At 63.2% G+C, this 57671-nt stretch carries 46 protein-coding genes and 1 pseudogene (2 of these 47 running past the window's edge); 25 read left to right on the forward strand and 22 right to left on the reverse strand.

Annotated features, from left to right (window positions below; translation table 11 throughout):
- Together SFA35_RS08990 and SFA35_RS26680 are read left to right on the forward strand one after the other, a co-directional pair.
- A pseudogene (locus SFA35_RS08990) lies at positions 1-192 on the forward strand (structural protein P5); its annotated part reaches 144 nt to the left of the window's first position; the annotation flags it as partial.
- A gap of 23 nt (positions 193-215) precedes the next feature.
- Positions 216-512: a hypothetical protein gene (locus tag SFA35_RS26680; protein WP_414058533.1), complete on the forward strand. Its 297-nt coding sequence runs from the start codon at positions 216-218 to the stop codon at positions 510-512.
- A 90-nt stretch (positions 513-602) separates the two neighbouring features.
- On the opposite strand, the gene SFA35_RS09000 is transcribed toward SFA35_RS26680, so the two are convergent.
- Positions 603-2798, reverse strand: a complete 2196-nt coding sequence (locus SFA35_RS09000) for a GAF domain-containing protein (RefSeq protein ID WP_320577418.1) — start codon at positions 2796-2798, stop codon at positions 603-605.
- A 290-nt stretch (positions 2799-3088) separates the two neighbouring features.
- On the opposite strand from SFA35_RS09000, the gene tig reads away from it, so the two are divergent.
- The 6 genes from tig to SFA35_RS09030 all read left to right on the forward strand — a co-directional run bounded on the left by tig (position 3089) and on the right by SFA35_RS09030 (position 11648).
- Entirely contained in the window at positions 3089-4399 is a 1311-nt protein-coding gene (gene tig / locus SFA35_RS09005; protein ID WP_320577421.1) for a trigger factor, read from the forward strand.
- Positions 4400-4490: 91 nt separating this feature from the next.
- Positions 4491-5132 carry an ATP-dependent Clp endopeptidase proteolytic subunit ClpP gene (gene clpP, locus SFA35_RS09010; RefSeq protein ID WP_213875879.1) on the forward strand — a complete coding sequence of 214 codons (642 nt, stop codon included), beginning with the start codon at positions 4491-4493 and terminating at the stop codon, positions 5130-5132.
- A 108-nt stretch (positions 5133-5240) separates the two neighbouring features.
- Positions 5241-6524 (forward strand): ATP-dependent Clp protease ATP-binding subunit ClpX, encoded by a 1284-nt coding sequence (gene clpX / locus SFA35_RS09015; RefSeq protein ID WP_213875877.1) that lies wholly within the window; start codon positions 5241-5243, stop codon positions 6522-6524.
- Positions 6525-6722: 198 nt separating this feature from the next.
- Positions 6723-9119 (forward strand): endopeptidase La, encoded by a 2397-nt coding sequence (gene lon, locus SFA35_RS09020; RefSeq protein WP_320577426.1) that lies wholly within the window; start codon positions 6723-6725, stop codon positions 9117-9119.
- Between the two features lie 156 nt (positions 9120-9275).
- Positions 9276-9548, forward strand: coding sequence for an HU family DNA-binding protein (locus tag SFA35_RS09025; RefSeq protein ID WP_320577429.1), 273 nt, complete (start codon positions 9276-9278; stop codon positions 9546-9548).
- Between the two features lie 225 nt (positions 9549-9773).
- Complete coding sequence (locus tag SFA35_RS09030) at positions 9774-11648, forward strand: SurA N-terminal domain-containing protein (RefSeq protein WP_320577430.1); 1875 nt, start codon at positions 9774-9776, stop codon at positions 11646-11648.
- 71 nt (positions 11649-11719) lie between these two features.
- On the opposite strand, the gene SFA35_RS09035 is transcribed toward SFA35_RS09030, so the two are convergent.
- From SFA35_RS09035 to gloB, 6 genes are all read right to left on the reverse strand, one after another.
- Positions 11720-13336, reverse strand: coding sequence for an ABC transporter ATP-binding protein (locus SFA35_RS09035; protein ID WP_320577438.1), 1617 nt, complete (start codon positions 13334-13336; stop codon positions 11720-11722).
- A gap of 1 nt (position 13337) precedes the next feature.
- Entirely contained in the window at positions 13338-14357 is a 1020-nt protein-coding gene (locus tag SFA35_RS09040) for an ABC transporter permease (RefSeq protein WP_320577442.1), read from the reverse strand.
- A 1-nt stretch (position 14358) separates the two neighbouring features.
- Positions 14359-15432, reverse strand: coding sequence for a microcin C ABC transporter permease YejB (locus tag SFA35_RS09045; RefSeq protein ID WP_320577443.1), 1074 nt, complete (start codon positions 15430-15432; stop codon positions 14359-14361).
- A 1-nt stretch (position 15433) separates the two neighbouring features.
- Positions 15434-17293, reverse strand: coding sequence for an extracellular solute-binding protein (locus SFA35_RS09050; protein WP_320577445.1), 1860 nt, complete (start codon positions 17291-17293; stop codon positions 15434-15436).
- Positions 17294-17461: 168 nt separating this feature from the next.
- The gene (locus tag SFA35_RS09055; protein WP_320577446.1) at positions 17462-18916 is read right to left on the reverse strand and encodes a lytic transglycosylase domain-containing protein; all 1455 of its coding nucleotides are present in this window, start codon (positions 18914-18916) and stop codon (positions 17462-17464) included.
- Positions 18917-19015: 99 nt separating this feature from the next.
- Positions 19016-19795: a hydroxyacylglutathione hydrolase gene (gloB, locus tag SFA35_RS09060; RefSeq protein ID WP_320577448.1), complete on the reverse strand. Its 780-nt coding sequence runs from the start codon at positions 19793-19795 to the stop codon at positions 19016-19018.
- Positions 19796-19875: 80 nt separating this feature from the next.
- Here gloB and SFA35_RS09065 point away from each other — a divergent pair, with 80 nt between their 5' ends.
- From SFA35_RS09065 to SFA35_RS09080, 4 genes are read left to right on the forward strand one after another with little or no spacing between them, the layout of a single operon-like run.
- Positions 19876-20631, forward strand: a complete 756-nt coding sequence (locus SFA35_RS09065) for a methyltransferase domain-containing protein (protein ID WP_320577450.1) — start codon at positions 19876-19878, stop codon at positions 20629-20631.
- Between the two features lie 30 nt (positions 20632-20661).
- A complete protein-coding gene (gene rnhA, locus SFA35_RS09070; protein ID WP_320577451.1) occupies positions 20662-21126 on the forward strand; it encodes a ribonuclease HI in 465 nt (154 codons plus the stop codon).
- Positions 21127-21183: 57 nt separating this feature from the next.
- Positions 21184-21927 carry a DNA polymerase III subunit epsilon gene (dnaQ, locus tag SFA35_RS09075; RefSeq protein WP_320577452.1) on the forward strand — a complete coding sequence of 248 codons (744 nt, stop codon included), beginning with the start codon at positions 21184-21186 and terminating at the stop codon, positions 21925-21927.
- Positions 21927-22475: a GNAT family N-acetyltransferase gene (locus SFA35_RS09080; protein ID WP_320578930.1), complete on the forward strand. Its 549-nt coding sequence runs from the start codon at positions 21927-21929 to the stop codon at positions 22473-22475. The genes dnaQ and SFA35_RS09080 overlap by 1 nt, the downstream gene beginning before the upstream one ends.
- A 13-nt stretch (positions 22476-22488) precedes the next feature.
- On the opposite strand, the gene SFA35_RS09085 is transcribed toward SFA35_RS09080, so the two are convergent.
- Positions 22489-23379, reverse strand: a complete 891-nt coding sequence (locus SFA35_RS09085; protein WP_320577454.1) for a LysR family transcriptional regulator — start codon at positions 23377-23379, stop codon at positions 22489-22491.
- Positions 23380-23463: 84 nt separating this feature from the next.
- Positions 23464-23718: a hypothetical protein gene (locus SFA35_RS09090; RefSeq protein WP_320577456.1), complete on the reverse strand. Its 255-nt coding sequence runs from the start codon at positions 23716-23718 to the stop codon at positions 23464-23466.
- Positions 23719-24009: 291 nt separating this feature from the next.
- Between SFA35_RS09090 and SFA35_RS09095 the strand changes: the two genes are divergently transcribed.
- A complete protein-coding gene (locus SFA35_RS09095) occupies positions 24010-24711 on the forward strand; it encodes a YebC/PmpR family DNA-binding transcriptional regulator (protein ID WP_320577458.1) in 702 nt (233 codons plus the stop codon).
- A 75-nt stretch (positions 24712-24786) separates the two neighbouring features.
- Here the strand turns inward: SFA35_RS09095 and SFA35_RS09100 are convergent, their stop codons facing one another.
- On the reverse strand, positions 24787-26079 hold the full coding sequence (locus SFA35_RS09100; protein ID WP_320578932.1) for a leucine-rich repeat-containing protein kinase family protein: 1293 nt from the start codon (positions 26077-26079) through the stop codon (positions 24787-24789).
- Positions 26080-26228: 149 nt separating this feature from the next.
- Here SFA35_RS09100 and SFA35_RS09105 point away from each other — a divergent pair, with 149 nt between their 5' ends.
- A complete protein-coding gene (locus SFA35_RS09105) occupies positions 26229-28103 on the forward strand; it encodes a propionyl-CoA synthetase (protein WP_320577460.1) in 1875 nt (624 codons plus the stop codon).
- A 107-nt stretch (positions 28104-28210) separates the two neighbouring features.
- On the opposite strand, the gene zapE is transcribed toward SFA35_RS09105, so the two are convergent.
- Genes zapE through SFA35_RS09120 form a run of 3 tightly spaced genes read right to left on the reverse strand, consistent with a single transcriptional unit; the run spans position 28211 to position 30602 of the window.
- Positions 28211-29296, reverse strand: a complete 1086-nt coding sequence (zapE, locus tag SFA35_RS09110; RefSeq protein ID WP_320577463.1) for a cell division protein ZapE — start codon at positions 29294-29296, stop codon at positions 28211-28213.
- Between the two features lie 35 nt (positions 29297-29331).
- Positions 29332-30081, reverse strand: coding sequence for an anti-sigma factor (locus SFA35_RS09115; protein WP_320577466.1), 750 nt, complete (start codon positions 30079-30081; stop codon positions 29332-29334).
- Positions 30078-30602: a sigma-70 family RNA polymerase sigma factor gene (locus SFA35_RS09120; protein ID WP_320577468.1), complete on the reverse strand. Its 525-nt coding sequence runs from the start codon at positions 30600-30602 to the stop codon at positions 30078-30080. The genes SFA35_RS09115 and SFA35_RS09120 overlap by 4 nt, the downstream gene beginning before the upstream one ends.
- Before the next feature lie 185 nt (positions 30603-30787).
- On the opposite strand from SFA35_RS09120, the gene SFA35_RS09125 reads away from it, so the two are divergent.
- From SFA35_RS09125 to SFA35_RS09165, 9 genes are all read left to right on the forward strand, one after another.
- Complete coding sequence (locus SFA35_RS09125) at positions 30788-31903, forward strand: catalase family peroxidase (protein ID WP_320577469.1); 1116 nt, start codon at positions 30788-30790, stop codon at positions 31901-31903.
- Positions 31900-32439: a cytochrome b gene (locus SFA35_RS09130; protein ID WP_320577471.1), complete on the forward strand. Its 540-nt coding sequence runs from the start codon at positions 31900-31902 to the stop codon at positions 32437-32439. The genes SFA35_RS09125 and SFA35_RS09130 overlap by 4 nt, the downstream gene beginning before the upstream one ends.
- Positions 32440-32578: 139 nt before the next feature.
- Positions 32579-35773, forward strand: coding sequence for a T6SS effector BTH_I2691 family protein (locus SFA35_RS09135; RefSeq protein WP_320577473.1), 3195 nt, complete (start codon positions 32579-32581; stop codon positions 35771-35773).
- A 252-nt stretch (positions 35774-36025) separates the two neighbouring features.
- On the forward strand, positions 36026-36703 hold the full coding sequence (locus tag SFA35_RS09140; RefSeq protein ID WP_320577475.1) for a DUF6708 domain-containing protein: 678 nt from the start codon (positions 36026-36028) through the stop codon (positions 36701-36703).
- A gap of 200 nt (positions 36704-36903) precedes the next feature.
- Positions 36904-37512, forward strand: a complete 609-nt coding sequence (locus SFA35_RS09145) for a DUF6708 domain-containing protein (protein ID WP_320577478.1) — start codon at positions 36904-36906, stop codon at positions 37510-37512.
- Positions 37513-37954: 442 nt separating this feature from the next.
- Complete coding sequence (locus SFA35_RS09150) at positions 37955-38761, forward strand: DUF6708 domain-containing protein (protein ID WP_320577479.1); 807 nt, start codon at positions 37955-37957, stop codon at positions 38759-38761.
- A gap of 337 nt (positions 38762-39098) precedes the next feature.
- Complete coding sequence (locus SFA35_RS09155) at positions 39099-39800, forward strand: DUF6708 domain-containing protein (protein WP_320577480.1); 702 nt, start codon at positions 39099-39101, stop codon at positions 39798-39800.
- A gap of 185 nt (positions 39801-39985) precedes the next feature.
- Positions 39986-40648 carry a DUF6708 domain-containing protein gene (locus SFA35_RS09160; RefSeq protein WP_320577483.1) on the forward strand — a complete coding sequence of 221 codons (663 nt, stop codon included), beginning with the start codon at positions 39986-39988 and terminating at the stop codon, positions 40646-40648.
- A gap of 389 nt (positions 40649-41037) precedes the next feature.
- Complete coding sequence (locus SFA35_RS09165) at positions 41038-41523, forward strand: DUF6708 domain-containing protein (protein WP_320577485.1); 486 nt, start codon at positions 41038-41040, stop codon at positions 41521-41523.
- A 14-nt stretch (positions 41524-41537) separates the two neighbouring features.
- On the opposite strand, the gene SFA35_RS09170 is transcribed toward SFA35_RS09165, so the two are convergent.
- From SFA35_RS09170 to SFA35_RS09205, 8 genes are all read right to left on the reverse strand, one after another.
- Positions 41538-42689, reverse strand: coding sequence for a M14-type cytosolic carboxypeptidase (locus SFA35_RS09170; protein ID WP_320577487.1), 1152 nt, complete (start codon positions 42687-42689; stop codon positions 41538-41540).
- A 411-nt stretch (positions 42690-43100) separates the two neighbouring features.
- A complete protein-coding gene (locus SFA35_RS09175) occupies positions 43101-43568 on the reverse strand; it encodes an Lrp/AsnC family transcriptional regulator (RefSeq protein ID WP_320577489.1) in 468 nt (155 codons plus the stop codon).
- Between the two features lie 69 nt (positions 43569-43637).
- On the reverse strand, positions 43638-45536 hold the full coding sequence (locus tag SFA35_RS09180) for an acetyl/propionyl/methylcrotonyl-CoA carboxylase subunit alpha (protein ID WP_320577491.1): 1899 nt from the start codon (positions 45534-45536) through the stop codon (positions 43638-43640).
- The gene (locus tag SFA35_RS09185) at positions 45533-46354 is read right to left on the reverse strand and encodes a gamma-carboxygeranoyl-CoA hydratase (RefSeq protein WP_320577493.1); all 822 of its coding nucleotides are present in this window, start codon (positions 46352-46354) and stop codon (positions 45533-45535) included. The genes SFA35_RS09180 and SFA35_RS09185 overlap by 4 nt, the downstream gene beginning before the upstream one ends.
- A 5-nt stretch (positions 46355-46359) precedes the next feature.
- A complete protein-coding gene (locus SFA35_RS09190) occupies positions 46360-47967 on the reverse strand; it encodes a carboxyl transferase domain-containing protein (RefSeq protein ID WP_320577495.1) in 1608 nt (535 codons plus the stop codon).
- Positions 47968-47976: 9 nt separating this feature from the next.
- The gene (locus SFA35_RS09195; RefSeq protein ID WP_320577497.1) at positions 47977-49140 is read right to left on the reverse strand and encodes an isovaleryl-CoA dehydrogenase; all 1164 of its coding nucleotides are present in this window, start codon (positions 49138-49140) and stop codon (positions 47977-47979) included.
- Positions 49141-49800: 660 nt separating this feature from the next.
- Positions 49801-50706 carry a hydroxymethylglutaryl-CoA lyase gene (locus tag SFA35_RS09200; RefSeq protein ID WP_320577500.1) on the reverse strand — a complete coding sequence of 302 codons (906 nt, stop codon included), beginning with the start codon at positions 50704-50706 and terminating at the stop codon, positions 49801-49803.
- Positions 50706-51110, reverse strand: a complete 405-nt coding sequence (locus SFA35_RS09205; protein ID WP_320577502.1) for a MerR family DNA-binding transcriptional regulator — start codon at positions 51108-51110, stop codon at positions 50706-50708. Before SFA35_RS09205 ends, SFA35_RS09200 begins: the two co-directional genes overlap by 1 nt.
- 147 nt (positions 51111-51257) lie before the next feature.
- Here SFA35_RS09205 and SFA35_RS09210 point away from each other — a divergent pair, with 147 nt between their 5' ends.
- Positions 51258-55697: a dermonecrotic toxin domain-containing protein gene (locus tag SFA35_RS09210; RefSeq protein WP_320577504.1), complete on the forward strand. Its 4440-nt coding sequence runs from the start codon at positions 51258-51260 to the stop codon at positions 55695-55697.
- On the opposite strand, the gene SFA35_RS09215 is transcribed toward SFA35_RS09210, so the two are convergent.
- Positions 55694-56632: a LysR family transcriptional regulator gene (locus tag SFA35_RS09215; RefSeq protein WP_320577507.1), complete on the reverse strand. Its 939-nt coding sequence runs from the start codon at positions 56630-56632 to the stop codon at positions 55694-55696. The two genes, SFA35_RS09210 and SFA35_RS09215, sit on opposite strands and share 4 nt — an antisense overlap.
- A 156-nt stretch (positions 56633-56788) precedes the next feature.
- Between SFA35_RS09215 and SFA35_RS09220 the strand changes: the two genes are divergently transcribed.
- Positions 56789-57671, forward strand: partial view of an acyl-CoA dehydrogenase gene (locus SFA35_RS09220; protein ID WP_320577509.1) — the 5' portion only. It continues 326 nt past the right edge of the window; the window shows 883 of its 1209 coding nt (coding positions 1-883); the start codon lies at positions 56789-56791; the stop codon falls past the right edge of the window.

Here is a 57671-nt window from a genome sequence, read left to right on the forward strand (position 1 = left end):
ATCCGCGCACTGGCGAGGCTGCTGCTCAATTACCGCAGCAAACGGGGAATGCCTGGCGTGGGCGCTTCCGGCATCGACACCGTGCGGGAAACCATCAGCCGCTGGGCTCCCGCCGACGAGAACGACACTGAGGCTTACATCAACGCTGTGGCGCCCAGCGTGGGGGTGCTGCCGAATGTCGTAATCGACATCCTGTCACTCGTCAGGATGCGGCTATCTTCCACGTTCAGCGCGCCCGCCAGGCAGCGCTCAGTGTTGCCCGACACCTTATTTGGCGCGAGCACCTTGGGATAGCTCAGAGCAATGCTCACGTATTCGATCTACTTGGTGGGGCAGGGTGGTGTGAACTGGAGTTGCTCGATTCTGTGAAGGGTTTGGTTGAGCTGAGTGATACCGCCGTGCGCAAGCCCCGAGTGCTGCAGATATCTATGCTGATTTCGGCGATCACCCATGAGGCCGGCAAGCTCCAGGCGTTTGCGTGTGCCGTTCTTCGCCGTGAGCGAAGTGGTTGAGTCATGGGGGTTGAGGTGGCCCAAGCTCAAACCGGCTCAACAGCCTCTCCCGCCGAGGCCGCGGGTGCGCCCCCAAAGCTGTAAGGCGGTTTACCCGCCCGAGCTCGGGATAACCAGACTGAAGGTGATCAGCCCGTCTGCCTGCTGCACTTCGATACGGCCCTGATGGGCGGCGGCGATCGCCTGCGAGATGTACAGGCCGATGCCCAGGCTGCCGCGGTTGCGCGGGTTGCTGACGGGCTGGGCCTTGAAGGGCAGGAACAGGTTGGCGACTTGCTCGGGAGCAAGGGGGGCGGTCTGGTTGCTGATTGCCAGGCGGCTGGCCTGCGGCTCGGCGCGCAGCTTCAAGCGTACCGAGGTGCCCGGGGTGCCGTGGTGCAGGGCATTGCCGAGCAGGTTGGTGATGACCTGGGCGTAGCGGTCGGGGTCGATCAGGGCGTTGACCCCTGGCGCGATGTCGGCCTCGATGACCAGGCCGGGGAAGGCCAGGCAGGTCTCGTCGACAATGCTTTGCACCAGGCCTGACAGGTCGCTCTCGATCCGTTGCACGAGGATGCTCAGGCCTGACTGCAGCCGGCTCATCTCCAGCACCTGGCTGATCAGGCGCTCCATGCGCCCGCTGGAGTGGCTGATGCGACGGCGCAGCTCGGTGTCGCGCGTCTCGCTTGAGGACAGCATGGAGGCGGCCATGGAGATCGACTGCAGCGGGTTGCGCAGGTCATGGCCGAGCATGGCGATCAGGCGTTGGCGCATGCCATCGACTTCACCGGCGCGGGTCAGGCTCAGTTCGACCAGCTCGCCGCGCAGTTTCTCGGCGATCGTCAGGTCTGTACGGCCCCAGGCCGGGGAGCGGCCCTTGACCACTTCTTCCCAGGCTTCGAACGAGCCGCGCGGGGTCAGGCGCGGGCCCGACGGGCCTACCTTGAGGATCTTGTCCGGTTTGCCAGCCCAGCGCACATGGCTGATCTCTTCGCGACGGAACCAGAACACCCAACCGCCTTCCTGGCGGTGAAAGCGCACGGCGAGTACGCCGCAGTATTGTGTGTCCGGGCTGCTGGCATCGGTATGTGCCCACTGTTCGGTATGGTAGAGCTCCAGGTCAGGGTCGACCTCCAGGCGCTCCATGATGCTACGGGCGAGGTCGTCGAATTCGCCGTCCAGGCTCTGGATGCGCCCGGCCAGGGCCACTGCCGCGCCGTCGCACGGCAGCAGCGTGGTGATGTTCACGGCGCCTGCGGTCAGCGCTGCCAGCAGGTCTTCGCTGTCGCGGGCGGCGCGGCTGATGCTTTGCTGGGCCAGGCTGGCGTTGTGCAGGGTCAGGGTCGATTGGTTGTGTTCCAGGCGCTCGACCAGTGCGCTGCACAGCTGCGAAATAACCTGAAATGAAATTCTGAGCGGGTGCGCGATGGTCTTCGGTGACATGTGATGGCACGAAAACAGCCCCCACAGCTTGCCCTCGACCACGATGGAAACGCTCATCGAAGCCTTCACGCCCATGTTGGTCAGGTATTCGCAGTGGATGGGCGAGACGCTGCGCAGCACGCTGAAGCTCAGATCGAAGGGCTGCCCGTCCAGCGGGTTGAGCGCCGGCAACAGTCGCGACGCTTCGTAGGAAACGTCGGCGATAAGGCGAGTCGGATTGAGTATATATAGAAGGCGGGCCTGGGCTGGGATATCCGACGCCGGATAGCGCTGGCCCATGTAGGTTTCCAGGTCCGGGCGGCGTGCTTCGGCGATCACCTCGCCGGACAGGTCCGGGCGAAAGCGGTAGGCCATGACACGGTCGTAGCCGGTCAGGTGGCGAATTTCCTCGGTGACTCGCGCCAGCAGGCTATCGATGTCGTGGCGCCGCTGCATCTGGCTGATGATGCGTTGAGCATAGAGCGCCACCTGGCTGAACGAGGCGTTGGAGCTCTGCCGCGGTTCGAACTCAAGATAGAGCAGCGCCTGGTGCCGGTGGGCGACCACGTCGAACAGAGTACCGCCCTTGTGCAGCTGTGCACTGTCGACCCAGGTGCTGTCCGCAGCCAGGCCTTCATTGAGCATGTGCATCACACCGTCGCCGATGTCCTGGGCGCTCAGGCGGCTGCCCGGCTGGGCATCGAAACCCAGGTGTTCAGCGAAATTTGCGCTGCGGGTCAGCACTCGTCCGCTGGGATCCAGAGCCACCAGTGCGCCGTGAGGCTGGATGCCGCCGGGCTGGTGGATCGGCTCGTCTTCGCAATTGGCGAGGGTCACGGTCGGCACGACGAACGCTTCCGGTACTGAATGAGGAGATACTGCCATGACGGTCCTGCAGCTGAATTCGAATACGTGGCGTCAAGGTCTGCGGTTCGGCGCGCAGTGCCCGGGCGGTGATGCAATATACGACGCCTCTCACCATATCAGTGATTGGCGCGCAGGCTCAAAAGTTTATCGATCAAGCGCCGCCCAGAGGGCTGCGCGGAGCCTTTGTTTGCGGCCTTTTTCATGAGGGTTTTCCATAGGGTGACTTCTGGTGTTCGACCCACTAGAATGCTTGCCCTTGATCTGGGGTCGGAAATGGCCGGCTAACGTCTGTGCAACGAGGAAAATCCATGCAAGTTTCTGTTGAAAATACTTCCGCTCTCGAGCGCCGCATGACCATTGGCGTGCCTGCCGAGCGCATTGAGGCCGAAGTCAACAAGCGTCTGCAACAGACCGCCCGTAATGCAAAAATCCCTGGCTTCCGTCCAGGCAAGGTGCCGATGAGCGTCATTCGTCAGCGCTACGAGGCCGATGCACGCCAGGAAGCCCTGGGCAACGTCATCCAGGCTTCCTTCTATGAAGCTGTGGTCGAGCACAAGCTGAACCCGGCTGGCGCTCCTGCCGTCGAGCCGAAAGTGGTCGAAAAGGGCAAGGACCTGGAGTACATCGCGACCTTCGAAGTATTCCCTGAATTCGAAGTGGCCGGTTTCGAGTCCATCGCCGTCGAGCGTCTGAGCGCCGAGGTAGCGGACAGCGACCTGGACAACATGCTCGACATCCTGCGCAAGCAGAACGTGCGTTATGAGTCCGTCGAGCGCGCCGCGCAGAACGAAGACCAGGTCACCATCGACTTCGTCGGCAAGATCGACGGCGAAGCCTTCTCCGGTGGTTCGGCCACCGGCACCCAGCTGGTGCTGGGTTCGAACCGCATGATCCCGGGCTTCGAAGACGGTCTGGTCGGCGCCAAGGCCGGCGAAGAGCGCGTGCTGCAGCTGACTTTCCCGGAAGACTACCAGAACCTCGACCTGGCCAAGAAAGCCGCCGAGTTCACCGTCACCGTGACCGCTGTGGCTGAGCCCAAGCTGCCTGAGCTGAACGAGGCGTTCTTCGCCCAGTTCGGCATCAAGGAAACCGGCCTGGAAGGCTTCCGCACCGAAGTTCGCAAGAACATGGATCGCGAACTGCGCCAGGCGATCAAGACCAAGATCAAGAATCAGGTCATGGACGGTCTGGTTGCCAGCAATCCGGTCGAAGTGCCCAAGGCCCTGATCGACAACGAAGTCGACCGTCTGCGCGAGCAGGCTGTGCAGCAGTTCGGCGGCAACATCAAGCCTGACCAACTGCCGGCCGAGCTGTTCAGCGAGCAGGCCAAGCGTCGCGTGGTACTGGGCCTGATCGTCGCCGAAGTGGTCAAGCAGCACGACCTCAAGCCTGACGAAGCCCGCGTTCGCTCGATGATCCAGGAAATGGCCTCGGCCTACCAGGAGCCTGAGCAGGTCGTCTCGTGGTACTACAAGAACGACCAGCAGCTGAACGAAGTGCGTTCGGTTGTGCTGGAAGAACAAGTTGTGGATACTGTTCTGCAGAAAGCGAGCGTGACCGACAAAGCGGTCTCCTACGAAGAAGCGGTAAAGCCGGCTGAAGCTGCACCAGCCGAGTAATAGCGTTAAGCGTTGGAAAACACCCATAAGCCAGCCTTCGTGCTGGCTTATGTGTATTCAAGAAATGACTATTTGGGAGTGAGTGCAGGACATGTCCGGCAATTCTTATATTCAGCAGAGCTCTGACATCCAGGCCGCAGGCGGCCTGGTCCCGATGGTTATCGAGCAATCGGCTCGTGGCGAACGCGCCTATGACATCTACTCGCGACTGCTCAAGGAACGCGTCATTTTCCTGATCGGCCCCGTGGAAGACTACATGGCCAACCTGATCGCCGCGCAGTTGCTGTTCCTTGAAGCGGAAAATCCGGACAAGGACATCCATCTTTACATCAACTCACCGGGCGGTTCGGTGACCGCAGGGATGTCGATCTACGACACCATGCAGTTCATCAAGCCGGACGTTTCCACCATCTGCATCGGCCAGGCCTGCAGCATGGGCGCCTTCCTGCTTGCAGGTGGTGCCAAGGGCAAGCGTTACTGCCTGCCGAACTCGCGCATGATGATCCACCAGCCCCTGGGCGGTTTCCAGGGTCAGGCTTCGGACATCGAGATTCACGCCAAGGAAATCCTGCTGATTCGTTCGCGCCTGAACGAGCTGCTGGCTCACCATACCGGCCAGGACCTCGAGACCATCGAGCGCGACACCAACCGTGACAACTTCATGAGTGCCGCTCGCGCAGCCGAATACGGCCTCGTCGATTCGGTACTCGACAAGCGGCAAATGCCAGCCTGAACAGGTAGATAAGTCCGGCAACCCGCTTTAATGGTTGCCGGCGGGCTTGAAAAAGCCCGCAATAGCCTTCATCTTGTGTTTCAAGCCTATCGGATTTGGATCGATCGAATGACTGACACCCGCAACGGCGAGGACAACGGCAAACTGCTCTATTGCTCCTTCTGTGGCAAAAGCCAGCATGAAGTACGCAAATTGATTGCCGGCCCCTCGGTCTTTATCTGCGACGAATGCGTCGACCTGTGCAACGACATCATCCGCGAGGAGGTGCAGGAAGCGCAGGCCGAGAGCAGTGCCCATAAATTGCCTTCGCCCAAGGAAATCAGCGGCATCCTCGACCAGTACGTGATTGGTCAGGAGCGGGCGAAGAAGGTGCTCGCCGTAGCGGTCTACAACCACTACAAGCGGCTGAACCAGCGCGACAAGAAAAACGACGACGTGGAGCTCGGCAAGAGCAACATCCTGCTCATCGGGCCTACGGGTTCGGGCAAGACGTTGCTGGCCGAAACCCTCGCGCGTCTGCTCAACGTTCCTTTCACCATCGCCGATGCGACCACGCTCACCGAAGCCGGTTACGTGGGTGAAGACGTCGAGAACATTATTCAAAAACTGTTGCAGAAGTGTGATTACGACGTCGAGAAGGCCCAGATGGGTATTGTCTACATCGACGAAATCGACAAGATTTCCCGCAAGTCGGATAACCCTTCGATCACCCGCGACGTTTCGGGCGAAGGCGTGCAACAGGCCCTTTTGAAGCTCATCGAAGGCACCGTTGCTTCGGTACCGCCGCAGGGTGGCCGCAAGCACCCGCAGCAGGAGTTTCTCCAGGTCGACACGCGCAACATCCTGTTCATCTGCGGTGGGGCATTCTCGGGGCTCGAAAAAGTCATCCAGAATCGTTCGACCCAGGGCGGCATCGGCTTCAACGCCGAAGTGCGCAGCAAGCAGGAAGGCAAGAAGGTGGGCGAATCCCTGCGTGAAGTCGAACCTGACGATCTGGTCAAGTTCGGTCTGATCCCTGAATTCGTCGGCCGTCTGCCGGTGCTGGCGACCCTCGACGAGCTCGATGAAGCTGCGCTGATGCAGATTCTTACCGAGCCGAAGAACGCCTTGACCAAGCAATACGCCAAGCTGTTCGAGATGGAAGGGGTCGACCTCGAGTTCCGCGCCGACGCGCTGAAGTCGGTGGCGCGCCGCGCTCTGGAGCGCAAGACCGGGGCTCGTGGTCTGCGTTCGATTCTTGAAGGCGTACTGCTCGATACCATGTACGAGATCCCGTCGCAGACGGATGTCAGCAAGGTGGTCATTGACGAGAGCGTCATCGAAGGTACGTCCAAGCCGCTGTTGATCTACGAAAACAGCGAGCCGCCTGCCAAGGCGGCTCCGGACGCATAGCAGAAGCCGGCCTTTTCCAGGCGGCTTGTTTCACAAAAGGGGCCTACGGGCCCCTTTTGCGTTTCAACGTGTTACGAGAGAAGGGCAAGCGGCGCATCTTGTTTTTTATCGACTTGTATTTTTCCCGCGATGCCCCCACATTGAATTCAGGTTCACTTTTATCAGTTCACGGCCTTGAGCCGTTGTAGAGGCGAAATCATGAAGACAACCATCGAATTGCCTCTCCTGCCATTGCGTGATGTCGTGGTTTATCCGCACATGGTTATCCCGCTGTTCGTGGGGCGCGAGAAATCGATCGAAGCCCTCGAGGCAGCGATGACCGGCGAAAAGCAGATCCTCCTGCTCGCCCAGAAGAATCCGGCTGACGACGATCCAGGCGAAGATGCCCTGTACCGCGTCGGCACCATTGCCACCGTATTGCAATTGCTCAAGCTGCCCGACGGCACCGTCAAGGTGCTGGTCGAAGGCGAGCAGCGCGGCAGCGTCGAGCGCTTCATCGAAATCGATGGTCACGTACGCGCCGAAGTCCAGCTGATCGACGAAGTCGAGGCCCCGAGCCGCGAGTCCGAAGTGTTCGTGCGCAGCCTGTTGGCCCAGTTCGAGCAGTACGTGCAGCTGGGCAAGAAAGTCCCGGCCGAAGTGCTGTCCTCGCTCAACAGCATCGACGAGCCCGGCCGCCTGGTCGACACCATGGCCGCGCATATGGCCTTGAAGATCGAGCAGAAGCAGGAAATTCTCGAAATCATCGACCTGTCGGCCCGTGTCGAGCACGTGCTGGCGCTGCTGGATGCCGAAATCGACCTGCTGCAGGTCGAGAAGCGCATCCGCGGCCGGGTCAAGAAGCAGATGGAGCGCAGCCAGCGCGAGTACTACCTGAATGAGCAGATGAAGGCCATTCAGAAGGAACTCGGCGACAGCGACGAAGGCCACAACGAAGTCGAGGAGCTGAAAAAGCGCATCGAAGCGGCCGGGCTACCGAAAGACGCGCTGACCAAGGCCACCGCCGAGCTGAACAAGCTCAAGCAGATGTCGCCGATGTCCGCCGAAGCCACGGTGGTGCGGACCTATATCGACTGGTTGGTGCAAGTGCCGTGGAAGGCGCAGAGCAAGGTGCGTCTGGACCTGGCCAAGGCCGAGGAGATCCTCGACGCCGACCATTACGGTCTGGAAGAGGTCAAGGAGCGTATCCTCGAGTACCTCGCCGTGCAGAAGCGGGTGAAGAAGATTCGTGGCCCGGTGCTGTGCCTGGTCGGGCCGCCCGGTGTCGGCAAGACCTCGCTGGCCGAGTCGATCGCCAGCGCGACCAATCGCAAATTCGTGCGCATGGCGCTCGGCGGCGTACGCGACGAGGCCGAGATTCGAGGCCATCGGCGCACCTACATTGGTTCCATGCCCGGCCGCCTGATCCAGAAGATGACCAAAGTCGGCGTGCGCAACCCTCTGTTCCTGCTCGATGAAATCGACAAGATGGGCAGCGACATGCGCGGTGATCCCGCGTCGGCGCTGCTTGAAGTGCTCGACCCCGAGCAGAACCACAATTTCAACGACCACTATCTGGAAGTCGACTACGACCTCTCCGACGTGATGTTCCTCTGCACCTCGAACTCAATGAACATCCCGCCAGCGCTGCTGGACCGGATGGAAGTGATTCGCCTGCCGGGCTACACCGAAGACGAGAAGATCAACATCGCCACCAAGTACCTGACGCCCAAGCAGATCCAGGCCAACGGCCTGAAAAAGGGCGAGCTGGAAGTGGAAGTCGAGGCGATCCGTGACATCATCCGCTACTACACCCGCGAAGCCGGTGTACGCGGCCTCGAGCGGCAGATCGCCAAGGTCTGCCGCAAGGTAGTCAAGGAGCATTCGGCCGCGAAGAAATTCTCGGTCAAGGTCAATTCCGCCTCCCTGGAAGCCCTACTGGGCGTGCGCAAGTTCCGTTATGGCCTCGCCGAGCAGCAGGACCAGATCGGCCAGGTTACCGGCCTGGCCTGGACTCAGGTCGGTGGCGAGCTGCTGACCATCGAGTCGGCGGTGGTGCCGGGCAAGGGTCAGTTGATCAAGACCGGTTCGCTGGGCGACGTCATGGTCGAGTCCATCACGGCGGCACTGACGGTGGTGCGCAGCCGTGCCCGCAGCCTGGGCATCCCTGCGGACTTCCACGAGAAGCGCGATGTGCACATCCACATGCCTGAGGGGGCGACTCCCAAGGACGGCCCTAGCGCGGGCGTGGGCATGTGCACGGCGCTGGTCTCGGCCTTGACCCAGATCCCGGTACGCGCCGACGTGGCCATGACCGGGGAAATCACCCTGCGTGGCCAGGTGCTGGCGATTGGCGGTCTGAAGGAGAAGTTGCTGGCGGCCCACCGCGGTGGCATCAAGACGGTGATCATTCCGGAAGAGAACGTTCGCGACCTGAAGGAAATCCCCGACAACATCAAGGCCGACCTGCAGATCAAACCGGTTAAATGGATTGACGAAGTCCTCCAAATTGCGCTGCAATACGCGCCGGAGCCCTTGCCCGATGTGGCCCCGGAGATCGTGGCCAAGGACGAGAAGCGCGATTCTGATGCCAAAGAAAGAATCAGTACGCATTAATGCGCACGGTGTCGGGGGCTTTCTTGACAGCATTTTCAAGCCCTTGCTATAAAGCGGCACTTTATGTGTCAGCAGCCTCCGACATTTGTTTCAGAATGGCTCGTCACAGCTCAACATACTTAGAAACAACTCAATATAGATAAAGGGGACTTACGAGTGAACAAGTCGGAACTGATCGATGCAATCGCCGCATCTGCTGATATCCCGAAAGCTGTAGCTGGCCGCGCGCTGGACGCAGTGATCGAATCCGTCACTGGCGCTCTGAAAGGTGGTGACTCCGTAGTTCTGGTCGGTTTCGGCACTTTCTCCGTGACCGATCGCCCAGCCCGCGTTGGCCGTAACCCGCAAACCGGCAAGACGCTGGAAATCGCGGCGGCCAAGAAGCCTGGTTTCAAAGCTGGTAAAGCCCTGAAAGAAGCTGTCAACTAAGGCTCATCAGCGCCTTGCCGATCCGGTTCAGGCTCTGTCCAGAACCGGCAGCGCAGCGGTCGTCCGGTCGGTTACACTACCGATTCGTGCCGGGGTCGTGATACCAGGCCCCCAATCCGCTCCGCCAGTTACGAGAAGGCGCATCCCCGGATGCGCCTTTCTTCTATCCGGATTCCACCCACTCTCCGCGGTCGCTCATTCAGTTCGGCCGTCTTCGGGGGACGCATGCTGCAAAACATCAGGGACAATTCACAGGGCTGGATTGCCAAAACCATCATCGGCGTCATTGTGCTCTTGATGGCGCTGACCGGCTTCGACGCGATTTTCCGCGCCACCAGCCACAGCCAGGACGCTGCCAAGGTCAACGGCGACGAGGTTACCCAGACCGAACTCGGCCAGGCCGTGGAAATGCAACGCCGCCAGCTGGCACAGCAGCTGGGCAAGGATTTCGATCCCGCCCTGCTCGACGAGAAAATGCTGCGTGACTCGGCCCTCAAGGGGCTGATCGACCGCAAGCTTTTGCTGCAAGGCGCGCACGACTCCAAGTTCGCCTTCTCGGAAGCCGCCATCGACCAGCTGTTGCTGCAGACGCCTGAATTCCAGGTCGACGGCAAGTTCAACGCCGAGCGCTACGACCAGGTGCTGCGCCAGCTGGGCTACGGCCGCTTGCAGTTCCGCCAGATGATGGCTGACGAGATGTTGATCGGCCAGCTGCGTGCAGGCCTGGCCGCCAGCAGCTTCGTCACCGACGACCAGGTGCTGGCGTTTGCCCGCCTGGAAAAACAGACCCGTGATTTCGCGACGCTGACCTTCAAGGCCGACCCGTCCGCCGTGCAGATTTCGGATGCCGACATCAAGGCCCAGTACGACCAGCACGCCAAGGAGTTCATGAGCCCCGAGCAGGTGGTGCTGGACTACGTCGAGCTGAAGAAGTCATCTTTCTTCGACCAGGTCACGGTCAAGGATGAAGACCTGCAGGCGGCGTACAAGAAAGAAACCGCCAACCTGGTCGAGCAGCGTCGCGCTGCTCACATCCTCATCGAAGTCAACGCCAAGACCACCGACGCTCAGGCCAAGGCCAAGATCGAGGAAGTGCAGGCGCGTCTGGCCAAGGGTGAGGATTTCGCCAAGCTGGCCAAGGAGGTCTCCCAGGACCCAGGCTCCGCCAACAATGGTGGTGACCTCGGCTACGCGGGCCCAGGCGTCTATGACCCGGCGTTCGAGAAGGCCCTGTACTCGCTGAACAAGGATCAGGTCTCTGCGCCGGTGCGCAGCCAGTTCGGCTGGCACCTGATCAAGCTGCTGGGCGTCGAAGCCCCGCAGGCGCCGAGCTTCGCCAGCCTCAAGGAAAAACTGACCCACGACCTCAAGGACCAGCAGGTCGAGCAGCGCTACGTGGAAGCGGCCAAGAAGCTGGAAGACTCCTCCTTCGAGGCGTCGGACCTGGCGCAGCCAGCCCAGGAACTGGGTCTGAAAGTGCAGACTTCCAAGCCGTTCGGCAAGGAAGGCGGCAGCGAAGGCGTCACCGCCAACCGCGCCGTGGTCACCGCGGCGTTCAGTCAAGAAGTGCTGCAGGACGGCGCCAACAGCTCGGCCATCGAGCTGGACCCGGAAACCACCGTGGTGGTGCGGGTCAAGGAGCACCACATGCCTGAGCAGCTGCCGCTTGAAGCCGTGGCCCCGGCGATCCGTGCGCAACTGGCCAAGCAGCATGCCAGCGACGACATGAAGAGCAAGGGCGAGGCGTTGATCGCCGGCTTGCGCGACGGCAAGATCCCATTGGCGACGACCCAGAACGGTCAGGCCTGGAAGACCGTCGAAGCGGTCACTCGCAATCAGGAAGGCATCGATCCGGCCGAGCTGCAGGCGCTGTTCCGCATGGCCAAGCCGCAGGGCAAGGACAAGCCGGTCTACGGCAGCGTGACCTTGCGCGACGGCAGCTTCGTGGTGCTGCGCCTCAATGGCGTCAACGAAGCTGCCGCACCGTCCGACGAGGAGAAAGCCCAGTACCGCCGCTTCCTGTCCTCGCGCGTCGGCCAGCAGGACTTCGCGGCCTACCGCAAGATGCTGGAAGCCAAGGCGAAGATCGAGAAGTATTGATCCCTGCCCTGAAATGAAAAAACCGCCCCAAGGGGCGGTTTTTTTGTGCCCGGGCCAAGCCCGCGCTCCTTTCAGGCCTGCGAGACCTGCTCAGGCACCAGAAACGCTGCCTCGAGCAACTGCCGGGTGTAGGCATGCCGGGGCGCGGCAAAGATCTGTGCGGCATCGCCTTGCTCCACCACCTGGCCATGCTTGATCACCAGCAACTGATGGCTCAGGGCCTTGACCACCGCCAGGTCGTGGCTGATGAACAGGTAGGTCAGGTTGTACTTGCGCTGCAACGAGCGCAGCAGCTCCACCACCTGGCGTTGCACGGTGCGGTCCAGCGCCGAGGTCGGTTCGTCCAGCACGATCAGCGCCGGCTTGAGCACCAGGGCGCGGGCGATGGCGATGCGCTGGCGTTGCCCCCCGGAGAACTCGTGGGGGTAGCGGTGGCGGCTGTCGGGGTCCAGGCCCACCTCCTGCAAAGCGGCGATGATCGCCTGCTCCTGTTCGGCCGGGCTGCCGATGCCATGGATGCGCAAGCCCTCGCCGACGATCTGGCTGACGCTCATGCGCGGGCTGAGGCTGCCGAACGGATCCTGGAAGACCACCTGCATCTGCCGGCGCAGCGGGCGCACCTGTTCTTGCTTGAGGCAGTCCACGGCCTGCCCTTGGAAGCGAATCACGCCCTGGCTGGCGATCAGCCGCAAAATCGCCAGGCCCAGGGTGGACTTGCCCGAGCCGCTCTCGCCGACGATGCCCAGGGTCTGCCCCTGGCGCACGCTGAAGCTGATACCGTCGACCGCCTTGAGGTGATCCACCGGGCGGCGCAACAAGCCTTTCTTGATCGGGAACCAGACCTTCAGGTCCTCGACCTCCAGCATCGGCGCGCCGGCGTCGGTGGCGGCGGGGCGGCCGCTGGGTTCGGCGCCCAGGAGCATCTGCGTGTAGGGATGCTGCGGCGCGTTGAAAAGTGTGCGGCAGTCGGCCTGCTCGACGATCTGCCCGCCCTGCATCACGCACACTCGATGGGCGATGCGCTTGACCAGGTTGAGGTCATGGCTGATCAACAGCAGCGCCATGCCCAGGCGCGCCTGCAGCTCCTTGAGCAGTTCGAGGATCTTCAGCTGCACGGTGACGTCCAGCGCCGTGGTCGGCTCGTCGGCGATCAACAGCTCGGGCTCGTTGGCCAAAGCCATGGCGATCATCACCCGCTGGCGCTGGCCTCCTGAGAGCTCGTGGGGCAGGGCCTTGAGGCGACTGCGCGGGTCAGGTATCCCGACCAACTCAAGCAGCTCCAGGGTCCGTTCGGTGGCCGCCTGGCCGGTCAACCCTTTGTGCAGGGCGAGTATCTCGTTGATCTGCTTGCCGACGTTGTGCAGCGGGTTGAGCGACGTCATCGGCTCCTGGAAGATCATCGCGATGCGATTGCCGCGAATATGCTGCAACTGCCTTTCGCCAAGGCTCAGCAGGTTCTGGCCGTTGTAGCCGATGCTGCCGCTTGGATGGCGTGCCAGCGGGTAGGGCAGCAGGCGCAGGATGGAATGCGCGGTGACCGACTTGCCCGAGCCGCTTTCGCCGACCAGTGCCAGGGTTTCACCGCGGCGGATATCGAAACTGATGCCCTCGACCGCGCGTATGCAGTGCTCGCCGTTGACGAACTCCACGGCCAGGTCGCGGACCTCGATGAGAATGTCCTGGCTCATGTCATTTCCTCGGATCGAAGGCGTCACGGGCGGACTCGCCAATGAACACCAGCAGGCTGAGCATCAGCGCCAGCACGGCGAACGCGCTGATGCCCAGCCAGGGCGCCTGCAGGTTGGATTTGCCCTGGGCCACCAGCTCGCCCAGCGAGGGCGCGCCAGCGGGCAGGCCGAAGCCGAGAAAGTCCAGCGCGGTCAAGGTGCCGATGGCGCCGGTGAGAATGAACGGAAGAAAGGTCATGGTCGAGACCATGGCGTTGGGCAGGATATGCCGGAACATGATGCCGCCATCCTGCATGCCCAAGGCCCGGGCTGCACGCACGTACTCCAGGTTGCGCCCGCGCAGGAACTCGGCGCGCACCACGTCCACCAGGCTCATCCAGGAAAACAGCAGCATGATGCCCAGCAGCCACCAGAAGTTGGGTTGCACGAAGCTGGCCAGGATGATCAGCAGGTAGAGCACCGGCAGCCCCGACCAGATCTCCAGAAAGCGCTGGCCGGCGAGGTCGACCCAGCCGCCATAGAAACCCTGCAGGGCACCGGCGGCCACGCCGATCAGCGAGCTGAGCACGGTCAGGGTCAGGGCAAACAGCACCGAAATGCGAAAGCCGTAGATGACCCGGGCCAGTACGTCGCGGGCCTGGTCGTCGGTGCCCAGCCAGTTGTCCGCCGAGGGGGGCGCAGGGGCGGGCACCTTGAGGTCGTAGTTGATGCTCTGGTAGCTGAACGGAATCGGCGCCCAGAGGATCCAGGCCTGCTTCCTGGCCAGCAGGTCGCGCATGTACGGGCTCTTGTAGTTGGGCTCCAACGGGAACTCGCCGCCGAACGCGGTTTCCGGGTAGCGCTGCAGCGCCGGGAAGAACCACTGGCTGTCGTAATGCACCACCAGCGGCTTGTCGTTGGCGATGAGCTCGGCGCCCAGGCTCAGGCCAAACAGGATCAGGAACAGCCATAGCGACCACCAGCCGCGCTTGTTGGCCTTGAAGCGGGCGTAGCGGCGGCGGTTGAGGGGGGACAGGTTCATCTCAATGCTCCCGGTGGCCGAAGTCGATGCGCGGGTCGACCAGGGTGTAGGTCAAATCGCCGATCAGTTTCACCACCAGCCCCAGCAGGGTGAAGATGAACAGGGTGCCGAACACCACCGGGTAGTCACGGTTGATCGCCGCTTCGAAGCTCATCAGGCCGAGGCCGTCGAGGGAGAAGATCACCTCCACCAGCAACGAGCCGGTAAAGAAAATGCCCATCAGCGCCGAGGGGAAGCCGGCGATCACCAGCAGCATGGCATTGCGAAACACATGCCCGTAGAGCACCTTGCGGTTGCTCAGGCCCTTGGCCTTGGCGGTGATCACGTACTGTTTGCTGATCTCGTCGAGAAAGCTGTTCTTGGTCAGCAGGGTCATGGTGGCGAAGTTGCCGATGACCAGCGCGGTAACGGGCAGGGCGAGGTGCCAGAAGTAGTCGCCGACTTTGCCGGCCAGGCTCATCTGCGCGAAGTTGTCCGAGGTCAGCCCGCGCAGCGGGAACCAGTCAAGGTAGCTGCCGCCGGCAAATACCACGATCAGCAGGATGGCGAACAGGAATGCCGGGATGGCGTAGCCGACGATGATCGCCGAGCTGGTCCAGATGTCGAAGTGGCTGCCGTGCCGGGTGGCCTTGGCGATGCCCAGCGGGATCGACACCAGGTACATGATCAACGTGCTCCACAGGCCCAGGGAGATCGATACCGGCATCTTTTCCTTGATCAGGTCGATGACCTTGGCGTCGCGAAAGAAGCTGTCGCCGAAATCCAGGGTGGCGTAGTTCCTGAGCATGATCCACAGGCGTTCCGGCGCCGACTTGTCGAAGCCGTACAGGTGTTCGATTTCCTTGACCAGCGCTGGGTCCAGGCCCTGCGCGCCGCGGTAGCTGGAGCGCCCGGCGCTGACCTCGGAGCCGCCGCCGGCGATGCGGTTGGTGGCGCCGTCGATGCCTTCGACCTTGGCGATCATCTGCTCCACCGGGCCGCCGGGTGCGGCCTGGATGATCACGAAATTGAGGATGAGGATGCCGAACAGGGTCGGGATGATCAGCAGCAGTCGGCGAACGATGTAGGCCAGCATGTCATTGCGCTCCGCTGTCGGCGGTAGGGGCGGCGGGAATGGCCGTCTTGATCGGCACGGCGGGGGTAGCGTCGGGCTTGATCCACCAGGTGCTGGTGCCGATGTCGTAGGTCGGGGTCACCTTGGGGTGGCCGATATGGTCCCAGAAGGCCACTCGCCAGGTATTGATGTGCCAATTGGGAATCACGTAATGGCCCCACAGCAGCACCCGGTCCAGGGCGCGCGTATGGTCGATCAGGTCCTGGCGCGAGCCGGCGTTGATCAGGCCGTTGACCAGGCTGTCCACCGCCGGGTCTTTAAGGCCTATGTAATTGAGGCTGCCTGGCTTGTCGGCGGCGGCCGAGGTCCAGTAGTCGGTCTGCTCGTTGCCGGGCGAATTGGACTGCGGGAAGGAGGCGACGATCATGTCGAAGTCGCGCGAGCGGCGCCGGGTGATGTACTGGGAGACGTCCACCCGGCGGATCACCAGGTCGATGCCCAGGTCGGCAAAATTGCGCTTGAGCGGCAGCAGCACCCGCTCGAACTCGGTCTGCGCCAGAAGGAATTCAATGGACACCGGGTTGCCATGGGGATCGACCATGCGGTCGTCCTTGATCTTCCAGCCGGCGTCCAGCAGCAGATGGTAGGCGCGGCGCTGCTGGTCGCGGATGATGCCGCTGGCTTCGCTGACCGGGTTCTTGAACGCTTCGCTGAAGACCCGCGGCGGCACCTGTTGGCGCAATGGCTCCAGCAGCTTCAGTTCGTTGGGGCCGGGCAGGCCGCTGGCGGCCATGTCGGAGTTCTCGAAATAGCTGTCGGTGCGGGTGTAGGCGCCGTTGAACAGCTGCTTGTTGGTCCACTCGAAGTCCAGCAGCAGGCTCAGGGCTTCGCGCACGCGTGGGTCCTGGAACACCGGCCGGCGCAGGTTGAAGACAAAGCCCTGCATGCCGGTGGGGTTGCCGTTGGGGATTTCCTCGCGGCGCAGGCGGCCGTCACGCACCGCCGGGGTGTTGTAGGCGGTGGCCCAGTTCTTCGCGCTGATCTCCAGCCAGTAGTCGAACTGGCCGGCCTTGAGGGCTTCCAGGGCGACGGTGTTGTCGCGGTAGTAATCCACGGTCATCACGTCGAAGTTGTACTGGCCGCGATTGACCGGCAGGTCCCTGGCCCAGTAGTCCTTGACCCGCTCGTAGCGAATGGAGCGCCCGGCCTGTACTCCGGCCACTTTGTAGGGGCCGCTGCCCAGCGGGATCTCCAGGTTGCCCTTGTTGAAATCCCGGCCTTGCCAGTAATGCCTGGGCAGCACCGGCAACTGGCCGAGGATCAGCGGCAGCTCACGGTTGCCGTCATGCTTGAATTTGAACAGCACGGTCAGCGGGTCTTCGGCCACCGCCTGATCGACGTCGGCGTAGTAGTTGCGGTACACCGGCGAGCCGTTCTTCATCAGGGTGTCGAAGCTGAACACTACATCGTCCGCGCGCATGGGCTGGCCGTCATGAAAGCGTGCCTGAGGGCGCAGGTAGAAGCGCACCCAGCTGTTGTCCGGGGCCTTCTCCATGCGCTCGGCCACCAGGCCGTAGACGGTCATGGGCTCGTCCAGGCTCTGCACGGCCAGGGTGTCGTAGATCATGCCGATGCCGGAGGCGGCAACGCCCTTGTTGATGAAGGGGTTGAGGCTGTCGAAGCTGCCGAAACCGGCCTCGCGGAAGGTACCGCCCTTGGGCGCGTCGGGGTTGACGTAGTCAAAGTGCGGAAAGTTTTCCGGATATTTCGGCGGTTCGTCGTAGAGTGTCAGGGCGCTATGCCCGGCGGCGCTGGCCAGGCCGGCGAGGCTCAGCATCAACAGGCCGCCGGCCCAGGGCAACAGGGCGCGCAGAGGCATCATGATGGGTTCTCCGAAGGCTGGCTGGAGCATGGGGTTCCAGAAGCAGGGGGCAGTCGCGAATCTGCCGGGTACCATAACAGCTTGTTGGATATGGAAAAAGCTCGGGGGCTGGGTGCCCTCCCACGCCAACGGTGGGAGGCGGCCCGGCCGCCGCAAGGCCGTTGCCGATCAGCGATCGACGTAGACCCGCAGCGTCTGCCCCGGCTTGAGTGCGTGGGCGCTTTGCGGGTTCCAGCGCTTGAGGTGGTCGACCTCGACATTGAAGCGCCGGGCCACCACGTACAGCGAATCGCCCTTGCGCACCTTGTACTGGGTGCTCTTCTGCTTGCTGTCCGCGGCCTTGGCCTGGGCCACCACGCGGCCTTTGCCGGCCTTGCTCGCAGCCTTGCTGGTGTTGTCCTGCATCACCAGCATCTGGCCGACCTTGAGGTGCTTGCCGGTCAGCTTGTTCCAGCGCTGCAGGTCGTGGGTGTCGACCTTGTTGGCGCGGGCGATGCTCGCCAGGTTGTCGCCCTTGCGCACTTTATAGCTGCGCGGGCGTGACGGCCGGGCCACGCTGGTTTCCTCGAACACCGGCTCGACCGGCGCCAGGCTCAGCAGCTCCTCGGGGTTCATCCGCGACAGGCTCGTTGTAAGCAGTTGCGCCTTGGCCGTTGGGATCAGCAGGTGCTGGGTGCCTTCCACGGTGGTGCGCTTCTTGAACGCCGGGTTGAGCTGGAACAGCTCGTCCTCGTCGATGTTGGCCAGTGCCGCGACCCGCGACAGGTCCATGCGCTGGTTGATCTCGACGACCTCGAAGTAGGGCTTGTTCTCGATCGGGTTGAGGTTGATGCCATAGGCCTGCGGGGCCATCACCAGTTGCGACAGGGCGAGCAGCTTGGGCACGTAGTCACGGGTTTCCTGGGGCAGCGGCAGGTTCCAGTAGTCGGTGGGCAGGCCGAGCTTTTCATTGCGCTCGATGGCCCGGCTGACCGTGCCTTCGCCGGCATTGTAGGCAGCCAGGGCCAGCAGCCAGTCGCCGTTGAACATGTCATGCAGGCGGCTCAGGTAATCCAGCGCGGCGATGGTCGAGGCGGTCACGTCGCGGCGGCCGTCGTAGGCCGAGGTCTGGCGCAGGTTGAAGTAACGCCCGGTGGCCGGCACGAACTGCCACAGCCCGGAGGCGTCGCTTCGCGAATAGGCCATGGGGTTGTAGGCGCTTTCGATGACCGGCAGCAAGGCCAGCTCCAGCGGCATGTCGCGCTCTTCAAGGCGCTCGACGATGTAGTGCATGTACAGGCTGCCGCGGTCGCTGGCGTTTTCCAGGAACGTCGGGTTGCTGACGAACCACAGCCGCTGCTGCTCGATGCGCGGGTTCACGCCCAGGCCTTCCTGAAGCTTGAAGCCCTGACGCATGCGTTCCCAGACATCCTGGGGCGGGGTCTTGTGGTTCTGCTGAGTGACGAAGATCGGCTTTTGCTTGAGCCGCACGTCGAAGTTGTGACCCAGGCTGTCGTCCGTGCCCGGAGCATGGGTGGCGGCGCTTTGGCAGCCCACCAGCGTCACCGATAGACCCAGGGCAACCGCCTGGGCCAGCCGCGTCAATGCGTCGGTTTTTGGGGTTTTGCTTATAGATGACGACATTGGCTGGAAGGTAGTTCCGGGCGAAAATGTCGGGCGATTCTAGAAAGCAGCCACCGGTCGGTCAACCTTTGAGAAGTTTTTGCGACAAAACCGTGCCGCTTAGAACTTGTCCTTCCAAGCCCGCAGGGCGGCGAAAGTTGCCGCCGAGCCGCGTTCGGCCGGGCCTTCGCGGCGATCCACCGCCTGTTTGACCGCCGCTTCGTCGACACGCAAAAAAGGATTGGTCCGGCGTTCGAGGGCGAGGTTAGAAGGCAGGGTGCAGCGATCTTCGGCGCGCAATGCGGCGACCGCTGCCACGCGCTCGGCGATGTCGGCGTTGTCCGGTTCCACTGCACTGGCAAAACGCAGGTTGCTCTGGGTGTACTCGTGGGCGCAATAGATGAGGGTGCTGTCAGGCAGCGTGGCCAGCGTGCTCAGCGATTGATGCATCTGTGCCGGGGTGCCTTCGAACAGTCGTCCGCAGCCCGCAGCGAACAGCGTGTCGCCGGGGAATAGCAGTGGTTGCGCGCTGGCGCCGTGGTAGAAGGCGATATGGCCGAGGGTGTGGCCGGGCACGGCGTGCACCTGAAATGGCAGGCCGAGTACCTGCAACGTGTCGCCATCGGCCAAGGCCAGGTCGCGTGCCGGGATGTGCTCGGCGCCCGGCCCGGCGACACGCGCGCCGGTCTGCTGCTTGAGGGCCTGCACGCCGCCGACGTGGTCGTTGTGGTGATGGGTGATGAGGATATCGGTCAGCTGCCAGTCGCCGTGCGCGGCCAGCCACGCCTGCACCGGACCGGCATCGCCCGGGTCGACCACTGCGCAGCGTTTGCTTGCAGTATCTTGTAACAACCAAATGTAGTTATCGCTGAAAGCGCGCAGGCCGTCGATCTGTATCATGGTCAGGTTCGCCAAGCTGAAGACAATGGTGCATCTTAGGGCCTTACGGGTTGCACGAGAACCCGACAGGGGAAGAAGGCATGAACGATATCGCGTTTGCCCAGGCAGATCCCGAATGGCTGGAACTGATCGGCCAGGCTCGCCAGTGGTTTGCCGGCCCGCTGGGGCAGCTGCTGTTGCGTGAGGAGCAGCAACTGCTGGAAGAAGAGCTCGGGCGCTTCTTCGGCGGTTATCTGGTGCATTATGGCCCCAGCGCCGAGCCGCCGCCCACGGCCCGCCAGGTGCAGCGCAATGTGCGCCTGGGCGCGCCGCTGCCGGGTGTGGAGATCGTCTGCGAGGAGCAGGCCTGGCCGCTCAGCGAGCACGCTGCCGACGTGGTGGTGCTGCAGCACGGCCTGGATTTCAGCCTGTCGCCCCACGGCCTGCTACGCGAGGCGGCCAGCGCCGTACGCCCGGGCGGGCATCTGCTGATCGTCGGCATCAACCCCTGGAGCGCCTGGGGCGTGCGCCACCTCTACACCAGCGACGCGCTGCGCAAGGCCCGCTGCTTCTCGGCCTCGCGGGTCGCCGACTGGCTCAACCTGCTGGGCTTCGCGCTGGAGAAACGCCGCTTCGGATGCTATCGTCCGCCCGTCGCGTCGGCCGCCTGGCAGGCTCGCCTGACCGGCTGGGAGCGTACTGCCGGGCAATGGCAGGGCCCCGGCGGCGGCTTTTATGTGCTGGTGGCGCGCAAGCTGGTGGTCGGCCTGCGGCCGCTGCGCCAGGTGCGCCGCGAACCCATGGGCAAGCTGCTGCCGTTGCCCATGGCCAAGGTCAACCGTCGCTCCAGCGACTGACCGAGTCTTGAATTCCGGAAAAAAAGTCAAATGACCGACAGCGTTGAAATCTTCACCGATGGCGCCTGCAAGGGTAACCCCGGCCCCGGTGGCTGGGGCGCCTTGCTGATCTGCAAGGGGGTGGAAAAGGAACTCTGGGGTGGCGAAACCGCCACCACCAACAACCGCATGGAGCTGACCGCCGCCATTCGCGGCCTGGAGGAGCTCAAGCGGCCCTGTGAAGTGATGCTGGTGACCGATTCCGAGTATGTGATGAAAGGCATCCAGGAGTGGATGGTCAACTGGAAGAAGCGCGGCTGGAAAACCGCCGCCAAGCAGCCGGTGAAAAATGCCGACCTCTGGCAGCAGCTCGACGAGCAGGTCAACCGCCACCAGGTCAAATGGCAATGGGTGCGCGGCCACAATGGCCACCCCGGCAACGAGCGCGCCGACGAACTGGCCAACCGTGGCGTCGACGAAGTGCGCGCCCTGCGCCGCGCGCAGAGCCCGCAATAGCCGCTTGTGGTAAAGTGCCCCGCTGCCGAACCGTATCAACCGCCGGGATCTTCATAAATGGCCACTCGCTTCGTCGTACTCGATACTGAAACCACCGGTATGCCGGTCACCGATGGCCATCGGGTGATCGAGATCGGCTGCGTCGAGCTGCTCGGCCGGCGCCTGACCGGGCGCAATTTTCACGTCTATCTGCAACCTGATCGCTCCAGCGACGAGGGCGCGATCGGCGTGCACGGCATCACCGACGAGTTCCTGCTCGACAAGCCACGCTTTGCCGAGGTCGCCGACGAGTTCTTCGAGTTCATCGAAGGCGCGCACCTCATCATTCACAACGCGTCCTTCGACGTCGGCTTCCTCAACAACGAATTCAACCTGATCGGCCAGACCCACCGCGCCGACATCACCCAGCATTGCAGCATCCTCGACTCGCTGGCCATGGCCCGCGAGCGCCACCCTGGCCAGCGCAACAGCCTCGATGCGCTGTGCAAGCGCTATGGCGTCGACAACACCAACCGCCAGCTGCACGGCGCCTTGCTCGACTCGGAGATTCTCGCCGACGTCTACCTGGCCATGACCGGCGGCCAGACCAGCCTGTCGCTGGCTGGCAATTCCAGCGACGGCGCCAACGAGGGCGGTGCCGCCAGCCGTGGCAGCGAGATCCGTCGCCTGCCGGCCGGGCGACGTCCGGCTCCGGTGATCATGGCCTCTGCGCAGGAGCTGGCCGAGCACGCCGCGCGCCTGGAAGTCATCGCCAAGTCGGCCGGTGCCCCGGCGCTGTGGACGCAACTGCTGCAAGCCTGATGGGCGGCGCGCAAGCAGGGTTGGTGGTGCGCCTGGCGGACCACAGCTTCGCCGATTACGTGCGCGGCAGCGATTACGGCTTTCGGGTCCAGGCCTACGCCACGGCGGTGCCGGGCCAGCCGGTGGCCGATTGGCCGCGGCGGGCGGTGCCCCCCTATCGAAAATGCTACGGCATCGACCCCGACGAGTTTCGCGCCTGCCTCGATTCGCCGGACGCCGCAGTGTTCATGGCCTGGCTGAATGGCCGTGCGGTCGGCCACCTGGTGGTGACCACTCACTGGAACGGCCTGGCCCAGGTCGACGAGTTGGCGGTGGATGCCAGCGCCCGGCGCAAAGGCGTGGCCCGGGCCCTGCTGGAGGTGGCGGGCTTCTGGGCGCACAAGAAGTTTCTGCCGGGAATCGTCCTGGAGACCCAGAATAACAACCTCGATGCCTGCCGACTGTACGAGAGCTGTGGCTTCGTGCTGGGTGGCAGCGACTGCCTGCGCTACAAGGGTATCGATCCGCAGACCGAGGAAGTGGCGTTGTTCTGGTATCGGCTATTCTGAGGCAGGCACCGGCCTATCCCAGCATCACCTTGGCGTGTTCGGCGACGATCTCCAGCAGCGCGCGCAACGCCGATGACGGCGAGTGCTCCTTGAGCGTCAGGGCATACAGGGTGATCGGCACCGCAGGCGCCAGCGGGCACACGTCCAGGCCGGCAGCCTTGGCGCCCAGCGCGGTGAAGGGGTCGACGATGGCCAGGCCCTCGCCGGCTTCGACCATGCTGCGCATCATCTGGTAGGTCTGCACCCGCGTCTGCACGATCGGCACCGGCCGCAGTGCCGTCAGCCGCGCATCCAGCGCCGCGCTCAACGGGTCTTCACCATCGAGCCCGACCATGGCCTGGCCGGCCAACTCCTGCACGCCGACGTATTTTTGCCGCGGCTGCAGCCAGCCATGGGGCGCCAGCAGCTGCAGTTTGCCCTGGGCCAGCGCCTGCTGATGCAGGCTGGGGTGTTCCGGGGCATGCAGGCTGAAGCCCACCTGGCTTTCGTGAAGCAGCAGGCTGCGCACGATCGCCTGGGTGTTGGCGCTGGCCAGGTGACAGGGAGTTTCCCGATAGCGCCGGCGCAGGGCGGCGAGGCTCTGGGGCAACAGGTGCTGGCCCAGGGTCGCGGTGCTGACCACGCGCAGGGGCGGGTCCTGGTGCTGGCGCAGGGCACTGGCCTGCTGGCGCAGCTTGTCGAGCCCGGCGTACAACTGCTCGATACCGCCCTGCAGCTCGCGGGCCTCGGGGGTGGGTTGCAGTTTGCCACGCACGCGGGCGAACAGCAGGAAGCCCAGTTCCCGCTCGACGTCATTGAGGAGGTGATCGGTCGCTTCGACCGTCAACTGCAACTGTTCGGCAGCCGCACCCAGGTCGCCGCTTTGCAGGGTCGCCTGGATCACTTCGATATGGCGCAGTCGCATGGGGGTAGTCCGTGCCCGATTAGCTAGTCGAGCAGCATCCTACCGCAAACGAGCCGTTGGTCGGCCCGTTCGATGCCGGAAAAGTCATTCGGCGGCAGGTTCGGCCTTGACCGTACCGTGTTCGGTTTCGCGGGTGATTTCGACGTTGCTCTGCACGACCACGAACAGGTCGCCTTCGATGTGCTTGACGCGGTCACCGATCGCCAGGCGATAAGTGGTGATCGGCGCAGAGAGGCTGCCCCCATCGGCGTCGAGTGTCGATTCCTGGAATTCGTGAACCGGGTACACCCGGCCTGCGGCATCCCTTGCATGGAATTGTCCGACGAGTACTGCAGCCATTTGATACAACCTCTGGAAAAAGCGCGACTTGATTTGCGCTTTGTAGACCACTGTTTTTGTACGGAGTTTTACCGCAATACAAATAAATCTGGGCAAGCGAGGCGGGCGTTGGCCGGCCAGCGCCCCAGTATGGAGGTTTTCGCTGCGCTTGGATGCAGGCATTGGTCGCAACGGCCGCCCGCTGCATCTCGCATGCGCTGCGCAGGGCGTATAAACTGCCCGGCAGCGTGCCGAGCCCCCAGCGCCTCGGCACACCTGCAAGCGATCGAGAAGCGAACAAGAGAGTCTGCCATGGGCGCACAGTGGAAAGCTAAACACAGAGAAGCAGCAGCCAACGCCAAAGGGCGGATCTTCGGCAAGCTGGCCAAGGAAATCCAGATCGCCGCCCGCGCTGGCGCCGACATCGACATGAACCCGCGCCTGCGGCTGGTGGTGGAGCAGGCGAAGAAGGCTTCGATGCCGCGCGAAACGCTGGAGCGGGCCATCAACAAGGGTGCGGGGCTGTCCGGTGAGACCGTGCAGTACACCCTGGTCAAATATGAAGGTTTCGCGCCGCACCGCGTGCCCTTGATCGTCGAGTGCCTGACCGACAACGTCAACCGCACCGTGGCGGAAATCCGCGTGCTGTTCCGCAAGGGCCAGTTGGGCGCGGAAGGTTCGGTGTCGTGGGACTTCAACCACGTCGGCATGATCGAGGCCTCGCCGGTGTCGCCGGACGCCGACCCTGAGCTGGCCGCCATCGAAGCCGGTGCTCAGGATTTCGAACCGGCCGAGGAGGGCGCCACGCTGTTCCTCACCGAGACCACCGATGTTGACGCCGTGTGCAAGGCGCTGCCCGAGCAAGGTTTCACCGTGGATTCGGCGAAGATCGGCTACGTCGCCAAGAATCCGGTGAGCCTTAGCGATGACGCGGAAATGGCCGAAGTCGAAGCCTTTCTCGATGCCATCGACGGGCACGATGACGTGCAGAACGTTTATGTAGGCCTGGCCTGACGTTGGCTGGCCTGTAGGTGTAGGACCGAGCTCGCTCGGGAACCGGTGCAACGCCATTCCCGAACGAGCTCGGTCCTACAGGGCAGCCGCCAGGCGCTGCACCACTTCGGCAAACACAGGCCGAGCCAGCACCTGAGCCTGCACGCAGTCGCGCTGCAAGGCCCACAGCGGCTCCAGCGGCTGGTCGCAGCGCTCCAGCCATTCGCCCAGCAGCAGGCCGTAGGCCCGCACTTCGATGCGCTCCACCGCCTGCGCCGCCAGGCTGCCGTCGCGCGGGTAGAAGCACGCCGCGCCGAAGTCGCCGAACAGGCAGTCGCCGTTTTCGTGCCAGAGAATGTTGTGCGCGTACAGGTCGCCGTGGTTGATGCCGTGGCCGTGCAGCTGCGCCGCCACCGAGGCCATGCCGGCGGCCATGCGCTTGAGCACCGGCGCGCTCAAGCGCAGGTCATCGGCGTAGACGTCGCGGGTGCAGGAGGTAAAGCTCGGCGCGCTGGCCAGGTTCAGGTAGGACGGGTCGATCAGGTCCATCACCAGGCCGTGGCTGCCTTGCGGATGGCCGCCGACCTGGCCCTCGACCTTGATCAGGTTGGCATGTTCGCCGGCGGCGATGCACGCCGCCATCTCGTTGAGCGGCGAACCGTCGCTGGTCATGCTGCCCTTGTAGAGCTTGACCGCCACTTCCAGCCCACGGCTGCGCCACAGCCCCTGCTGAATCACCCCCGAAGCCCCTTCGCCCAGCTGGCGGTGCAGTTGCAGGTCGCTCCAGTCGATGGTTGGCACTTTGCCCGGCGCATGGGGCGTGCAGAATTCTTCGCGCAGCGGGTTGCCGGCGTAGGCCAGCCAGGCCAGCCGCGGCAGGCGGTAGATCCACTCGGGCAGCTGCTCCAGGCGGTTGGCCGACAGGCGCAGCAGCTCCAGGTGCTCCATGGCCGCCAGGTTTGGCAGGGCCGTGAGGCGATTGCCCGAGAGCATCATCTTCTGCATGCGCGTGCATTGCCCGAGTTCTTCGGGCAGCTGCTCCAGGCAGTTGTCGGTGAGGATCAGCCAGCGCAGCAGGGGCGGCAGGGCGGCCGCCGGCAGGTGGCTGATGCGGTTGGCCTTGAAGCCGACCATGCTCAGCTGCCGGCAGTCGCCGACGCAGGCCGGCACTTCTGTGAAGTCGTTGAACGAGCAGAACAGGATCTGCAGGTGTTCGAGCCGGCCCAAGTCTTCGGGCAGGCTGCTCAGGCGGTTGCCGGTCAGATCGAGGATCTGCAGGGTGTCAGCCAGATCGAAAATTTCCCGTGGAAATTCAGTGAGCCCGCAGTTGAGGGTGAGTCGCGTGCTGCCGGCCAGTTGACCGGCCTTGAGGCGTGCCAGGGTGTCCATCGTCGGGAAGATCTCGCAGTCGTGTGCCATGTATTCTGGGCCGCATCATAGCGGTTGCTGCCGGTTTCGACATGGGGCAAATGGCAGCCTGCCCAGCAGCAGCCATACTCAAGTTCGACCGCCTATAACAACAACGCCCGGGTCCCTGCATGAACTATACGGACAGCTATGCACGCTCGCTTGCCAACCCCGCCGCCTTCTGGGCCGAACAGGCACGCCGCCTGGCCTGGTACCGCGCCCCGCTGCAGGCCCTGCTGGAGCAGGCCGACGGCACCCACCAATGGTTCGCCGACGGTCGGCTGAACACCTGCTACCTGGCCCTGGACCGCCACATCGAGCTGGGCCGCGGTGACCAGCTGGCGTTGATCCACGATTCGCCGGTGACCGGCGAGCAGCATCAATACAGCTACCGGCAACTGCGCGACGAGGTGGCTCGGCTGGCCGAGGTGCTCCGCGAGCTGGGGGTCAAGCAGGGCGATGGCGTGATCATTTATATGCCCATGGTGCCCCAGGCGGTGATGGCGATGCTCGCCTGCGCGCGCATCGGCGCCGTGCATTCGGTGGTGTTCGGCGGCTTTGCGCCCAACGAGCTGGCTGTGCGCATCGATGACGCCCAGCCGCGCCTGCTGCTCACTGCCTCCTGCGGCCTGGAGTTCGACCGGGTCATCCCCTACAAGCCGCTGGTGGACAAGGCCCTGGCCCTGGCCCATCACCAGCCGGCGCGGGTGCTGGTGCTGCAGCGCGCGCAACAGGCTGCCGAGCTGCAGGCGGGCCGCGACCTGGACTGGCAGCAGGCCATGGCCGACGCCCGGCCGGTGCCACCCGTGGAGCTGGCCAGCGGCGACCCGCTGTACGTAATGTACACCTCCGGTACCACCGGGCGGCCCAAAGGCATCGTGCGCGACAACGGTGGCCACGCGGTGGGCCTGTTGTACGCCATGCACAACGTTTTCGGCCTGCGCGCCGGCGATGTCTGGTGGGGCATTTCCGATGTCGGCTGGGTGGTCGGCCATTCGCTGATCGTCTATGGCCCGTTGCTCGCCGGTTGCACCACGGTGCTGTACGAGGGCAAGCCGATCCGCACCCCGGACGCCGGCAGCTATTGGCGGGTGATCGAGCAGTACCGGGTCAATTCGTTGTTCTGCGCCCCCACGGCCATGCGCGCCATCCGCAAGGAGGATCCCCAGGGGCAACTGTTGCAGCGCTACGACCTGAGTTCGCTGCGCCAGCTGTTCCTGGCCGGCGAGAAGCTCGACTCGGCGACCCATCACTGGCTGGAGCACTACACCGGCAAACCGGTACACGACCACTGGTGGCAGACCGAGACCGGCTGGCCAGTCACCGCGCCCTGCATGGGCCTGGCCGGCAGCCGCAGCCGCGCCGGCTCGAGCAATCAGCCAGTGCCGGGCTACGCGGTGCAGGTGCTGGACGAGCGGGGCCACGTACTGGGCGCCGACGAGCAAGGCTCGATCGTCATCCGCCTGCCGCTACCGCCCGGCTGCAGCCAGACCCTGTGGCGCGACCACGCTCGCTATCTGGAGGCCTACCTGGCCGCCTTCCCCGGCTACTTTCACACCGGCGACGGCGGTTACGTGGATGGCGAAGGCTTCGTGCACATCATGGGCCGCACCGACGACGTCATCAATGTGGCCGGGCATCGCCTGTCCACCGGCGAGATGGAAGACCTGGTGGCGCGCCACCCCAGCGTGGCCGAGTGCGCCGTGATCGGCGTGCCCGACGAGCTCAAGGGCCAGCGGCCCCTGGCCCTGGTGGTGCTCAAGGACGGCGCCGACAGCGGCCCCTTGCAGGCGCAGATCGTGGCCAGCGTGCGTGAGCAGATCGGCGCCTTGGCCTGCCTGCGCGAGGTGCGGGTGATCAAGCGCCTGCCCAAGACCCGCTCGGGCAAGATCCTGCGCGCGGTGCTGCGCAAGATCGCCGCCGGCGAGGACGTGGTGGCGCCGTCGACCATCGACGACCCGGCGATCCTGATGGAAATTGCGCAGGTGCTGAATCGGCTGGAGTGATGGGAGGCTGCGGTTGCGAAGTGGCGGGGTGGCGAAGTGGCGGGGTGTCAGTGCTCGCCAGCTTCGCCGGCTCCTACTTGTGAACCTGAGGGGCTCGGCAGCGTTGCTCACACTTGCCGCAGCTGCCCCAAGCGGCTGCGCGTGCGCATCAGGTCGATTGCCTGCGCCTGCAGCGCCTGCTCCAGCGGCCACTGGCTGATCAGGTGCAGACATTTGTCCTGGTCGTACAGCACGTCGATCAGATTGATGAAGCGCTGCTGCACGGCGATGGAGCAGTCATCCAGCAGCGGCAGGTGATCGATGATCCAGACGTCGAAACGCTTGCACAGCGCCAGATAGTCCATCACCGCCGTCGGCTGCTCGCACAGGTCGTCGAAGTCGAACCGCACGCTGCGTTCGTGGCTCATGCGCGCGCGCAGCAGCCGCGTGCCGACCTGCAGGGGGAAATGCGCCAGCTGCGCCGCCGGCAGGCCCAGCGCCGCGCGCTGCTCGGCGCTGCCCGGGCACACATAGTGGCCGCGGGTGAACTGCTGTTGCGTCCCGGACTGCGGCAGCTGCCGGTAATCGGTGGCGCCGCCGACCTCCAGCACTTCCATGTCGGCGTTGATCAGGCGGATCACCGGCAGGAACCGCTCATGGTACAGCGGGTTGGGCAGCAGCCCCTCGGGCGGGTAGTTGGAGGTGACGATCAACAGGATGCCGCGGGCGAACAGCGCCTTGAAAAGCCGCGTGATCAGCATGGCATCGCCGATGTCGTGCACGTGAAACTCGTCGAAGCACAGCAGCCGGCAATCGCTCAGCAGCTCGTCCAGAGTGGCGCTCAGGGCATCCTGGCGTTCGCGGTGGCGGAACATGCCCTCGTGCAGCTGGGCGAAGAAGTCATGAAAATGGATGCGGCGCTTTTGCCCCAACGGCGCGGCCTGGAAAAACCCGTCAAGCAGCCAGCTCTTGCCGCGTCCCACCGAGCCGTACAGGTACAGGCTGCGCGCCGGGGTGCTGCTCGACAGCGGTGCCGCGCGCCCGGCCAGGCTGTCGATGACCCGCAGCTGGCCTTCGCTGAGCTGGTAGCCCTGCTGCTGCGCGCGCTGGTCGAAGAAGTGCTTGATCGCCTGGCCAGCCGGGTGGTTGGCGGACGCGGCCGGCGCTTTGGCAGCCCGTTTGAACCAGGATTTCTTTGGCGGTAGAGCAGTCACGAACGGCACCTTGAGCCCGGTGAAGATGCGCCAATCTATATGCTCGGCAGCGCTTGCAGCAAGGGCAGGGCGGGATTGTCCACTGGGCTGACCATGGCGTAGTTGTAATGCGCGCTGGACCAGTATTCGGCCTGCAGCTCGCCATCGCGGCGCGAACCGCGCGGCAGCAACAGGTTATTGCCTCCCGGCGGGCGTATATAGAAGGTCACGCGCCGGCCCTGGCCGTCCTGATACAGCACCATCGCCGCCGGGCCCTGCTCGGTGCTCATCAGCCGTGCACTGACCGCCGTGAAGCCTGCCGACTGCAGGTCGGGCAATGGGTTGGCGCCGCTGAAATAGCGGTCCAGCCAGGGCTGCAGCTCGCGGCTGTCGCTGACCTTGAGGTCGGCGGGTACCGCGCTCTGCTCGGCAAACAGGCGGTAGGCCTGCAAGGCATCGGTCATAGGCAGCTGCCTGGCCAGGGTCAGCTCGCGCGCTTGCCAGCCGCTCAGCGCGCCGACGCCCACCGCCAGCACCAGCACTGCGGCGCTGGCCAGCCGGCGCTGGCGCCGGGCGCGCAGGCGGCGGCGGATGGCTTGTGGGTCAAGCGCCGGATTGGCCGGCTGCTGCGCACCCTGGCCCAGGGCCGCGCGCAGTTGCCGCGCCTGCTCCTGCCACGCCGCCACCGTGGCCGAGGCTTGCGGGTGATTGCTCAACCACTGCTGCACGCGCTGGTGATCATCGTCGTCGAGTTGCCGATCGACGTAGGCGTGCAGCACGTCGTCGTTGGGGGGCAGGCTGATCATTTGAGAATTCGCAGGAGGGGGGGACGTTGCGAGCCGGGGCGGGTGATTTCGCCCTCGCTCAGTTCACGCAGGGCCTGGCGCGCCCGCGACAGCCGTGACATCACGGTGCCGATCGGCACCTCGAGCATCTGCGCCACCTCCTTGTAACTAAGGCCTTCCACCGACACCGCATAGAGCACGGCACGCTGCTCGGCGCCGAGCCGCTCGAAGGCGGCGAGGGTCGACTGCGCCAGCACGCTGCGTTCGGCCGAGGGCTGGCTGTCGTCGCGCCCGGTGAGCAACTCGAGCATGCGCGCCATGCGCCGCCCGCGACGATGCTGGTCGACGAATTGCCGGTAGAGAATGGCGAACAGCCAGGCGCGCAGGTCGCCGTCGGCGTGCTTGCCGTCCCAGCGGGTCAGCGCGCGCTCGAGGCTGGCCTGCACCAGATCGTCGGCGCTGCTCGGCTCGCGGGTCAGCGACAAGGCAAAGCGGCGCAGGCGCGGCAGCAATTCTCGCAGCTGTTCGTCGAATTCGTGCATGGCCATCCCGAGCAGGTTGAGGCGGTGGTGAACAGCAAGACGACCCGTGCGGGAAATTATTCCACCGCCAGGAGAAAAAACCGAGTCCAGCTTTAATGGGTGATAGCCGGGAATAAAACGCGCAGCCCTTCGTCCCATTGCATCCGAACCATCCTCATCATGGGCCAAAGGCCCGGGAGACCACCATGCCGGAGCCTACACCGGGCAACAGATCCGACCAGCCCCACCTTCCCCTGAGCACCGGCAGCACGCTGCTGCGCCTGGCCGCCATCGCTGTGGTGGTGGCCGTTTGCGCCGGTGCCCTGGCCTACGTCAAGGGCGTGTTCGATCCCGGCCGCCTGACCCCCGAGGCCTTCGTCGACCAATTGCAGACCGACAATGGCATCCACCCCGGCTACCGGCGCAACCACGCCAAGGGCGTGTGCGTGGTCGGCTACTTCGAGAGCGCCGCGCCGATTCGCCCGTATTCCGCAGCCGGTGTGTTCCAGGATGCCCGCACGCCGGTGGTCGGCCGTTTCGCCCTGCCCACCGGCAGCCCCTATTCGCCCGACACCGCCGCGCCGATCCGCAGTTTCGCGCTGCGCTTCACCCAGGCCGACGGTCAGCAATGGCGCACCGGCATGAACGCCATGCCGTCATTCCCGGTGGCCACCCCGCAAGCCTTCTTCGACATGCTCAAGGCCAGCGCCCCGGACCCGGCCACCGGCAAGCCTGACCCGGCAGCCATGGGCCGATTCTTCGGCGCCCACCCGGAAGCCGCGCCGTTCCTGGCCTGGGTCAAGACCGCCAAGCCGTCCGCCAGCTATGCCACCGAAACCTACAACAGCGTCAATGCCTTCTATCTCGTGGGCGCCGATGGCCAGCGCCATGCCGTGCGCTGGAGCGTGGTGCCACAGCCCGGCAATGGCAGCAGTGCGCCCGCCACCCAGAGCGGCGATTTCCTCGACAGGGACCTGCAGCAGCACCTGGCCAACGGCCCGCTGCGCTGGGACCTGCGCATGACCCTGGCGGACCCCGCCGACCCGGTCGACGACGCTACCAGGGCCTGGCCCGCCGAGCGCCCGGTAGTGGCCGCCGGCACCCTGGTGATCGAAAAAGCCGAAGCACAGAACGACGGCGAATGCCGCGATATCAACTACGACCCGCTGATCCTGCCGAGCGGCATCCAGGCCTCCGCCGACCCGTTGCTGCCGGCGCGTTCGGCCGCCTACGCCAGCTCCTACCTGCGCCGCACCAGCGAAGTCGACCAGCTCAAGACCGCCCATGCCGACCCGCAGTCCGCCCAGGAGGCGCGCCCATGAACAAGCACCCCGAACACTTCGCCCCGCTGGCGCGTCTGCTGCACTGGAGCATGGCGCTACTGCTGATCGCCCAGCTGTTCATCGGCGCCGGCATGGTGGCCTCGGTCTCCGCGCGCCACGAGTGGTTGATCCACCTGCACAAACCCTTGGGCATCGCCTTGCTGGCGCTGGTCATCGTGCGCCTGATCGTGCGCTTCAGCACCCGCCAGCCGCCGCTGCCAAGCGACCTGCCGCCGGTGCAGAAACTGGCGGCCAAGGCTTCGCACTGGCTACTGTATGGCCTGATGGTGGTGCTGCCGCTGGTGGGTTGGGCGATGCTCTCGGCGGCGGGCGACCCGATCATGCTGACCGAGTCGCTGCGCCTGCCGGCCCTCATCGCGGCCGACCCCCACAGCTTTGCGTTCTTGCGCAAGGCCCATGGGTACCTGGCCTATCTGTTGTTTCTGACGGTGCTGGTGCATTTGGCGGCGGCGCTGTTTCATGGGCTGATACGGCGCGATGGGGTGTTGCAGAGTATGGCCAAGGGGGAGGGCTGAAGTCGCCGCTAACGCGTGAACGAGCGGTCTGGCAGCAAATGTGCCTGACCGCTTTTTCATTTGCTTACACTTCAGGCTTTGGGTTTTCGTCTTAGCTGTGTCAGTTTTCCGCCGTCAACAATGAGAGCGGACAACGCCGATGACCCTGGCTTCCCACACCCGCACAGCCACCACCGAATGCGCGCCTTCCATCAAAGGCTGCCGGGTCTGCCAGCGTCCGGGCCTGGCGATTCTTCCGCTGCGCCGTTCGCTGGTCCCCAAGCCGCACTTGTGGAAGCACCTGCCCGAGCCGGAGATCTCCGACACCGAGCTCGGCCTGCGGGTGCTGCGCGCGGGCTACCTCTACGTGCTGCTGGACGACCGGGTCTGGCAAGCCTATCAGGTGACCGTCGACGGCTACCTGCGCCAGTTCAACCCCTACCAGCCGCGGTACTGCAACGAACGTCGCCTGACCCGGGCCTGCGTCAATCGGGACCACGATATCCCTGCCTCATTTCTCAACATCGACACCGATCAATACCGCACGGCCTCTTTCGCCTTTTCCAGCGACCCCTGGCCAGTCAGCGTGCTGGACGCCTACAAGGCGCTGCGCAACATCGAGCGCATGCAGATGATCGATCTGGCCACGGCCCGGGACAACCCGACTCGCTATGGTGACTACCTGACCCCCGAGGAGCCCTGGATCCTCAAGCAGGTCTACGAATACCGCGACTTCGTCCCGGGTTTCCCCAGTGTCCATGGCTTCCACAGCCGAGGCCATCGCCAGAGTGCCATCCGAAACTACCTGCGCACGGCCCGCGTGCACCCCACGCTCGGCCCTGGCGTGCTGGCCATCGAGGTGGATGACGACGTCGGCCTGGTCCAGGAATACAACGCCATGCGCGCCAGTTGGGCCCATGCGCGGCAGGTGTGGCTGGAGGAGCCGGAGCGGGCGTATCAGCATCAGACTTCGCAGATTCTGCTGGCGATTCGCGCGTTGCATCGGCAATGGGCGAACGCCAAAGTGCCGGTCAAGGAGCCCAATGTAATGCCTCCGGACTGGGTGATCCCGGGCGCGTGGGCCATCGAGCGCCAGCGGCGTGTCGACCAGCTGGCCCTGGAATCGGACCAGCGTCTCGAAGAGCGCTACGACGAACCGAAACGGGCAGACTTCCAGAAAACCTACGACACCGTTCTGCAGGTGTATCAAAAGCAGATCGACCACTACGGCGAGCGCTATGCCAAAGCGTTTCTTGCCGCCGACTTCCACGTGGCCATGGCCCACGACTACGACCCGGACGACAGGCAATCGGCGATTGCCTACAGCAAGACCATGGCGCTGTGCCTGAGCGGCGGTATCAGCGAGGCCCCAGGCAATGCCAGCGGCCCGACGGTGATGCTCTGGCAGGAGCTGCTGCAGGACCCGCAGAGCCCGATCTACAAGGCGCTGCTGATGCGCGACAAACATTTGGTGGCCGCCTTGCTGCCGAGCTTCGACGCCACCGGCGTCGATGACTGGAACGACAGCGGCAAGCTCTACGCGGCCCTGCAAGCTGCCATCAACAGCGATGAAGCAGGGGAGTTCAAGCGCAGGAACCTGCAGGAAGCGATGGCGCAGATGCTCGCGGCACTCAACGCGGCCAGCACGCGCCTGAAGGCGGTACTGGGCGCCGGAGTGGAATGCGCCGTGTCGCGCCTCAATAGCGCAACCCAGTTTCTCTACAACGGGTTGTCCTTGATCGAGCTGCATGTCCCGATGAGGCTCGGGGACTACTACGCGCTGCAGTCCAGGCACATTCGCGAATTGCAACATAAACACGCCAACGGCGCAGACCGCCCTCGGCCAAAGTCGCGAGACAAGGTGCAGCCGCTGATCCTCGGTGGCGTATTGAGCCTCTCGGTGATGAACCCGAAGATCGCCGATCTGGTAGTGCAGGTTTCAGTCTGGGTCGAGGGTACGGTGGAGGACCTGAAAAAAGCGCTGAGTGCCGAAAGCAGATTGCCGCCCAGCGACCTGGGTCTCGACGCCAGCGCGCGTTTGGTACCGGTAGGGGTCGGCCTGGCCACGTTGGACCCAGCCGCGCGCAAGGCGCTGGAGGGGGTGCAAATGACCTTGCCACAAGCGCGGAAATGGGTAAGGACCGGGTTTGGTGGAGTGATGGGGGTTGCAGGGAGTGCGGAGGTGCTTCTGGCAGTCGGTGGACTGTATTTGATGCATGATTCGATGGGGAAGAACCTGGAGGCTGCGCGCAAGGCTGTGGGGGATCGGTCGATCGAGGCGGAGATGGCGTTGGCCGGTAGCGCACTGGGCGTGATTGGAGGCGGGATCGAGCTGATTGGCATTGCCTTGGAGACGGGCCTAAAGGGAGCGGAGGCCAGCAGCCTGATTACGAGTAGTTCGGTTATTGCTTCTCGGATGGCTTCGTTGGCTGATCGTTTGATTAGGGTTGGTGGCATGGCAATAGCTGTTTCCAGTTTTCATGATGCGGCGCAGGCTGTGCTCGCAGCGAGTCGCGCGGCGAACCAAGGCGATACCAAGGCAGAAGTAGCATATTTCTCAGCCGCTATGTTTTCGGCCGTCGCCGGCGTTACAGGGGGGGTCGCTGCGGTTCTGCGAATCACCTCTATAGCTGGTCCAATGGGCATAGCCATTATCGTTGGGCTATTGGGATATGCTTTGTATAATTGGGCTCAACATCGAGAGTCGTCGCCGATAGAGCTATGGGCCAAACGATGTTTTTTCGGTGTGGCGGATGAAATACCAAAAATACATTGGGCTGCATCTGATTCGGGAACTAAAGCGATTGCTGAGCTTAATGCTATCACTATGGCTCTGGATGGAGAACTTGAACTCAAGTTTGAACATCTAGGGTATGCGCCTGGAAATATTCCGATTGAAAGACCGCACTGGTTTTACAGAATTAGACTTCCGCATTACTCAGTATTGGAGTCCGCCTACAGATGGAGTTTGCTCATTCATAGAAAGGACGATAAATTCGCTGGAGAATACATAGCGGGTGAGATCGTCGCTCGGAGCGAGCAGGCCGTTCCTGAGATCTCAACCCAGGCAAGCCGGCGACCACCTGCGACGCCCATTACTCTTGCTCCGACCTCGTCGGGTTATCGGCTGAAAAATCCTCATCCGTTCGGGTTGGAATTAACGGATCAATCTAAAGATGGCGCTGCGGTAAATTTCCTTGAATTTTCGGGTTCGCTGCAAGGGGAGCAAGTGATAGATGGGCGTGAGATTGAAGCAGTTACATTGTCGGTGACGTATTGGCCTGAAAAGGCTGTTGTCGACGGCTATGCTGAAATAGTCCGGACCAGGCATATGCCCGGATCTGAAGGAAATTAAAGTCAAGGTCAAACCATGTTTAGTGATGAAAGCCGTAGCTTTCCAAGACGCCCGGAAGGCTGGCGTTATGATCTATCCTCACCGAATGATGATTGCATACTGCCGCCGCACCCTAGCGGATTACCCTACCCGCCGAATCACCTTGACGCAGTCTATATGGAGCTTCCTAGATCTACATTCGAAGTCAGGGGCGTAGCGGTGTGGGGAGCGCTATGCCTTTTTGGATTGGCAATATGTATGGTTGTCAGGTGGGTGGGATTCAAAATTGAGTCGGTATATCTGGAATTTGGCGTCCTGGATGCTTCTGCCCTATTTATCGTTACTACAGCAGGCTGGGTCGGAGTGGTCCTTTGGCGGATTGACATGGAGGCACCGAGGGATGAGCCGATTCGCTTCAATCGAGTACGAAGGAAAGTGTATGTTTACCAGTTTCATTACAGCTGGCTCAGGCCGTTCTGCCGAAACTCATGGGGTATAAAGGCTGTAGCCTACGACTGGGACAGCCTCAAGGCAGAATTTTGCAGCATTTACGGTCCGATGGGAACGGGAGGCTTGATTCAGTTTGTGAATCTCGCGGTCGTTGATGCGCAGGGCGAAAAGATTGTCGACCGTTTTTTATACGCTCGTGGTCGACAGTCTGGCGAAATGTATTGGGCCATGGCCCAGCTCTATATGCAAGAAGGTCCCAGCGCTGTGCCGAAGTTTGAAAAACTACCACGCGATTGGAATAACGAAACTCACTTCGAGAACATTGCTCGTCGGTTTGCTCCGAGGGTGCAATGGCCTGAGGAGATGGACCTTGAATCAAGGAGTGCTCCTGATGCCTCTAGTCAGTCGAGTTCTGAAGAAACCACGCCAGATAGTCACGCTGGCCATAATCAAGGTAAAGCAGCTTTGCAGAAAGTGAAGTCAATAGACGATAGAGGTTAGGAGTGTCGAGTGGTGAGGCGATAATCCATAAGCTCCGTGCGTCAGGCTGGAGGTATGATCTTCCTTCCCCTGGCGAGGCTCCCGCATGTCTCCCTGATGCAAGTGTACTACCCTATCCACCAAATCATATTGATGAGGTTTATATGGAGCTTCCTAGAGCTACTTACGAGATAAGGGGGCTAGCGGTATGGGGTGGGATTATGTATTTTGCGCTAGGATTGTGTTTATTTATAGTCTGGCTGTGGTTGGGGCATGGCTCGTTTTTTCATAAGTTGGGGGCGGTGGACGCTATGGTGTTGGCGGGTGTGTTAATGATGATCTTGGTAGGCGTGTATTTCTGGCGAATGGATATGGAGGCTCCACTTGATGAACCCATTCGCTTCAATCGTGCGCGAAGAAAGGTTTACGTTTACCAATTTTATTACAGTGGCCTGAGATTATTTTGCCGGAAATCTTGGGGGGTCAGGGCGGTGGCCTATGACTGGGATACGCTGAAGGCGGAGTTCTGCAGTATATATGGTCCTATGGGTTCTGGCGGTTTGGTGCAGTTTGTTAATCTGGCAGTAATAAACAGAGAGCAAGGAAGAGTTATCGACCGGTTTTTGTACGCCCGTGGTCGTCAATCTGGAGAAATGTACTGGGCCATGGCCCAGCTCTACATGCAGCAGGGTCCAGGTGCTGTGCCGAAGTTTGGAAAACCTCCGCGTGACTGGAATAACGAAGCCCACTTCGAAAACATTGCGCGGCGCTTCGCCCCCAAGGTGAAGTGGCCCGAGGCGATGGACCTCGAATCGCGCACAGCTCCATAGGAACGGCCAATCTCGCCTTACCAAGCTTCAGCGTATTCCTATAAACGGAATTTCATGGTCTGCAGGAGTCTTTCGGTAAATAGTCAGGAGTTAGAGGGGGATAGTTCAGGCTGATTGTTAAAAAGGGTTCTTCGGGTATTACTGATTCAGATTTTCTGGCTCGGAACACGGCGCACAGCACGAGAGCCCTTCAGATGGATGGCGCGAAATTATGAAGCCCTCGTCTACAGTCTGAATAGTGGAGGGATTGGACGGGCCCAAAATGGAGTTTCTCGAAATAAAGGGCTCAGTTCAGCAGGATCTCAAATCAATTGACCGGATCGAGGGGGTGGCGCTGTCGATTATATTATGGCCAGATGAAAATGTTGTTGATGGGTGCGCCCCAATGACGGTCAACAAAGTACTATAAATCTAGGCGTATTGCTAGCGAGCATGGAAAGTTTTGAATAAATTTATTAAGGATCCGGGGCTGCCGCAGCACCCTCGAGGATGGGAATATGATTTACCTAGCCCTAATGAGCCTGTACTTGATGGGATGGTTTCATCTTTTATCAATAACCCGCCCAGTTACGTTGATCCTATTTATATGGAGTTGGCTTGTTCGACGGTGAGTGCGCGTGGTGTTGGCGCATGCTGTGCTATAGTGTGGGTCATGTTTTGCGGTGCAATATTATTGTTCATTTTTAGCGAAATGGTTTCTGATGGCTTTTATTCGTTGCAGTTGATGTGTGCTCTTCTTCTTGGGCTTGGTGCTGCAGCATGGGTGTTCACATGCATTTGGCGACTAGATACCGAAGCTCCCCGGGATGAGCCCGTCAGATTTAATAGGGTGCGGCGGAAAGTCTACGTCTATCGCTTCCTTTATAGCGCTCGACGCCCCTTTAGCCGCCGCGCGTGGGGCGTATCTGCAAGAGTTTACGAGTGGGACTGTCTTCGCGCGGAATACTGCACTGTCTACGGCCCAATGGGTGCCGGTGGCCTGATACAAACTGTCTACCTTGCGGCGGTCGATTCAGCGACTGGCAAGGTCGTGGATCGGTTCGTTTTCGCCCATAGCCGGCGAGAGGGCGAGATGTACTGGGCGATGGCCAAGCTCTATATGCAAGAAGGCCCTGAGAGCGTTCCGAAATTTGATAATCCACCCCAGGGCTGGGATAGCGAAGTTCAGTTGGACAAGGTTGCGCGTCGTTTTGCTCCGGAGGTGGATTGGCCGGAGGCTATGGACATCGAATCGAGGACAATTCCTTGATTCAAACGCCTTGGAAAGATGACAGTTTATCGCTCGTCGGCATTGTGCGAAGCTTGATTAGTTGTACGGTGGAGTGATTGTAGGTGCAAGGCGCGAAGTATTGTTGAGGGGCTGCGGAGGGCAGATTGTCTAGTCCGACGCAATGGCTCCAGCGGGGCAGGAACGATCAGCGCCATAGTATTGGACGGCTTCAACTCGGTATTTAGAGGACTGATATGTATGATCTTATTGAGTTAAAAGAACTGTGATCTTAGTACCAGGATCCATGATCAGAGCCCGTGCTCCCGGATGGCTTTATGACTTATCCGGACCTAACGAGCCAGCTGCAAGAAGCCCAGTGCCGGCAGAGTTGAGTTATCCTCCAAATCATATAGATAAACATTATATCGAGCTGCCCCGTTCGGACTTTAAAGTGCGGGGTGTAGCCGCTTGGGCTTCACTGACGCTGGTTCCGCTTGTTTTATATTTGTGTTACTTCAGTTGGATTGGTCCGGACGCTATTGTCCTGAAATATGCTTCGCTGGTGGAACTGGGCATTGTCATATTGATTTCATGGACTGGACTGTATTTTTGGCGGTTGGATACTGAAACACCGCTTGATGAGCCTATCCGCTTTAACCGTGCTCGACGGAAAATATACGTCTATCGGTTTCGGCATAACGCCTTGAGGCCGTTTAGTCGCGCTGCATGGGGTGTCTATCCCCAAGTCTATAACTGGGATGATCTGCGAGCAGAGTTTTGTAGTATCCGTGCTGTAGGTGTACGCGGTCTCGTAGAATTTCTGACAATTGCCGTGATCGAACCGACTAGCGGCAGAGTCGTTGATCGCTTCATTTTCGCGCATGGTCGCCAGGAAAGTGATATGTACTGGGCAATGGCTCAGTTGTACATGCAAAAAGGTCCAGGTGCAGTACCGAAGTTTGAGGCAGCGCCCCGGGACTGGAATAACGAAATTCACTTCGAAAATATAGCGAGGCGTCTGGCTCCAAAAGTGAAATGGCCAGCTGTTATGGATATCGAGTCAAGGACAAGCTTATGACATTGGTTGAGAAAGTAAGGTATAAGGCATAAGAGGGTTATCGAGTGATAAATAATAGTAGGCGCTCGGTAAGTTTCCGTCCCGTTGGGTGGAAGTATGATTTGCCTGGTCCAAACGCGGAGCCAGCAATCGTGCCTATTGCAGAGGTTCTCCCAAATCCGCCTAACTTTCTTGATGAGGTTGTCATGGAATTGCCACGCTCTACACTAAGCTCACGGGGAGGCGGAGCTTGGATGGCGGTGATATCGGCAGTTTTTTTGGCGTGTTCGGCGGTCGTTTATACGGCCGGCCTCGTGTACCAGAAAGGTCCCGTCACTGCCGAGGCTATTATTTATCTAGTGGTTATCATCATGCTCGGCTGGGCGCCCATACATATGTGGCGCTTGGATATGGAAGCTCCTGTTGATGAGCCTATACGGTTCAACAGGGCTCGGCGCCGGATTTATGTATATCGCTTTCGCTATAATGGTTTCAAACCTCTCAGTCGTGAGGCTTGGGGGGTCTCTGCCGAGGAATACGATTGGGACCACCTGCGAGCTGAGTTTTGTAGCGTATACGGTCCTATGGGAACAGGGGGGTTGGTGCAGTTCGTCAATCTTGCGGTCGTTGATCCCAGTACGGGGAAAGTCCTTGACCGCTTCATTTTTAGCCAAGGCCGTCAGCAAAGTGAAATGTACTGGGCCATGGCCCAACTCTACATGCAGCAAGGCCCCGAAGCTGTTCCGAAATTCGCCAAACCACCACGCGATTGGAATAACGAAACTCACTTCGAGAACATTGCTCGTCGTTTTGCTCCGAGGGTGAAATGGCCTGAGTCCATGGATCTTGAATCCAGGACTGCCCCTTGATGCTTCAAATGGTTACGCCAAAATAGCGTCGTGAATGAAAAAAACTTTTAAAATAATTCGATATTAGTAGCGGGTTGCCAATGTTTAGCGATGGTAAAGATAGCCTGCAATCACGCCCGTTTGGATGGGAGTATGATTTGTCAGGACCCAATGAGGAGTCTGTAGCGCAACCGCACGCCTCGCTGCTTTCTCCACCGAATCACCTTGATGAAATTTATATGGAACTACCTCGCGCTACCTTGCAGGCTAGGGGCCTTGGCGTTTGGTTGGTTATATGCGTTTGTCCGACTATGATTTTTGTGATCATAGATACCTTGGGAGGAGGGAGTGCGCTACCATTCGGATTAATACACTTATTTTTCTTGGCTATTTCTGCGGTCGGCTTTTGCATGTTGGGTTATATTTGGCGCATGGATATGGAGGCGCCGGTTGATGAGCCAATTCGATTCAACAGGCTTCGCCGTAAAATATATGTTTACCACTTCCGCCACAGCGGGCTCAACTTCTTCAGTCGTACCAAGTGGGGCGTTTTTCCAAAGGCCTACGACTGGGACATGCTCCGTGCAGAGTACTGTAGCGTTTATGGCCCAATGGGTACAGGGGGGCTTGCTCAATTTGTTAATTTGGCGGTTGTGGATCCAGGGACCGGGAAAGTTATTGATCGCCTGCTCTTTGCGCATGGCAGGCTGAAAGGCGAAATGTACTGGGCCATGGCCCAGCTCTACATGCAGCAAGGCCCCGAAGCCGTACCCAAGTTCGACAGACCCCCTCGCGATTGGAACAACGAAGTCCACTTCGAAAACATCGCCCGGCGCTTTGCCCCCAAGGTGAAGTGGCCTGAGGCGATGGACCTCGAATCGCGCACTCCCCCATAGGGGCAAGCCAACCCTCACCTCAACAAATGCACCACCTTGCCAATCGCGCTCAACACATCCTTGCCCAACTGCGCCGAGCGCTTCCCGCTCCAGCCGGTCACCTCGTTGGGCGCGTCGTCGTGATCCTTGAACGGCATCTCCAGAGTCATCGCCAGGCAATCGAATCGCGCGCCTACCGAGTTGCAGGCCAGGGTCATGTTGGCCTGGCCCGGTTCATCCAGGGTGTAGCCGTGCAGGGTCTGGAAGTCCGGGGTCTGTGCCTGCAGTACCTGGCGGAAGGTCAGTTCCAGGTCGGCGATGCGTGGGGTGTAGCCAGGGTTGCCTTCGCAGGCGGCGGTGAACACGTGGGGGATGGCTTCGTCGCCGTGGGCGTCGATGAACAGGTCGACGCCGTATTTGTCCATCTGCTGCTGGGCGAAGAAGACTTCCGGGGTGTATTCGGCGCTGGAGTCCTGCCAGGCGCGGTTGAGGTCCTTGCCCATGGCGTTGGTGCGCAGGTGGCCATGGAAGGCGCCGTCGGGGTTCATGTGCGGGATGAGGTAAATGTCGGCGACGGCGAGCAGGGCGTTGAGCTCCTTGTCGTCGGTCTGCTGCAGGCGCTCGATGATGCCCTCGATGAACCATTCGGCCATGTGTTCGCCGGGGTGTTGCTGGGCGATCAGCCAGATCTTGCGTTTGCCGGGAGCGCCGTCGCCTTTGCGCAGCAGCGGGATTTCGCGGCCTTCGGCGCTCTTGCGGACGGCGATCAGCTGCATGCCGGCCAGGTTGAGGGCCTGTTCCACCAGCCAATCGTGGCGTTCGCGGCTGTAGGGTTCGAAGTAGGCGAACCAGATCTGCTGCTGGGTCGGCTCGAGGCCGAAGCGCAGGGCGCTGCCATCGTACTGGCTGGGCACGCGGAACCAGACTTTCTGATCGTAGGACGCAACCGCGTGGTAACCGTGCCAGGCATCGTTGTAGGAGGACTGCCCGGCGTTTTCCAGGACGAAGTCATGGCGCTCGCCGAGGCTGAGGTTGGCGACCTTGAAGTGAAACCACTGGAAATGGTCACTGTGGGTGTCGGGGCGAATCGCCAGGCGCACGTGGCGAGGATCGCTCGCGTCGATGACCTGGATGTTGCCGCTGTCGAAGTCGGCGCTGATGTTGAGCATGGGCCGGGTCACGGTCATGATCTGGTTACCCTGTAAAGTTTTTGTCGTAATACTTTACACCTAACCCGGCAGTGGTTTCCCGTTCGCTTTAAACAGGCGTGCACACGGAGGCGCGGATGGGCTTCCGTTTGGCAATATTTGTTTGCTAGTATGCGCGCCAGCCAAAGCGCACCCTCTTCATTAGCCTGAAGACCAAAAAAAAGACCCGGTAAAAAACCGGGTCAAAAACCGTGATTAGCCTGATGAGGAGATAATCTGGAAGTCCGACCAAGGTCTTCCGGATTATCCAACCGATCTCGCGATCAGTTGCCTCAATAATAATCGTTATCATTTGCATGTCAAATGTTTTCTGCGCGCCTGCGTCAGGGCATTTGTGTGTAAATGTGCCATCGTCCGCACCTGCCCAGGTGCCTGGCTTACCAGACTGGCTTACCCAAGCGGCAGTTCCGTGGTGCGTTTGACCTCGCTCATGGCGATGTTCGAATGCGCCTCCTGCACGTGGGGCTTCTGCAGCAGGTGGTCGCGCAGAAAGCGCTCGTAACTGCCGATATCCCGCGCCACCACCTTGAGCATGTAGTCCATGCCGCCCGCCATGGTGTAGCACTCCAGTACCTCCGCGTAACCGGTGATGGCCTCCTCGAACTCGGCAAGGTTGCGCCGCCCGTGGCTCGACAGCTTGACGTTGACGAACACAGTCATGCTCAGGCCCAGCTTCTGCGGACTGAGCAGGGCGACCTTGCGTTCGATCAGGCCTTCTTCCTGCAAGCGATGGATGCGCCGCCAGCAGGGCGACTGTGATAGCTCGACGCGCTCGGCGACGTCGGCCGCCGAGAGGTCGGCGTTGTGTTGCAGCAAGGCGAGGATACGCCGGTCGATGGGGCTCAGCGGGTTGTGCATGAATAGGTCCGTCTTGTCGTTATGGGTCATGCTTTCATGCAGATTATCAGCTGTGCCCGCACGATGTATTCAGGTGCTCGTCTCAAGCTCGATCAACACGCTGCCCTCGGTGACCCGCTCGCCGGGCTCGGCGGCGATGCGTTTGATGACCCCGGCGTGGGGTGCGCGCAGGCTGTGTTCCATCTTCATGGCCTCGAGCACTACCAGTAGCGCACCGGCTTCCACTGGCTGGCCTGGCTCGACGGCCACGCGCACGACGCAGGCGTTCATTGGCGCGCTCAAGCCGCCTTGCGCCACCGGAGCGCTGCTGGCCGCGGCGATCGGGTCGAACAGTTGCACGGCCAGCCACTCGCCTTGCCATTTGACGAACAGGCGCTCGCCGCGTCGATGGCTGGGCAAGGGCGGGGCGGGCGTTCCTGCTTCGATACTCGAGGGTTCGAAGCTCAAGGCGTGCTGCTGGGCGCCGCAGGTCAGGTGCAAGCGCACCCGGGCCGGCAGGCCGGCCCGCCATCCGTCGACCCGTGACCAGGGTTCCTCGCTGCTCGGCGACCCCGGCAGCCACGCGCGCGCGGCGCCTTGCCAGAAGGCTGGCGGCAAGGGTGTCGGGGCCGGCAGCAGCTCGGCCTGATGGCGTTCGATAAAGCCGGTGTCCAGGTGCGCTGCGGCGAATGCCGGATGGCCGATGATGCGCCGCAGGAATGCCAGGTTGGTGCGCACGCCGCCCACGGCGAACTCGTCGAGCATGGCCAGCAGCCGCAGGCGTGCCTGCTCGCGGTCTTCACCCCAGGCGATAAGCTTGCCCAGCATCGGGTCATAGAACGGCGATACCTGATCGCCCTCGACCACGCCGCTGTCGACCCGGCGCCCGGGCCCCGGCGTCGACTCGCGGTACAGCGCCAGCGGGCCGGTGGCCGGTAGAAAGTCGTGGGCCGGGTCCTCGGCGTACAGGCGCACCTCGATGGCGTGGCCGTGCAGGGGCACCTCGCCCTGGGTGATGGGCAGCGCCTCGCCACGGGCGACGCGGATCTGCCAGGCGACCAGGTCCAGGCCGGTGATGGCTTCGGTGACCGGGTGCTCGACCTGCAGCCGGGTGTTCATCTCCATGAAGAAGAACTGGCCGCTGGCATCCAGCAGAAACTCCACGGTTCCGGCGCCGACGTAGCCGACCGCCTGGGCCGCGCGCACGGCGGCCTCGCCCATGCGCCGGCGCAGCTCGGGCGCAAGGCCCGGCGCGGGAGCTTCTTCGACCACCTTTTGGTGGCGGCGCTGGATCGAGCAGTCGCGCTCGTTGAGGTACAGGCAATGACCGTGGCGGTCGGCGAATACCTGGATTTCCACATGGCGTGGGCTCAGCAGGTACTTCTCCACCAGCATGTGCGCGTCGCCGAAGGCCGCGTGCGCTTCGCGCTGGGCCGAGGCGAGGGCTTCGGCCAGCTCGTCCGGGCTCTGTACCACTTTCATGCCCTTACCACCGCCGCCCGCAGCGGCCTTGAGCAGCACGGGGTAGCCGATGCGCTCGGCGGCGGCGGCGAAGGTGGCCAGCGCCTGATCGGCACCGTGGTAGCCGGGCACCAGGGGTACGCCGGCGACCTCCATCAATGCCTTGGCGGCGGACTTGCTGCCCATGGCGTCGATCGCGGCCGCAGGTGGGCCGATGAACACCAATCCGGCGGCCTCGACGGCGCGGGCGAAGTCGGCGTTCTCGGAGAGAAAGCCGTAGCCGGGATGAATCGCCTGGGCACCGCTGGCCTGGGCGGCGGCGATGATCGCCGGGATGTTCAGGTAGCTGTCCTGCGCGCTCTCGCCGCCCAGGTCGACGCGGGCGTCGGCCAGTTGGCAATGCTGCGCGCCCCGGTCGATGCGGCTGTGCACGGCGACGCTGGCCAGGCCCATGGCCTTGGCGGTGCGCAGGATGCGGCAGGCGATTTCGCCGCGGTTGGCCACCAGCAGGCTGTGCAGGGCGGTCATGATGGGTCCTCCACAATGAGCTGCCAGTGCGCTGGGCGTTTTTCCAGGAACGCCCGCAGGCCTTCCTGGCCTTCGCTGCTGACGCGAATGCGGGCGATGGCGTTCTCGCAGTAGCGGCGCAGCGCCGGGCTCAGTTCGCCGGGGCCGACTTCGCGCAGCAGCTCCTTGCCGGCGCGCAGGGCCTGCGGGCTGTTGCCCAGCAGCTGGTCGACCCAGTGCTGCACCCGGCCTGCCAGCTCGTCGGCCGCGCAGACTTCGGCCAGCAGGCCGAGCTCGCGCGCCTGCTCGCCATTGAAACGCTCGGCGGTGAGCAGGTAGCGGCGGGCGGCGCGCTCGCCGATGGCCTGGACCACGAACGGGCTGATCACCGCCGGGGTCAGGCCGATGCGCACTTCGGACAGGCAGAACTGCGCGTCCTGGGTGCCGATGGCCATGTCGCAGCAGGCCACCAGGCCCAGGCCGCCACCGAATGCCGCGCCCTGTACCACGGCCAGGGTCGGGACCTTCAGGCGCGCCAGGTTGTACATCAGTTCGGCCAGCTCGCGGGCGTCGTCCAGGTTGGTCTGGAAATCCAGCTCGGCGGCCTGGCGCATCCAGGCCAGGTCCGCGCCGGCGCTGAAGTGCCGGCCACGCCCGCGCAGGATTGCGAAGCGCAGCGCCGGGTTAGCGTTGATCTGGTCGAGGGCGATGATCAGTTCGCGAATCATCTGCGCATTGAAGGCGTTGTGGGTTTCGGCACGGTCGAGCCACAGGGTGGCGAAGCCGCGCGGGTCGAGCTCGAGTTGCAGGGTGCTGAACGTGCTGCTGGGAGCGGTCATGGGCATCACATCCGGAAGACGCCGAAGCGGGTCGCTTCGATCGGGGCATTCAACGCGGCGCTCAGCGCCAGGGCCAGCACGTCGCGGGTCTGCGCCGGGTCGATGACGCCGTCGTCCCACAGCCGCGCGCTGGAATACCAGGGGTGCGCCTGGCGCTCGTACTGCTCCAGGATCGGCTGCCTGAGGGCGGCTTCCCGGGCGCTGTCGAAGGCCTGGCCGGCCCGTTCGCTCTGCTCGCGCTTGACCTGTACCAGCACGCCGGCGGCCTGTTCGGCGCCCATCACGCCGATCCGCGCGTTGGGCCACATCCACAAGAAGCGCGGGTCGTAGGCGCGCCCGCACATGCCGTAGTTGCCGGCGCCGAAGCTGGCGCCGATGATCACCGTGAATTTCGGCACCTGGGCGCAAGCCACGGCGGTGACCAGCTTGGCGCCGTGCTTGGCGATGCCGCCGGCCTCGTATTTCTGCCCGACCATGAAGCCGGTGATGTTCTGTAGGAACAGCAGCGGGATGCCGCGCTGGCAGGCCAGCTCGATGAAGTGCGCGCCTTTCTGCGCGGCCTCGGCGAAGAGGATGCCGTTGTTGCCGAGAATGGCGATCGGCATGCCTTGCAGATGGGCGAAGCCGCAGACCAGCGTGGTGCCGAACAGCGCCTTGAATTCGTCCAGCCGCGAATCGTCGACCAGCCGTGCAATCACTTCGCGCACGTCGAAGGGCTGGCGTGCATCGCCGGGGATCACCCCGTACAGCTCGTCGCTGGGGTAGCGCGGCGGCAGGGCCGGCTGGCGCCGCAGTTGCTCGGGCTTGTGCCAATTGAGGTTGGCCACGCAGCGCCGGGCGATGGCCAGGGCGTGGGCGTCGTCTTCGGCCAGGTGGTCGGCCACCCCCGAGGTGCGGCAGTGCAGGTCGGCGCCGCCGAGGTCTTCGGCGCTGACCACTTCGCCAGTCGCCGCCTTGACCAGTGGCGGGCCGGCCAGAAAGATAGTCGCCTGGGCGCGGACCATGATGGTTTCGTCGGACATCGCCGGCACGTAGGCGCCGCCTGCGGTGCACGAGCCCATCACCACGGCGATCTGGGGGATGCCGCGGGCGCTGAGGTTGGCCTGGTTGAAGAAGATCCGTCCGAAGTGTTCGCGGTCGGGGAAGACCTCCTCCTGGCGCGGCAGGTTGGCGCCGCCGGAATCCACCAGGTACACGCAGGGCAGACGGTTTTCCAGGGCGATGGCCTGGGCGCGCAGGTGCTTCTTCACGGTCAGCGGGTAGTACGAGCCGCCTTTGACCGTGGCATCGTTGGCCACCACCATGCACTGCACGCCTTCGATACTGCCGATGCCGGCGACCAGGCCGGCGGCCGGGACTTCTTCGCCGTACACCTCATGAGCGGCCAGTGCGCCGATTTCCAGGAACGCCGAGCCCGGGTCGAGCAGTTGCTCGATGCGCTCGCGCACCAGCAATTTACCCTTGGCGCGATGGCGCTGCTGGGCCTGCTCGCCGCCGCCCTCGGCGACCCTGGCGAGCAGTTCGCGCAGGGCATGGACCTGCTCGAGCATGCGCTGGCGGTTGTCGGCAAACTCGCCGCTGCGCGGGTTCAGGCGTGACTGAAGCACGGTCATGGCGGTTCCTCAGCGGGTTTCGTTGAACAATTCGCGGCCGATCAACATGCGCCGGATCTCGCTGGTGCCGGCACCGATCTCGTACAGCTTGGCGTCGCGCAGCAACCGGCCGGCAGGGAATTCGTTGATGTAGCCATTCCCGCCCAGGATCTGAATCGCCTCCAGGGCCATCTGCGTGGCGCGTTCGGCGCTGTAGAGGATGACCCCGGCGGCGTCCTTGCGCGTGGTCTCGCCGCGCTCGCAGGCCTGGGCCACGGCGTACAGGTAGGCGCGGCTGGCGTTTAGCTGGGTGTACATATCGGCGACCTTGCCCTGGATCAGCTGGAACTCGCCGATGCTCTGGCCGAACTGCTGGCGGTCATGGATGTAGGGCAGCACCAGGTCCAGGCAGGCCTGCATGATGCCGGTAGGGCCGCCGGCCAGCACCACGCGCTCGTAGTCCAGGCCGCTCATCAGCACTTTGACCCCGCCGTTGAGGCCGCCCAGCAGGTTTTCGGCTGGCACCTGGACGTCGTCGAAGAACAGCTCGCAGGTATTGGAGCCACGCATGCCGAGCTTGTCGAACTTGTTGCCGCGGGTGAAGCCCGGGCTGTCGCGTTCGACGATGAAGGCGCTGATGCCGTGGGCGCCGCGGTCGGGCTCGGTCTTGGCGTAGATGACGTAGGTGTCGGCGTCCGGGCCGTTGGTGATCCAGGTCTTGCTGCCGTTGAGTACGAAGCGGTCGCCACGCTGCTCGGCGCGCAATTTCATGGAGACCACGTCGGAGCCGGCGTTGGGCTCGCTCATGGCCAGTGCACCGACCTGCTCGCCGCTGATCAGGCCGGGCAGGTACTTGAGCTTCTGCTCATGGCTGCCGTTGCGGTTGATCTGGTTGACGCAGAGATTGGAATGGGCGCCATAGGACAGCGCCACCGAGGCCGAGCCGCGGCTGATCTCCTCCATGGCTACCACATGCGCCAGGTACCCCAGGCCGGCGCCGCCGTAGGCTTCGGGCACGGTAATGCCGAGCAGGCCCATCTCGCCGAACTGGCGCCACAGGTCGCTGGGGAACAGGTTGTCGCGATCGATCTGGGCGGCGCGCGGTGCGATGCGGTCGGCCACGAAGGCCTGGACCTGGTCGCGCAGCATGTCGATGGTTTCGCCCAGGGCGAAATTGAGGGAGGGGTAGCGCATGGGGCACCTGAATTGTAGTTATGGGCGGTGGCTTACCTTTACGTTAACGTAATGCTGCGGGTGAGGGGTTGTCAAGTTGGGTGAGGGAGGGGGAATGGGAGAGGCAAACCGGAACCGGAACCCCAGACAGCACCAAGGGGAGCCTGGGCTCCCCTTGGAAAGATTGCTGCGCGTGCTCTTTTTTTATTATTGAGGGGCGGACTGTTCTTGTTGTTGTCGACCGTGACCCTGTGTAGCGGTAGTGTGCGACCCCCAGTCGGGGGTCAAGAGCAAACGTATTTTTTTGAACGCTGACCTGCTTTCATCCACTGATCCAACCGATTCGGACGCTACCTCGGGGTAGTTTTATTGTTCTCTGTCCGGTTGCGAGGGGCGACCCTCTGAAAAGCAAACCTTCTTCAAAAAAATCTGTTAGCTGCGCCTCTGTCGCGTTTGTTCTTGTTATGTCAGAGCCGTTTCGTCTTATTTTTATTAGGTGTTCTACATTTTTTATTCTTGTTGTACCAAAGCTATAGCAGCGCCCGTGCCAACTTTTCAAAAATCCTTGTAAATCAATGCTTTGGTTATTTTGTTCGGTGCGACATCGGGTCGCAGCGCGCTGATCTGTTTCCGTGTTACCCGTTTGGGGCCTGCGACAAATCAGCGCGGTAACACTATGTGTCAGAGAGCGTTACCGTGCAAGGCCTGGCCGACGCGTGACCCGTTGCGCCGCTCCAGCACGGCACTAATGCGTTGTCCGGCTGCTGCGAGCAGGGGCAGGTCGATGCCGGTATGGATGCCCAGGCCGTGCAGCAGGTAGACCAGGTCTTCGCTGGCCAGGTTGCCCGTGGCCCCCTTGGCATAGGGGCAACCGCCCAGCCCGGCGACCGAGCTGTCGAACACGGCAATGCCCTCCAGCAGGCTGGCATAGACGTTCGCCAGCGCCTGGCCGTAGGTGTCGTGGAAGTGCCCGGCCAGCTGCGCGCGTGGCACGCGGCGGGCCACCACCTCGAGCAGGTGGCGAGTGCTGCCAGCGGTGCCGACGCCGATGGTGTCGCCCAGCGAGATCTCGTAGCAGCCCATGTCGTACAGTTGCCCGGCCACGGCGGCCACCTGTTGCGGGTCGATTTCGCCCTCGTATGGGCAGCCCAGCACGCAGGACACGTAGCCGCGCACGGCCACGCCCTGGGCGCGGGCGGCGTGCAGCACCGGCTCGAAGCGCTGCAGGCTGGCGGCGATCGAGCAGTTGATATTGCGCTGGGAAAAGGCCTCGGAAGCCGCGGCGAACACCGCCACCTCGCGCACGCCTGCCGCCATGGCCTGTTCGAAGCCTTGCAGGTTGGGGGTCAGCGCACTGTAGGTGACGCCGGGGGCGCGGCGGATGGCGGCGAACACCTCGGCCGAGCCGGCCATCTGCGGCACCCAGCGCGGCGAGACGAAACTGCCCACTTCAATGGCGCCCAGGCCGGCATCACCCAGGTCGTCGACCAGGCGTACCTTGTCCGCCACGGCAATGACCCGGGCTTCGTTCTGCAGGCCATCACGGGGCCCTACCTCGACCAAGCGTACGTGCGCGGGAAGATTCATCAGGGCACCTCAAGAGGTTGTGCGCCGGGGTTGCCCTGGGCCAGCGCTTGCTGGCAACGCTCCTCGGCGGTGTCGAGCTCCAGCTGCATCTGCTGGATATCGAGCAATTGCTGCTGCAGCTGCCCGCGCCGCTCGGCGATCTTCTCCAGCATGCTGGTCAGCTGGCGATGGTTGCCACCGGCCGGGTCGTACAGGCTGATCAACTCCTTGCATTCGGCCAGCGAGAAGCCGATGCGCTTGCCGCGCAAAATCAGCTTGAGGGTGACCTTGTCGCGGGCGCTGTAAATGCGCTCCTGACCACGGCGCTGTGGCGCCAGCAGGCCTTGCTCTTCATAGAAGCGGATGGCGCGGGTGGTGATGTCCAGTTCCCGGGACAGGTCGGAAATGCTGTAGGTCAGGCTCATGATCGGCTCGCAGGGGCTGTTGCCCCCTAAGCTAGGTCTGCTTGACGTTAACGTCAAGCGGCTACATAGATAACGCCTGCCGGGCACCGATGAGCGCTGCAATAGCGGCCTCTGCGCCGTTGCGCGCTCGACATGGAAGTGACCCCGATGAACGCCCACTCGCCCGGCGATGCCCGCAACCCTGCCTATCACCTGCTGTTCGGCAGCCTGTCCATGGACCTCGAAGCGCATTGGCGCGAGGCCGCGCTGAGTCGTCAGCGGGCCTTACTGCAGGCGTTGCTCGACCGCGACCCGACGTCAATCGACCACCTGCGTACCGCGCAACGGCAGCTGCGTGCCGCCGATGTTGCGGCTCGGGCGGCCGCGCGGCAGTTGTTGGCGCTGCCCACACTGTGGCAGATCGTCGGGGTCGGCCATCCGGCGTTCGACAGCCTGGTTGCAGCGCGCGGCCAGGGCCTGCTGGCGGAGGCGCGGATGCAGGCCGCCCTGGGCCTGCTGGACAGCACCGCGCTGAGCCGGGTCGAGGCCTGGGTCGCGGGTACCTTGCGCGAACATGACCAGGTCTACCAGGTGGCGCACAGCCGCGACGGCAGGCGCGAGTACCTGCAGGGCGTGCTGGTGTTGTCATCGAGCCAGGCAGATGCCCCGGCCTTGTTGTATTGGCCCGGCAGCAGCGGCGGCCTGCAGGTGTTCGACGCCGGCGCCGCCTTGCGCGAGGCGTTGCAGCACGGCGATGCCGAGTTGCTGCTGTTGCCGCTGGCGGCCAACCATTTCGCCAACAGCGTGCGCGCGCAGTGGCAGGAGGTGCAGGCGCGCGCCTCGGCAATCCAGCGTGGCGAGCGCTGGTACGACGACGCCCCCAGCCGCCAGGAGTCTTTGGAGCGCCTGCGCCTGGAGGCCGGCGAAGACTTTGCCGTCGGCCTGCAGCCGGCGCGCACCCGCGCCTTGGCGCAGACCCTGGAAGAAGTGCGCAGCGGTCTGCTGGCCGAAGCCGTGCCGAGCTGGTGGTGGCAGCTGCCGCTGGTCGACCGTGCCGCCATGGGGGAAACCCTGAGCGCCTATGTCAAGGCGCAACGCGAGAGCGAGGCGCTGCTGCAACGCGACCTGCCCGCGCGCGCGCAGCTGGTGCGGCGCTTGATCGATGGCCGCCTCATCGAGGCCTTTGACGCCGTTGGCGTTTGGCAGGTGGAGCTGGACCTGCCCCGCGAGGTCACCTTCGACAAGCAGCCCATCGCCGGTTCCGGGGCGCCCGGGGTGCCAGTGCGGCGGTTACCGCGGCCGAGCACCGAGCGCGAGCGCCTGAGCCTCGATCAGTTCGCCCTGGAAGGCGTGGACGATGCCATGAAGCTGCGTCTGGACTATTTGCAGCTGTCGGTCGAAGCCAGCGACGATGCCACCCGCCAGGCACTGAACAAGGGCATCGACAAAGCCTGGCTGGTAGCCACCGTCGAGCAGCTGGACGTCGCCCAGGCTTATGAAGATGCCTTGGTCAATGCATTTCTGGCCATGCCTGGGGAAGATACCGAGGCCGCGCGCAAGCGGCGCGCCTGCATCGCCGCACCCTGGCTGCACCGCCTGCAGTGGCAGGCGTCCAGTGCCCTGGCGCGCGGGCTGATAGAGGAGCAGGGCTGGCAGATGGTGCACTGCGCGCTGCACGGCCAGACCCCCGCTGACTGGCAACCGGACGGCTGGCAGCTGACGATGTGCACGGCCACGCTCAGCTCCGGTTCATGGGCCGGGCTGGACCAGGACAGCGTTGGCCTGGCGGGTGTCATGCTGCTGCAGGAGCGCCAGTCCGGGGTAACGGTGCTGTATCAACCGGATGCGCCCGACGGCCGCGATTTCATCCAGTACGCCACGCTCGACGCGGCCTGCCAGGGCCTGGCGCAGATGGCCGTGAACAGCCGACACCTGGACTACCTGGCAGGTCGCCCGGTGGAGGGCGAGCCGACGGCCCATGCCGGCTATCTGCGTGAGGCGCAGCGCAACAACTTCGCCAACTTCATCAAACCCGGCCCGGCCTGGCCGGCGACCACCTCGCTGGCTCAGCACCAGGCCAATGTCCATATGGGCCGACTGCTGCGCAGCCACCGCTCGACCTCGCGCTCGCAGGCCCAATCGTATCTGCAAGAGGCGGCCGTTCAGCACGGCGCGGTGTTCGACTACGTCAGGATCGCCCTGGGCCTGGTGCCCTTCGTGGGCGTGGCGGTCAGCGTGCATGACGGCTGGAACAGCGCCAATGCCGCCGTCGCGGCGTTTCTCGCAGGCCGTCCGGGCGAGGGTCTGGACCATATCGAGTCGCTGCTGCTGAGCGTCATCGATGCCGGCATGGACGTGGCGCCAGGGGTGGTCGCCGGGCGCCCGCTGCGGGCGCGTTTGCGCGCGCGACTGCGCCAGCAACGGCACAACGTAGCCGCCGTGCAGCGCGCCGACCAACCGGCGCTGTCACGTTTTCACGGGTATGAAAGCACGGTCAACCTCAAGGGGCTGGCGCCGGGCACGCTGGGCCGTTACCGCGGCATCTACCGCCATGCCGACGGCGATTTCATCTTCCAGGACGGCCGAACCTGTCGCGTGCAATGGGATGAAGGCCGGGCCTTGTGGCGTCTGGCGGCGACCTCGCACAAGGGCTACCGGCAGGCCCTGGCCCTGGATGACGGCGGCCAGTGGACCACCTACGGCGCGCTCCATGGCCAGCTGGTGCCCGGCGGCGCTGGTGGCGGTGCAGCGCTGGGGCGCATGGCCGAGGAGGGTTGGTTGGGGCTGGCCGGCTGGCTGCGGCGCCGGCTGCTGGGCGCCGAAACCGAAGCGGCCCGGGCCAGCCGCCTGCACGCCGAGCTCACTCGCCATCTGGCCTTGCAGGACAGTATCGTCACCCGCCTGGAGCGCGCCCGCCAGCAGCTCGCCGGCGCGCGGCAGTCGGCATCGGCGCTGGCCGAGCTGGTGGGCGCACGCCAGGCGGCGCTGCGCTTCTATCAGCAGCTGGTCGATAAATCGTTGGCGGCGGTGGGCAACGCGCGGGCCAGCGCGCAGTTCGCCCACAGCTTTGGCGCAGCAGTGGACAACGTCATCGTCCAGGCGCGGGTCATGCGCATCCATCTGGGCAACGAGCTGAGCGATGCGGTCGAGCGCATGCGCGCGCAGATCCCCGACGTCGAGCTGCCCGCCAGCCAGGCGCGGGCGGCACAACGGCGGCTGTATCAGGCCATCGAGCAGGTGCATCAGGCGTCGCGGGCCGCCTTGGACAATCGCCAAGCCTTCGAGGCCTGGGTCGCTACGTTGCGCAGCCAGCGCCATGCCCAGCCGCAGCTGGGCAGACTGGACGCGCTGCTGGCTGAGTCGGCGACGGCGCTGGACTACCAGACCGCGCACATGGGCGTTCTGAGCACCGTGATCATGGATGCGCATATCGGCAACAGTCCCGCCTCGCGGCTGGTCATGGAAGTCTACATGCCGCTGCGCAAGGCGTTCATTCGCGCGTCCATCGCCTATCGCGAGCTGAAGTCGGGGCTGGTCGTGGTATCGCTCAACGAGCGCCATCGCCTGCTGGAGGACATCTTGCGTCAGTTGCGCCGGTTCGAAGCCAACCAGATGCATCTGCTCGAGACGGCGGCGGGGGATTTTCACCGCGCTTACTGGTTGGAGCTGCAAGGGCTGAACAGCGAGCTGATGGCCGCCATCGGTGAAGAGTTGGCGACCCTTGAGAACAGCCTGACCCGCATGAGCGCGAACAAGGCCGCCAGCCGCCCGGGCAAGGCCAGTAGCAAGCGGCTGTTCGAAACGGTCGACGACAGCCTGCTGGTGGGCCGCGCGCGGCGCGGCGACGACGGCGCACAGCTGATCGACATCGCCGACCCGGTGTCGGGACAGGTCATCGACACCTTCAGCCAGAGCCCTTCGGGGCGCTGGCAAGTGCTCCATGGCGCTGGCGCAGCGACCACCTTCAGCGCCGCAGACCTGCCCGGGTTGATCGACGGCGCGCGCACGGCCCTGGACGATCTGCCGGGGCTGGTGCGTCGGGTCGAGCGTCTGGCCGAGAGCGCGCATGTGCACGAGCCTCGCGACCTGCAGCATATGCTCGACAGCCACGCCGAGCAGCTGCGCACCTACGCCCGCCAGTTGCAGCGTTTCGCCAGCCAGTCCACCGAGGCGCTGGTGCGGCAGTTGCAGGAGCGCGCCGAGCACCTGCTGGGAGAAGGCCGGCGCATCCGCCTGAGCCAGACCAAACGCGCGCTGCCCACCGGCAGCCGCTTGAGCTACTTGATCGAGCACCAGCAGGCGCAGATCCAACGGGTCGGTCCGCGCATCGGGTTGCGCAATGCACGCGGGCGCATCGTCGATTACCTGCAGGAGTATGTGGTGCTCGACACGGCCAGCCGGCAACCGATCTGGTACGCACACTTTCACTATCCGCGGGCCGAGGGCGGCTTTGCCGACTACAGCCGGGCGCACCTCAAGACCGTGGCCCAGCGCAAGCAGGGGCGCACCTCGCAGATGCTGCAGGAACAGAGCGGGCAGAGCGTGACGCCGATCTGGCGCGAACAGCTGCTGGAGCCCCACGTTTCCTTGTTCGCCGCTGCCGACTAACGGGGGGACGGGTCGCTGGCGCGGCGGTTCTCGTCGGCGGTCACCGCCTGGCACAGCTCGATCATCTGCTCGCGCATCCAGCGGTTGGCCGGGTCCTGGTCGGTGCTTTCGTGCCAGAACAGGTGGGTCTCCACCGCCGGCACGTCGTGCACCGGCAGGGCCACGTAGGACAGCGCGTTGCGCCGGGCGAAGCGCTCGGGCACGGTCATCACCATGTCGGTCTGCTGCAGCACCTGTGAGGCCATCAGATAATGCTGCGAGCGCAGCGCGATACGCCGCTGCAGGCCCAGCTTGCCCAGGGCCAGGTCGATGTGGCCAAGGCCGCCGCGCCGGCTGGAGATGTGGATGTGGGTCAGGCCCAGGTACTCGTCCAGGCTCAGCGCGTCCTTGAACAGCGGGTGACCGGCGCGCATGGCGCAGACGTAGCGATCTTCCATCAGCTTGACGTGGCGCACCTGCGGGTCAGTGTTGAGCGGCGCGTCGACGGCAAAATCCAGGCGCCCGGCGGCCAGGTCCATGGTGGTTTCGCGGCGCTTGCTGAGGAAGCTCTCGATCACCACCTTGGGCGCCAGGCGGCGCAGGCGCTGGAACAGCGGCGGCAGAATGACCGCCTCGGTAAGGTCGGTCATGCTGATGCGAAAGGTCTTGCCGGCCTGCAGCGGGTTGAAGATGCGGCTTTCCTGCACCGACACACGCAGCAGCGCCAGCGCGCTGCGCACCGGGCCGATGATGTTCTGCGCCATGGGGGTCGGCACCATGCCTTGAGCGGTGCGCACGAACAGCGGGTCGTTGAAGGTTTCGCGCAGCCGCGACAGGGCGTTGGACACCGCCGGCTGGGTGATGCCGACGATCTGCCCGGCGCGGGTCAGGTTGGCTTCGGTGTAGATGGCATCGAAGACGATGAACAGGTTGAGGTCGACCTTGCTCAGGTTCATGGCGAGTTCCGCAGCGGCTGATTCAGGGGTTCTATATGAGTTATGAATGTTCATACACGTTGAGAATAGGTTAGATAAATCCAAGGCGGCAGGTCTAGGCTGTGTCCGAACGATGGCCGATATGGCCGCTGAAAAGACTCAGAAAGGTAGCCACCGATGGATTTCGCCTATTCGCCCAAGGTCCAGGAACTGCGCGAGCGCGTCACTGCGTTCATGGACGCCCATGTCTATCCGGCGGAGGCGATCTTCGAGCGCCAGGTTGCCGAGGGCGATCGCTGGCAGCCCACCGCCGTCATGGAAGAACTCAAGCAGCGCGCTCGCGATGCCGGCCTGTGGAACCTGTTTCTGCCCGACTCGCAGCTGGGCGCCGGGCTGAGCAACCTGGAGTACGCCCCGCTGGCCGAGATCATGGGCCGCTCGCTGCTGGGGCCGGAGCCGTTCAACTGCTCGGCCCCCGACACCGGCAACATGGAGGTGCTGGTGCGCTATGCCAGCGAGGCGCAGAAGCAACAGTGGCTCGAGCCCCTGCTGCGTGGCGAGATCCGCTCGGCGTTCGCCATGACCGAGCCGGACGTGGCTTCCTCCGATGCCACCAACATGGCTGCCCGGGCCGTGCGCGACGGCGACCAGTGGGTCATCGATGGACGCAAATGGTGGACCTCCGGGGCCTGCGACCCGCGCTGCCGGATCCTCATCTTCATGGGCCTGAGCGACCCGGATGCGCCGCGCCATCAGCAGCATTCGATGATCCTGGTGCCGATCGACACGCCCGGGGTCAAGGTGGTCCGGCCGCTGCCGGTGTTCGGCTACGACGACGCGCCGCACGGTCACGCCGAAGTGCTGTTCGAGAACGTGCGGGTGCCCTATGACAACGTGCTGCTGGGCGCCGGGCGCGGCTTCGAGATTGCCCAGGGCCGGCTGGGACCAGGGCGCATCCACCACTGCATGCGCTCGATCGGCATGGCCGAGCGCGCCCTCGAACTGATGTGCCAGCGCGCCCTGCAGCGCACCGCGTTCGGCAAGCCGCTGGCGCGTCTGG

The sequence above is a fragment of the Pseudomonas sp. HR96 genome, from assembly GCF_034059295.1.
In the GTDB taxonomy this organism is placed as follows: Bacteria; Pseudomonadota; Gammaproteobacteria; order Pseudomonadales; family Pseudomonadaceae; genus Aquipseudomonas.

Coding starts and splice junctions, on each gene's coding strand:
- SFA35_RS09125 (WP_320577469.1), top strand. CDS start 30,788: ATGCCGGAGCCTACACCGGGCAACAGATCCGACCAGCCCCACCTTCCC.
- tig (WP_320577421.1), top strand. CDS start 3,089: ATGCAAGTTTCTGTTGAAAATACTTCCGCTCTCGAGCGCCGCATGACC.
- lon (WP_320577426.1), top strand. CDS start 6,723: ATGAAGACAACCATCGAATTGCCTCTCCTGCCATTGCGTGATGTCGTG.
- SFA35_RS09135 (WP_320577473.1), top strand. CDS start 32,579: ATGACCCTGGCTTCCCACACCCGCACAGCCACCACCGAATGCGCGCCT.
- SFA35_RS09115 (WP_320577466.1), bottom strand. CDS start 30,081: ATGATCAGCCTGCCCCCCAACGACGACGTGCTGCACGCCTACGTCGAT.
- SFA35_RS09165 (WP_320577485.1), top strand. CDS start 41,038: ATGTTGGGTTATATTTGGCGCATGGATATGGAGGCGCCGGTTGATGAG.
- rnhA (WP_320577451.1), top strand. CDS start 20,662: ATGACCGACAGCGTTGAAATCTTCACCGATGGCGCCTGCAAGGGTAAC.
- SFA35_RS09170 (WP_320577487.1), bottom strand. CDS start 42,689: ATGACCGTGACCCGGCCCATGCTCAACATCAGCGCCGACTTCGACAGC.
- SFA35_RS09030 (WP_320577430.1), top strand. CDS start 9,774: ATGCTGCAAAACATCAGGGACAATTCACAGGGCTGGATTGCCAAAACC.
- SFA35_RS09200 (WP_320577500.1), bottom strand. CDS start 50,706: ATGAATCTTCCCGCGCACGTACGCTTGGTCGAGGTAGGGCCCCGTGAT.
- SFA35_RS09100 (WP_320578932.1), bottom strand. CDS start 26,079: ATGGACACCCTGGCACGCCTCAAGGCCGGTCAACTGGCCGGCAGCACG.
- SFA35_RS09130 (WP_320577471.1), top strand. CDS start 31,900: ATGAACAAGCACCCCGAACACTTCGCCCCGCTGGCGCGTCTGCTGCAC.
- SFA35_RS09210 (WP_320577504.1), top strand. CDS start 51,258: ATGAACGCCCACTCGCCCGGCGATGCCCGCAACCCTGCCTATCACCTG.
- SFA35_RS09180 (WP_320577491.1), bottom strand. CDS start 45,536: ATGACCGCCCTGCACAGCCTGCTGGTGGCCAACCGCGGCGAAATCGCC.
- SFA35_RS09120 (WP_320577468.1), bottom strand. CDS start 30,602: ATGCACGAATTCGACGAACAGCTGCGAGAATTGCTGCCGCGCCTGCGC.
- gloB (WP_320577448.1), bottom strand. CDS start 19,795: ATGATACAGATCGACGGCCTGCGCGCTTTCAGCGATAACTACATTTGG.
- SFA35_RS09160 (WP_320577483.1), top strand. CDS start 39,986: ATGGAATTGCCACGCTCTACACTAAGCTCACGGGGAGGCGGAGCTTGG.
- SFA35_RS09145 (WP_320577478.1), top strand. CDS start 36,904: ATGTATTTTGCGCTAGGATTGTGTTTATTTATAGTCTGGCTGTGGTTG.
- dnaQ (WP_320577452.1), top strand. CDS start 21,184: ATGGCCACTCGCTTCGTCGTACTCGATACTGAAACCACCGGTATGCCG.
- SFA35_RS09085 (WP_320577454.1), bottom strand. CDS start 23,379: ATGCGACTGCGCCATATCGAAGTGATCCAGGCGACCCTGCAAAGCGGC.
- SFA35_RS09215 (WP_320577507.1), bottom strand. CDS start 56,632: ATGAACCTGAGCAAGGTCGACCTCAACCTGTTCATCGTCTTCGATGCC.
- SFA35_RS09040 (WP_320577442.1), bottom strand. CDS start 14,357: ATGAACCTGTCCCCCCTCAACCGCCGCCGCTACGCCCGCTTCAAGGCC.
- SFA35_RS09055 (WP_320577446.1), bottom strand. CDS start 18,916: ATGTCGTCATCTATAAGCAAAACCCCAAAAACCGACGCATTGACGCGG.
- SFA35_RS09065 (WP_320577450.1), top strand. CDS start 19,876: ATGAACGATATCGCGTTTGCCCAGGCAGATCCCGAATGGCTGGAACTG.
- SFA35_RS09045 (WP_320577443.1), bottom strand. CDS start 15,432: ATGCTGGCCTACATCGTTCGCCGACTGCTGCTGATCATCCCGACCCTG.
- SFA35_RS09095 (WP_320577458.1), top strand. CDS start 24,010: ATGGGCGCACAGTGGAAAGCTAAACACAGAGAAGCAGCAGCCAACGCC.
- SFA35_RS09090 (WP_320577456.1), bottom strand. CDS start 23,718: ATGGCTGCAGTACTCGTCGGACAATTCCATGCAAGGGATGCCGCAGGC.
- SFA35_RS09105 (WP_320577460.1), top strand. CDS start 26,229: ATGAACTATACGGACAGCTATGCACGCTCGCTTGCCAACCCCGCCGCC.
- SFA35_RS09050 (WP_320577445.1), bottom strand. CDS start 17,293: ATGATGCCTCTGCGCGCCCTGTTGCCCTGGGCCGGCGGCCTGTTGATG.
- SFA35_RS09190 (WP_320577495.1), bottom strand. CDS start 47,967: ATGACCGTGCTTCAGTCACGCCTGAACCCGCGCAGCGGCGAGTTTGCC.
- clpP (WP_213875879.1), top strand. CDS start 4,491: ATGTCCGGCAATTCTTATATTCAGCAGAGCTCTGACATCCAGGCCGCA.
- SFA35_RS09035 (WP_320577438.1), bottom strand. CDS start 13,336: ATGAGCCAGGACATTCTCATCGAGGTCCGCGACCTGGCCGTGGAGTTC.
- SFA35_RS09080 (WP_320578930.1), top strand. CDS start 21,927: ATGGGCGGCGCGCAAGCAGGGTTGGTGGTGCGCCTGGCGGACCACAGC.
- SFA35_RS09205 (WP_320577502.1), bottom strand. CDS start 51,110: ATGAGCCTGACCTACAGCATTTCCGACCTGTCCCGGGAACTGGACATC.
- SFA35_RS09195 (WP_320577497.1), bottom strand. CDS start 49,140: ATGCGCTACCCCTCCCTCAATTTCGCCCTGGGCGAAACCATCGACATG.
- SFA35_RS09185 (WP_320577493.1), bottom strand. CDS start 46,354: ATGACCGCTCCCAGCAGCACGTTCAGCACCCTGCAACTCGAGCTCGAC.
- SFA35_RS09175 (WP_320577489.1), bottom strand. CDS start 43,568: ATGCACAACCCGCTGAGCCCCATCGACCGGCGTATCCTCGCCTTGCTG.
- clpX (WP_213875877.1), top strand. CDS start 5,241: ATGACTGACACCCGCAACGGCGAGGACAACGGCAAACTGCTCTATTGC.
- SFA35_RS09000 (WP_320577418.1), bottom strand. CDS start 2,798: ATGGCAGTATCTCCTCATTCAGTACCGGAAGCGTTCGTCGTGCCGACC.